The following is a 57,671-nucleotide window of genomic DNA, read 5'->3' on the forward strand; positions in this document are numbered from 1 at the left end:
TGATGTCTGCATACAAAACGTCATACTGATTTTGATCAGGAACGCTGGCAGCACGTACTTGAAGGCTTTTCTGCAGCATACGCTCAGTCTTCCTAAGCCACTCCTGGCCTACCCATTCAGGCGTTACACTGGCACTGTCGCGCACGATGGCGTTCCACACCATCGAGCATGAAGAACCAACCACTTTGACCGGATCACGGTGTGGGCAAATCAGTTTGGCATTGGGAAATACCTGTAAAAGCGCATCTAAGTCCTGCATATGTTGCGGAGACTTGAGAAGCCAAGGTTTGTCCTCGGGATCATCTCGAAACCATGAAATAATTTTTAGCAGAAGCGCCATATGCTCATAGGCGGCTGTCTGGTTATGCGTCATTAACCATTCGGCAAACGTTGGTATTTTTGCCGATACCTCGAATAACTGTGTTGAAAAACCATGCTGTATTAGGCCAATTTCTTCTTCCACTTCGAAGGTGTCCAGCGGGTGCACCGCGGCAATCTGTGGGCTCATATACAGAACCGCTTTCAAGCCTTTTTCTACTGCGGTGATACGCGGGTCAATTTTCCCATTGGCCCTTGCCGTAAAGCACTCTGGATACGGCACCGGATAAACTGACTCCCACGATTTGAGATGCAGGAAGTTTGAATCCGATGCCATCAGGCGTTGTAGTCGAGTGGTGCCAGAGCGCGCAAGGCCAACAATGGCGACCGGGTCCGGCATCGAGCGTGCAAGAATTTCGGGATGGCGTTTGACAAGGTCCTGAGCATATAAGCGGTCTGTTAGCAGGCGCAGAATACTAGATTTGCTCATAAACCTGCCTAAAGGATTGAGGTCTGCCTCATTTTCTAGTGACTGTACTAATAGCTCCATCGGCTCCAGAAAACTGTCTCCGCCAAAGTCGGTTAGACCGGTTTTCTTTTTTGCTGCTGCAATTAGCGCCGATGGATTAAGATCAAAACGAGCGATACCTAGGGCACCGGCGCCACGCAGTGCGCCGTTGAGGAGGCGCATCGGAGTACGCTGGTAATCGATGGCTTGCAATTTTTTGTTCGTAGTCATTCTGTATTCTCATTGCGGCAATATTAAATAATTGGCTCTTATGTGGTCGGCGCCGCTTTACGCTATCATCCATTTAACCGAAGATGCCAGACTAAATGTGTTCAAAAAGAGATTCTTTTTATCAATGATTGATGCAAAGCCCGATCAGGTCGTGTCCATTCTCGCCGCTGCCAGGCGCTGCTATCTTGCCAATGGTATTTCTGCCACTGGTATGAAAGACGTCGCTGCCAGTGCTGATCTGGCGCGCTCCACCCTGTACCGATATTTTCCAGGTCGTGACGACTTGTTGGTTGCGACGATTATGGAAGAAATGATTGAGCTTAACGATTGTATCCGCAAGCGGTTAGCGAGATACCCCCATCCTGCGGACCAAGTGGTTGAGGGGCTATTAGTTGCGATCAAGGAAATTCCTCGGCGGCCACTGCTGCACGCGGTGTTTGCATCGGAGGGCGACAGCCGAGCGCGCCGCGTGATTTGGAGTTCCGGCGCTATTGTTAGTTTCGGGGAGGAACTGATGGATCACGTTATTCAGCCTGCTCGCGATGCAGACTTGTTGCAGGACGCTGTGCGTCCTGAAATTTTGATAGAGTGGGTCTATCGTCTGTTATTGTCATTTCTCACGCTGCCCAGTAACTGGGTCAAAAGTGATGTGCAATTGCGCGCTACGCTGCATGCGCTGCTGGTCCCTGTGTTATTGAAGTAACTTTTGAGGCAGTTTCTGCGATTGCTTCTGATCCGGCGACCGTGGCAGCCATTATTTCATGTGCACAGTTGTAGCCAGGCAGAAATGTCACGCCCGGGCCGGGATGACAAGACGCTCCGCACAGAAACAGGTTGTCAATGGGTGTTGTGTGGCCGGTACCGTCAATAAGACAGCGATCGCCGATCATTTGGTCGGGATGTAGCAGGCCATGAGTCCAGTCACCGTTAGTAACGCCCTGCATGCTGGCAAAATGATCAGATGAAAAAATAGCCTGATCCACAATGACCTCACGAAAGTCGGGCATATACAGGCAGATATGGTCAATAAGCTTTTCGCCCATCTGGTCTCTTAATTTGCCCCGTTTATCCTTATCTGCCTCACAGGGAAAATAGAAGCCATAGGCACTTGCGATATGGAAACCGGGTGGCGCAAGTGTTGGATCGACTATTGTGGGTATCTGAAATGCCAGTGGCACATGTTCAGGCAGTTCGCCGCGCAGACAGGTTTCGTAACTGCGCTGGAGTTCGCTAGGATCGAGCACCATGGCGCCGCCAAAGTAGGCGCCAGGTATGTTATTGAGATTTTTCAGATGGGCAGAATATGTGGGTCTGCGTTTAAGTTTAAACAGCATATGTACAAACGCGCCTTGGTGAGTGAACGCGTCTACTTTCTCTTGGTCGGCCTCGTTGAGAGTATGGTTTTCCAGTAAACCGTTAAAGGTTGCCTGTTTATCTAGATTGGAAACGATGATGTCTGCGTACAGTCGTTGTCCGTTTTTTAGCTCAACGGCCACTGCACGATTGTCTTCCACAACAATGTGTGAAACACGCTGCTTCAATCTTACCTCGCCTCCCAGTTCACTGATTTGCTGGGCAAGGCAGTCTGAAAGCTTCCCGATGCCGCCCTTAACGCGTTGCATCAAACCGTCTGAGCCCTCCTGCGCCATAGTGTAGATTAAACACATGCCAGAGCCTGGCGAATAGGGTCCTTTGTAGGTTGCCTGCACCGCGGCAAAAGCCATGCTGGCGCGCAGTTCTCGGTGCTTGATCGGATCTGGAAAAAATTTGTCGATAATGTCCATGGCCGAGCCTTTGAAAGCCAGTTCCAAGTGTTCCCGCTGCTTTGCCGTTTTCGCTTCGGCAATAAGCTCTTCCAATTTGCGCGGTGCTTTGCGCGCGGTGAAGCGATCGAGCACCTGCGCTGGATACTGGCAAAACTTCATCAGCCGGACGAATCCCAGCATAGCACCGGGGCCGAAACTGCGCAGGACGTTAAACGCAAGCTTCAGCGGACTCTTAAACAAAATCAGTGGACGAGCATCGGCGCCTGCCAGATTCACTGCCATTACCGGCAGTGGGATTAACTCTACGCCATGCGATTCGAAATCGAAATATGATTTTATCTCTGTAGAGAGAGGAAACAGGCAGCTCGCGCCGACTTCATTGAGGCAGCCCTTGAGGATTTCCCGAGTCCCCCCATCCCGCCGACATAGTTGTTTTTCTCTAGCACGAGAACCTTTTGTCCATTGCGTGCCAGCACTAACCCTGTCGCAAGACCATTGTGGCCGGCACCGACAATGATACAGTCGTACTCTTCACCAGCTGTTGATGCAGAGATGTCAGCTTCGGTCTGTTTGCTCATACTATGCGCTCCAGCGTTGGGTGGGGCCTTGTATAACTGCCTTGTCGGACATATTATTTTAAATGTCCGATTACGGCAAGGTTTTGAAAAGCGTTTATTTATTTTTTTTGCATAGGGTTCAGATGGTGATAATCAACACTGTAAAGCTAGTTCTGATCGTTTTCAAAGCGTGTTGCCGGCTTGTGTGGGATGCCGTGGGAGATATCACGGGTGGTAGTTTGCCCTTCAAGGCAGACGATGTTGCCAAGCCTGACACCTTGGCTCGCCTGATCAACGAAGGGGCATTGCAGCCGCACCCGGCGCCAATCGTTATCAACTCGGTAGCGCGTCAGGACATACCCTCTGTGAGCAGCAATTGCCACAATCTTGTACTGACGATCGAACAGGCCGGTGAGGCTACTTTGCCCTCAAGTTTGTTCGTCAAAGTGCCGATGGAGTCTCTAGCGACTCGCTGGTTTTTTAGTATTATCAATTCCTGGCAGTTGGAGTCCTATTTCTTTCGCCACGTGGCGCAGACCCTGCCTTTGCGCACACCCATCACCTATGCCACCGCCTCCCGAGGCTCGCGCTTTTATCTAGTGCAGGAAAACCTCCATGAAGACCCTACGGTGGAGTTATTTATTAATCCGGACATGATGGAGGGGCCATCGCTGGAGCGGGTCTACGGCTGCCTGGACACCTTTGCTCGATTGCACGCCTGCCACTACGACCTTAGTAGCCAAGAGCGCGAGGCGATACTCCCGTTGGGTTACCATCTTTTTCTTTCTCCCACCATGGGGTTAGTCGCACGAAATCTGAACCGTATGGCGCTAACGCCTTGTATGAAAAAACGCCCTGGCGAAATACCGGCTGATGTCGCAGAGGCGTATCGGCTTACGATCAGCCACTGGGACGATTTATTGGGGTATTGGTTCTCCGGCCCGTTGTCTTTGCTGCATGGAGACAGCCACCTGGGTAACTTCTTCGTCAGTGGACAGGAGATGGGTATGCTGGATTGGCAGGCTGCACATTGGGGTAAGGGTATTCGCGACGTGCAATACTTCCTTATTGATTCGCTGCCGGCTCCGACCCTGGCGGCTCATGAGCGAGAATTAGTTGAATACTACGTTCAGCGCCGAGCTCATCACGGCACGGCTATTGATCTTGAGCAGACATGGCAGGAATACCGTAGCTTCACATTCCACACATTGATGACCATCATTGTTACCATTGGCTTTGGTGCGCTTAACGAAGAGCAGGACGTCCTGTTTACCGAAGTTTTGAGGCGCGCCGTGGCAGCCGTTCAGCGGGTAGATTACGCGGGCTGGCTGCGAGAATTTTTGAACTGACCCTCGGCCTAAACCCTTTTTTCTTTGTAGCGTGGCTTGGGTACTATGACTAGAGTCACTAGTTGACGTATAAGCAATATTGACGGGCCGATTCTGTCGGCGTCCATTAGGCCATTGACTCAGGATACTATCCGATGAAAGCAGTTCGGTGTTGCGATAAACAGGTTCATGTGGTCGATGTGCCAGCTCCTAAGGGCGAAGGCGTAATCGTGAACGTGCGTTCGGCAGGTATCTGCGGTTCCGATCTACACATGCTTAACGCGGGATTTAATCTTGCTGCGACACTGGGTCATGAGGTCGCCGGGACTTTGAGTGATGGTCGTGCCGTGGCATTGGAGCCGATTGCACCCTGTGGGCACTGTGATATGTGTGTGCAGGGCGATTACAGTCTATGTCGGTTGAGTGCAGGAATGGTCTACGGTGTGGGTCGCGACGGCGGTATGGCAGAGAAAATCATCGTGCCTGCACGTTGCATTGTACCCTTGCCCAGCAACGTCAGCGCTGCCGATGCCTGTCTTGTAGAGCCGTTAGCAGTGGCGACACACGGTATACGCATGCTGGACATTAAGCCCACCAGCCGGATAGCTATAATCGGCGCGGGTGCGGTAGGACTTGCGGCAGCTGCGATTCTAACACCGCTTGTCGCCAAGGTGGATATTGCCGCCCGACACGACGCGCAAAGAGACGCTGCCGAGCGTTTAGGCGCAGGGCTTAATCCTAGTGGAGAATATGATGCGGTAGTGGAGTGCGCCGGTAATTCTGGAGCGCTAATGCAGGCTGCTCGCCTGTGTAAACCCAGCGGTGTTATTTTGTTGCTGGCCACTTATTGGGACGGCGTAAGTCTGCCTGCATTTGAAGTTTCGATGAAGGGCCTGAAAATCTACGCCTCCTCGATGTATGATCGCCACGGGCTGGTGCGCGACGTTGATGCGGCCGCCCAGTTGATGGCCCAGCGCCCTGAGTTACCAGGAATTTTGATTACGCATCGATTGCCTCTCGACGCCGCCGCAGAGGCTTTCTCTATCGCAGCGAATCGAAAGGCGGGTGCAATTAAAGTGGTGTTGGAGCCGTAAGCGATTGTGGAGACAGGCGCGCCATAACTTTAACAATTCTTAACCAAAGTCTTCCAGTGTTTTACATGAAGTTTTGTTCCAATAAAGTCCTGACACACTATTGGAGATCAGATATGAAAGCACTTATTCTTGCACTAAGTTTGACACTCGTTTCCAGCGCCGTATTGGCACAATCGGAGGATGAGCCGCCCAGCGGTAATAAAGTCGCTAAATTAGAGCGTATGCAAAACAATTTGGGACTGACAGATGAGCAAGTTGAGCAGATGCGTGACATTCGCCAAGCGGGCGGCAGTCGCGAAGATATGAACGCAGTACTTAATCCAGAGCAGCAGGCAAAGGTAGCCAAACTTCGTAAGACGCACAAGGGCAAAGGTGGAGATCGGAAACGTCGTTTACAGCAGCTGGACCTGAGTGACGAGCAGAAGACGCAAATCCAGAATATTCGGAAGGAGGGCGGTTCGCGAGAGGAGGTCCGTGCTGTTCTGACGCCGGAGCAGCAGGCTAAATTGAATGCGGCGCACGAAAAACATAAAGAGGCAGGCGTGCACGCTGAACAATAGGCAAACGCCACGGCCGACCCGACGATCAGGTTGGCCGTTTTTTATCGGTCTGGTGTATTCTCTGCCAGCACGCGGTTTATTTGTTCAGCAAGATCGAAATCTTTCATTGTAATCCCCCCTGCGTCATGAGTGGTTAAGTCTATTTCGACCCGATTGTACACATTTGACCATTCAGGGTGGTGGCCGGCTGCTTCCGCTAGCACCGCCACTTTGCTCATGAAGTCAAATGCCGCAATAAAATCCGCGAACACTAACTGCAGATGCAGTTTTCCGTCACTTAGCCGCCAGTCCCCCAGTTTAGTTAATTGCTCCGTTACCGCTGTTGGTGACAATTTTTCACTAGACATAATGAGTGTCCCTTGATGTTAAGTAGGGTAGTAGATTAGCATTCTTGTACAGGTGTTATCCAATGGTAGGGAAAATCAAGGGCCGGGTATACTGTCGTTGGAGGCTATTCTCAAGCAAGGTGAATGGATAGCCGTGTGATAGAACGAGAGTGGCACAGTGCCAGGGGCCTAGATTGCTATGAGTTTTCAGTATGTTCTGGTTCGGCGTCATTATGGCCAGAGTGGGAACGTTGTTGATGGCCAAAGGCGTATTTGCGCCCACCGATGAATTTGACCTAAACAATACCCGTACGCCGGAGCTAGATCGCTAGTCTCAGTATAGAGTGTTGATGGGTTCATGTGCGTGAAGCGGCGACTGCAATCGTGCAGCCGGCACGCTCAATATTGAGCGCTATGAGGAAGTGATAATGAAACGATTAAGTCAGCTCAGTCGCTCCATCAGTGGTAGTGTCGCCATCGTTACCGGGGCGGCCAGTGGCATGGGGCGCGCGACAGCCCACTTGTTTGCTGATGAAGGCGCACGACTGGCAATTATGGATATTAACGGGGATGGTCTGGAAGCGGTGGCGGAAGAAATTCGCTCAGTCGGTGCAGAGGTGCTTGCGCTCACGGTAGATTTGTCGTCCCGGGACGCGGTAGAGCAGGCCGTATTGAAGGTTGCTGCGCATTTTGGTGCGATTGATATTCTGGTTAATAATGCGGGACTGGTTATTCCAACGACCGTGGATGCCGACAATTTTGCCGAGGCCTGGGATATGTCCTTGGCGGTGATGGCTGGCGCACAGGCGTGGGCTATTCGCGCGGCGTTGCCAAGCCTGCGCCAATCCCTCCATCCCCGTATTGTGAATATTGCGTCTACTGAGGCGTTGGGTGCGACCCGTTACGGTAGTGCTTATACCGTAGCCAAACACGCCAGCGTGGGTTTGACCCGTGCCATGGCGGTTGATCTCGGCAAGGAAGGCATTACGGTTAACTGCGTTTGCCCCGGACCGATTCGTACTGCAATCACCGACGGGATAACGGAGGAAGACAAAGCGACCTTTGCCAATCGTCGCACGGTGCTGCGCCGCTATGCCGATCCTGAGGAAGTCGCTCATGCGACGCTGGGGCTTGTATTGCCTGCTGCGGGGTTTACGACCGGAGCGACGATAGTGGTGGACGGTGGGGTGACGATTCGTAATGCTTGAGCAGAATGCGGCACGTTGCAAGTATCAACGGTCTTGTGTTTTGGTTTAATCCATTAGTGCCAGATCGCGGGTAGCCTTGTTGTCCCGTAATTCCTGAAAATTGCTTACGGAGTCTTTGAGATGTGCCGCCCCTACTTTTTTGAGTGCGGGTTCGATATTGGGTGGGGCGTCGTCTAATGCAAGAAACTGACATACTCTGGCCAGCGTCGACGCAGTATGAGTAGAGAGTTCTTCGTAAGTGATGTTCAGTACATTTTCATGTAATAACGTCGCACAAAGGGCGCTACGCTCTGCTTCTATTTCGGCAGACCTTTTTTCGAACGCGCCGATGTCAATATGTACTTTTATGGGCGTTTCGCTCCTGCCGCCAGCTCCCGAGTGATTGGGCCCGCCATTAAGAAAAATCTGTTCAGACACAAAACGTCTGAGCGTATTTTTTCGAGTGAGATGAATAAACCGGATGTCAGGCAGCGCCAGCAACCAGGTTCTTGCGTCATTCCACTGCGGTTTTAAAAACGCACTGTACAGTGCCTTAAATCCGCAGGCTGTGTTGTCGCTGGAAAGCGCTCTTTGCATAAAGCCTACCGGGTCTGAATCTCGTTCTAACAAAAGGCGCTGCAGTCTTTCTTCTCGTTCACTTTTGCTGGCATTGACGAGATCGAAGCCGTCTTCATAGCCGCGCACATTTTGCGAGCCTAATAGTTCTCCATGGCAGCACACGCCTGGCAGACTATTAAGCGTCTTCACCAGCAGTGTGCTGCCAGTGCGGGGCGCGCTAACGATAACAAAACTTATGGGCATGAGACGTCTGGTGGCTCGTAAGATCTATCTACACAAAATATCATGGTTATTCGCTTGATATAGGGGGATTGGTTCAGGTTATAGCACGTTCATCGATTAAGTCCAGTCAGCAAGTCTCTGGACGTCATCGCGTGGTGACTGACAGGCTGTCTATAGTTACGTATGCTGTTTGCAAGGAATTGTGATCGCTATTCCGATAGCGAATACTATTAGCGATACTTCACAGGTCAGGGATAGCGTTATGCAAGCTGATAAAATTGCCCATTATTTTGATCTCACCGACAAGGTGATTGTAGTTACCGGAGGAAGCCGGGGCTTAGGTTTTGAAATGTGCAGAGCCTTTGCCGAGTCGGGGGCGAAAGTTGTTATTAGTTCACGCAAGGCCGAAGGCTGCCGGCGCGCGGCAGAATTGATCGAGCAGGAAACCGGTCAAACATGCCTGCCGATTGCGTGTCATGTAGGTGATTGGGATGCGTGTGATGCGATGGTGGAAAAAGTCTATGAACAATATGACCGCATTGATGTTCTAGTGAATAACGCAGGCATGTCACCGCGTTACGAATCGCCTGCCACGGTCTCTCGAGAATTGTTTGATAAGGTAATCGGGGTCAATCTTGCTGGCCCCTTCCGTTTGTCGGCGATCGTGGGTGAACAAATGGCACGTGGGCGGGGCGGTTCGATTATCAACGTGAGCAGTATTGCAGCGGTAGCACCGGGCGCGTCGGAATTACCTTACGCGGCCGCCAAAGCGGGATTGAACAACCTGACCGAGGGTCTGGCCCATACTTTTGGACCGAAAGTGCGCTGCAATGGCATTATGCCTGGCGCGTTTCTGACGGATATTTCTATTGCTTGGACTGAAGATGTCAAGATTGCCTTGGGTGCGCTGGTACCACTAGGAAGGGCTGGACAGCCCGAAGAAATTGTCGGCGCGGCACTTTATCTTGCGTCAGATGCTTCTCGTTATACTAACGGTGCCATTATTAAAGTCGATGGCGGTACTGCTTTTGGCAGCTGAGAGAGACTGGGAAGACGTGTCAGGCGGTACGTAATTTCAGGAAGGGGTTCATCCATCGAAATTTCCAGTCAGTGAACTTTAGCGGCGCATCCAATACGACTAGACAGATGCAATCTTCAGACTGAAGGGCTGTGGGTGCGTGCACATCACCCTGCCGGCGAACCAAAAAATCGCCTTTGTGATAACTGCCGTGAGCGTCAGAGAAGCCACCCTGTAGTATCAGGGTCATTTCACTGCCGCGATGCGTATGCTCAGGAATGCGGCCTCCAGCGTTGAAGTGGTAGATGGCCAGCTCATGCTGTGGGTCGCCGGCCTGCAGATAGCTGATGCGTAACGTGGACCCAATGTTTTTCCAATTCAAATCGCTGAAATCACCGCACATCAGACGTTGCAATATTGCAGGCGTATTGCTGGTATCTTTGTTTGTTTTGGCGTACGACAACGGAACCTCTTCATCCAGCCTAGCGAGCACGGCATTCAACTGTGCATCACCAACAGCTACCGGCTCCTGTGCTTCGAACAAACTTGCCCCGAGGTCGGCCAGCTGTCCTGCAATTCCCTGACATCGTCTACAGTGAGAGATATGTAGCGAGACACAGGCTGACTGAGTCAGCGGCAGCGAACCTGCGGCATACTCTGTGATAAGGTCGAGATCTGGGTGAAAATTTGTCATAGTATTATTTCTCAAATCGGATTTGTAGTTTCTGGAGAGCCAATCGCACGCGCGACTTTACTGTTCCCAGCGGGATATCCAGCTCTCCGGCGACTTCAGAATGAGATTTTCCCTCCATATACACTTTTGCGAGGATTTGGGCTTGATCGTTGGGCAGTTCATCGATGAGACCTCTAATCTTGTCCCTGCCGCGCTTTTGATGCAGCACCATAAACGCTTCTTCGCTTTCCTGGGAGCCTGATACGTCGTCTGCTGATAGCGGGGTGTCAAATTTCTGCAGACGGCGAAATAGATCGGTTCGACTATTGCGCGCTATAGTATAAATCCAGGTACTGGCGGCAGCCTTTTCCGCGTTGAACGCCCCCGCTTTTTGCCAGACCTTTAACATAACCTCTTGAACTAATTCGTCTGCGTTGTTAGCGGAAAGCGTAGAACCTGACAAAGCGAAAGCCTTCATTAATGGGGCAAAGTGTCGAAATAGCCGTGTGAAGGCTGCTCGGTCCTCATGCTGTCCGATTAAAGTGAGACACTCACTCCATTCATCCGTGCGTTTTCCACTAGGCTCGATTTGCGCGTCTGTCTCATCATCAAACTTGTCTGTCACAGTCATCATTCTCTGGGGCCCCAAATGAGTTAAGGAGTATACGCGTCAACAGGCAGATGGATCACTCCAATTCATCATGATTTAGCGTGCGGTTAGGCCAAGAACGCTCCATAGGCGGCAAATCCATGTAAAATCTAGTCAAAACTGATCCATATACGGGCTGTTGCCGTATTTCGGTGAGATAAGACAATGCCCTGAGAGGTGCCGGCAGTGAGAGAATTGCAATAATGAAGGTCGCCGTGATTGGGTCAGGCATATCAGGTCTAGCCTGCGCACATTACCTTAGCGATGAGCATGAGGTCTGGGTTTATGAGGCAGCGCGCAAGATTGGCGGCCACACAGCTACCGTGGACGTGAAACTCGGCACCCGGCACTACGCCATCGACACCGGTTTCATTGTATTTAATGACTGGACTTATCCTTGCTTCATTGAATTAATGAACGAGCTGGGTGTTGCTAGCAAGCCGACAGCCATGGGTTTTAGTGTGCGGGACCCTGAGTCAGGTCTTGAATATTCTGGTACGAATCTAGATACTCTTTTTGCCCAGCGTCGTAATCTAGTATCTTTACCCTTCATCGGTATGGTTCGCGATATCCTGCGATTTAACCGCGAGGCGGTTGTTGACCTTGACGACGGTAAGATCGCAGATAACGAGACACTGGGTGCCTACCTTGTGAGAAAGGGCTACAGTGAGAAATTTAAGTGCCATTACTTGGCGGCTATGGGCTCTGCGATCTGGTCTGCCGACTGTGACACCATCCTAGATTTCCCGGTTATTTTTTTCCTGAGATTTTTTCGGAATCACGGGCTGCTGTCGGTGAAAGACAGGCCGCAGTGGCGTGTTATTGAAGGCGGCTCCAGGGAGTATCTGCGCCCCTTGTGCGCGCGCTTCTCAGAGCGTATTTCTGTCGGCAACGCGGTGACTAGTGTCGCCAGGCATACTGGGAAAGGAGTGACATTGACGATGGCAGATGGTCAGCGATTGAGCTTTGATCAGGTGGTATTTGCGACCCACTCTGATCAGGCGCTGGCGCTATTGGAAGAGCCGTCTGTCCTAGAGACAGAAATTCTCAGCGCCATCCCCTACCAGACCAATGATGTTGTATTGCATACAGACATCCGTATGCTGCCGCGCAAAACGAAAACATGGAGTAGCTGGAACTATACTCTCGGGGAAAGAGAGAATCGCGCGATTGTGACCTATAACATGAATATCCTGCAGGGGATTCAAGCGCCTGAAACATTCTGCGTCACACTGAATAATACCGCAGCGATCAATCCGCATAAGATTATAGGCCGCTTTGAATACGACCATCCGGTGTTCTCGTTAGAGGGGTGTGCCGCACAACAACGCTGGGACCAAATCAATGGTGTGGCCAGCACATGGTACTGTGGTGCCTACTGGCAAAACGGTTTCCACGAGGATGGCGTGGTCAGTGCGCTTCGCGTTGCCAATGGGCTGTGCAGCAAGCATGTGGCAGCTGCGTGAAGTCACGTATCTACCAGGGTATTTTGAGGCATCGTCGGGCAGCTCCAGAGCGTCATGAGTTCCAATATAAGGTTATCATGCCCTACCTGTGTCTGGATGAGTTACCCCATATTTTTGCCAAAACACCGTTCTGGTCTGCCACAGGCAGGGCCCTGGCCCAGTTTAGGCGCAGTGATTTTCTCGGTGATCCTGCGCTTCCCCTGCAGGATGAAGTACGACGACGAATACGCGAGGAAACCGGTGCGGAGCACGTCGGTCCGATCTACTTGTTGGCTAACTTGTGCTACTTCGGTTTTGTGATGAACCCTATCGGCTGCTATTACTGTTTTAACGAAGATGAGACGCGTTTAGAATATGTCGTTGCAGAGGTGAACAATACGCCGTGGAATGAGCGGCATAGTTATGTGCTTGAGGGTCCGGAACAGGGCCGCTGGTTGCGAACCATGTTTGATAAGCAATTGCATGTGTCACCCTTCAATCCTATGAATATGCGCTATCGGTGGCGTAGTAATACGCCTGATCGACGGTTGGTGTTGCACATGGAGAATCTCTTGGAGGACGAAAAGGTGTTCGATGCTACCCTGTCCCTGTCAGCCCAGCCGATGTCTGCTGGGAACCTGAATAAATTACTTTTCCGTTACCCGCTGATGTCGGTGAAGGTAGCGCTTGCCATCTATTGGCAGGCTCTGCGGCTCTACATCAAGGGAATGCCAGTCTATACCCACCCCGCAAATGATGCGATAGGAGCAAAGAATGAATGAAGTCAGTATCGGCACGTTGCGTTTACCACAGACGCGCAGTGCTAGGGTTGGCGAAAAAATAGCCAGGGAAGCCATCTTCAGGTTACTCAGTAAGTTGCAGGTTGGCTCATTAACGCTGCATGAGGGACCGTGCAGCCATCATTTCGGTAGTGTAGACAAACCACACGAGCCACAGGCAGAAGTGCATATACACAGTCCCGCTGTGTACTCACAAATGCTCACTGGAGGCTCGATTGGGTCCGGTGAGGCGTATATGAAGGGTTATTGGTCTTCGCCTGATGCAATGGACGTAATGCGTATATTCAGTGCCAACCTTGTATTACTGAATAAGTTTGACGCGAGCCAGTCCGTCTTTGTAAAGCTGGCATTGAAGATTGCTCACCGTTTTAACCGCAATACCTACAAAGGATCGCAGTTAAATATTGCTGCTCACTATGATCTTGGTAATGAATTCTTTCAGCTGTTTCTTGATCCTACAATGATGTATTCGTCGGCTTTATTTTCGGACAAGTCCGCTAGTCTTGAAGTGGCATCGGAGACCAAGCTCGATGAACTCTGTCAGCAACTTGAATTAAAGTCTGATGATCATCTGTTGGAGATAGGCACAGGTTGGGGTGGAATGGCGATACATGCGGCGAAGAATTTCGGTTGCCGAGTCACCACAACAACGATATCACAGGAGCAGTACGACTTCGCTTCCGCTAGAGTTAGGGAAGAAGGGCTTGAAGGCCAGATTACACTGTTATGCGAAGACTATCGCAATCTCACCGGGGAATATGACAAGCTGGTGTCCATTGAGATGATTGAAGCTGTAGGCCATGATTTTTATCAGAATTATTTTCGCATGTGTTCTGGACTTCTCAAGCCCAATGGGAAAATGGTGATTCAGGCCATTACAATGGCGGATCAGCGTTATAAAGAGGCGCGAGACTCCGTTGATTTTATCAAGCGCTATATCTTCCCTGGGGGCTGTTTACCTTCTGTCGCAGTGATGGCTCAGCATATCGCGCGTGACACGGATATGCAGATCGTGCATTTACGGGACATCACGAATGACTACGCTGAGACATTGGCACATTGGCGCCAACGATTCCTTGCTAATCTCGAGGCAGTGCGGGGCATGGGGTTCAGTGAGGAGTTTGTGCGGATGTGGGATTTCTACCTGTGCTATTGCGAGGGAGGCTTCCGTGAACGCGTTATCAGTACGGTGCAGCTGGCATTCGCTAAGCCTGACTATCGGTTTCAGGGCTCAGTTGCGCCTGTTTATGAATGAAAATCTACGGAAAAAAAGATCTGAAGTGCGCGTGTCTGCGTAATTAACCCTAAGCTAACGATACGAGGTCCGTGTTATGGAAAAAGCCTTGATGCAAACCATGATTGCCGCTCCGCAGGTGATGTCTGAAGATGCTCGGAGTGTGCGCGATGCGCTGATAATGCGTGGGCTTGAAACGCCTTTGATCGAGAATGGCCTTACTCGTGACCAAAAATTTGAGCGTATTAAAGATGCATTTGAAGAGATCGCCTCCACGCTTGGTCTAGATCTTGAAGACGATAGCTTGTGTGACACGCCAAAACGTATCGCCAAAATGTATGTTGATGAGATTTTTTCTGGCCTAGATTATGCACGTTTTCCCAAAGCCACCGCGATCGACAACAAAATGGGTGTTGAGGAGATGGTGCGCATTGATGATATTTCGATGGTGAGCACTTGCGAGCATCACTTTGTCACCATCGACGGTATGGCGAGTGTTGCTTACATTCCGGCGAGCAGGATCATCGGCTTGTCCAAGGTAAATCGTATTGTTCGATTCTTTGCCCAGAGACCTCAGGTTCAAGAGCGACTAACGCAGCAGGTGCTGGTAGCCTTACAAACTCTTCTAGAGACTGAGAACGTCGCCGTCAGCATCAACGCGGTTCATTACTGTGTAAAAGCCAGAGGAGTGATGGATTCTAATTCGCGGACTCGCACCACTGCACTGGGTGGGCAGTTCAAAAAAGACTCTCGCACAAGAGCGGAATTCCTCTCCGCGTAAAGTCTGTGCAACCGGTCATGCGTACCTGCCAGTCAGCACTCTGAGAGCGCTCTGAGAGGTACACTATCAAGGAGAGCTGGGTGAACCTGTTCACATCAGCCCGTTTGGGCAGCCCTGCATTAGCTAAGATAGCGAATGTTCTGATGTTCAATGTCAGTTGGTTCGCTATATTACTCACGCAGTCGTCTTTCATCGCGCCGGTCATTGTGTTGCTGCACATGTCGGCACATTTTTATCTTATGGGAAAAGGAAGACCCGAATTGCTGATTGTGGCCGGTGTAACAGCGTTTGGTCTTGTCGTCGACCAGATATTGTTCGCAACGGGTGTATTTAATTTAGGAGGCCAGTCGACCTATGCGCCACTCTGGTTGACCTGCTTGTGGCCAGTGTTTGCGACGACCTTGATGCATGCCTTTGACTGGCTTCAAAGCAGAACCATCTTATCCAGCATTCTTGGCGCAGTAGGGGGGACAATGTCCTATGTCGCAGGTATTGGGCTAACATCGATAGAGTTTGGATCGCTTTTTTGGGGGCCTATTATCATAGGAACGTTGTGGGCCATAGCCTTCCCATTATTTCTCAAAATATCTGCCAAAATGTCCCATCATAGCGATGGCGATGCCCTAGGGGCCAAAGGTCCTGCGCGGCAGCGATCACCGGTTTGACGCAGCCACAGTTCAATACTGCCAGCCCCGTCATCTATTGGTTTCGGCAGGACCTCCGGTTGGACGATCTTCCCGGACTCAATGCGGCATTTGCAACGGGCAGACCGGTGTTAGCGTGTTACATCCTTGATGACGACAGCCCCGGCGATTGGGCGTTAGGTGGCGCAAGCCGCTGGTGGCTGCACCACAGCTTGACCTCCCTTGCAGTTGATGTCGAGAAGAGGGGTGGTCAGCTTCATCTGTCGCGAGGGCGACCTGATACGATTCTTGCGCAACTGGCAGACTCGACCGGCGCTGACCTTGTCTGCTGTTCGCGACAATATGAACCGTGGGCTCGTTTGTTGGAAGAACAGTTGCACGATGCTCTCTTAAGCACAGGGGTTAAGCTAAAACGCTATTCTGGGTCACTTCTGTGGGAGCCAGAGTCGATCAAGAACAAAGCTGGCACGCCTTTCAAAGTGTTTACACCGTTCTGGCGAAAATGTCGGGTCTTGCCCGTCACCGAGACATCAAACCCCAGGGCCGAGTTTGTAACATGGAGCACCTATAAACCATCATCGTTGCGCATTGAAGATCTAGAGCTGTTGCCAGTGACACCAAATTGGGCGCCGAGCTGGGAGCAACTGTGGCAGCCGGGAGAGCGGGGGGCAGTGCGTAAGCTCAAGGCATTTATGCGCGGCGCTATAGCGCAATACGATAAGGGTAGGAATTACCCGGCTCGCGGTGCAACATCTGGGTTATCGCCACATTTGCACTTTGGAGAGATAGCCCCACACAGAATTTTTCGCGCTGTCAGGGAAGCTGAATTGGCCAACCCAGAACTTGATAATGAGGCTGAAAAATTTTTGAGTGAGTTGGGCTGGCGTGAGTTTTCCCACCACCTTTTGTTCCACTTCCCTACGATGCCAACGCACGCATTCAAGTCTGATTTCGCTGCCTTTCCTTGGGTCGGCGGCGTGGATGCATTAACCGCTTGGCAACAGGGCAAAACGGGATACCCTATCGTTGACGCGGGAATGAGAGAGCTCTGGCAAACGGGTTATATGCATAATCGGGTGCGGATGGTCGCTGCCTCATTCTTGTGCAAGCATTTACTAGTAGATTGGCGGTCCGGCCAGCGCTGGTTCTGGGATACGCTTGTGGATGCCGATTTAGCCAACAATGCCTGCGGATGGCAGTGGGTCGCCGGCAGCGGTGCGGACGCATCACCGTATTTTCGTATTTTCAATCCAACGACGCAGGCACAAAAATTTGATGGCGATGGCGACTACCTCAGACGCTGGCTACCCGAACTGGCGGCGCTGCCGAATAAGTTTCTGCATCAACCCTTGTCGGCTCCCATAGGAGTGCTGAACGACGCCGGCGTGATATTAGGAGAGACTTATCCCTTTCCTATTGTTGACCATCGAGATGCACGAGGTGCGGCGTTGGCCGCCTATGCAGATATGAAGTCAGGATAATCAAACGTTACTGACGCTAAATTTAAGGGTGAAATGCAATGACTGTGCTACATGAAATCGCTGATGTAAAACGCTCGCCAGAGGAAGTCTATGACTACGTCAGTGATTTCACCACGACCGTTGAATGGGACACTACCGCTATTGCAGCTCGCAAATTGACGCCCGGTGCGGTTGCTGTAGGGACAAAATTTGAAGTGGAGTGCGCGCTTCCTGTGGGCAGTATAACGCTGCTCTATACGGTGAAAACTCTGAAGATCAATACGCTCATTGTGCTTAGTGGTAGCTGTAGATTTTTTGATATTGAGGACACAATCTCGTTCTCTGAAGTGCCTGGTGGAACGCGCATTGATTATCGTGCTGAGTTTTTTTTCAAGCCACTGATGTCGACCCTTGCTGGATTGGCAAAGCAGGGATTGGAAAGTATGGGCAGAGATTCGGTAGCAGGGCTCGCACGTGCGCTGAAAGATAACTTTCCTGTCGAGACGCCGACTTCAACGGATAAAGTCGCTGATAAACTGGTACTTCCAGCATTGTCTTTATTTTCGCGGCTCGGATATAAACTTGGGCGCAAGCGCTTTCATCCCATGACGGCTTCTATAAAGAGCAAGCATATGGTCATCACCGGCGCATCATCCGGGCTAGGCTATGCTACCGCACAGGAGCTGGCCCGTCGGGGGGCTGACTTGACGCTGGTTGTGCGTGATCGTGTGAAGGCGGAAAAGACTGTCTCTGATTTACAGGCAGAAACGGGTAATTGCAACATACACTATGAACTTGCGGACCTAAGTCTTATGGCAGATGTTGATAGTTTGGTCGAGCGGATGAAAAAACGTGGGCGGCCTATTGACGTGCTAGTCAATAATGCGGGCGCACTTTTTAATCCTCGAAGTGAAACGAATGAAGGTCTGGAGCAAAGCTTTGCACTTTTGCTGCTCAGTCCTTATCGTCTGACGGAAGGACTGAAGCCTTTACTGTTGATGGCGTCATCGCCTCGGGTGATCAATGTGGTCTCGGGGGGCATGTACAGTCAGGCGCTCAATGTTGAACAGCTGTTGGCGCCTGACACCCCCGCATATTCCGGTAGTGAGGCCTATGCCCGACAAAAACGCGCACTGATGGTGTTGACGCAGCAGTGGGCTGCCGACTGGGAGGGAGAGGGTATCGTAGTAAATGCAATGCATCCTGGCTGGGCTGATACGCCGGGTGTTCGCAGCGCGCTGCCCCAGTTTCGCAAACTTACCCGACATGTGCTGCGATCATCCGAAGAAGGCGCCGATACCATCGTTTGGTTGGCAGTAGCCACTGAGGCCGGTTCCGTCAGCGGTAAATTGTTCCTCGATCGAGCTGAGCATACTACTCACTTGCTCAGTAAAACGAGGGGGTCTGGGCAAGAAACGAAGAAACTCATGAGTTTCCTTGCGTCGAATAAATACGCTATCGACGTCGCGCAGCGAGCCAGCGTTTCTGCTCAGACATGACCTTCCGCGTTGCTGCGAAAACGCTCATGGTCGGTTCTGATTTTCCATTAACCCCGAGTAAATCCAGTTGTGCGTAATACCAGTATTGAACACCGAAGCTCGCGATCGTCCGAAGCGTTTTAGAGCGGTTAAGAAAGGTTAACCAAGGCGGAAACATCGCCAGTTGTGCTTCAAAGCGCGGCAGTTCGGATGCGCCTTGCAATAATTTGGCAGGCGCATCCGTGACGACACATAATGGCCGCCCAAGTCCGATCAGGTCCGCGCCTCCAGCAGTAATGGCCTGCTCCATGGCAGCGCGCCGACGGAAGCCACCCGTTACCATAAGTGGAATGGATACCGTTTTTTTCATGGCCAGCGCGAAATCAACGAAGTAGGCTTCGCGCATCAATGTGGACTGTGCGACATTTTGCTGTTCTTCTTCTTCAAGCCCCTCCGCGCCAAGCAGTTTTGGTTGCTCGTAAGTCCCGCCGGAAATTTCTATCACGTCGACGCCTGCCGCTTCCAGCCATTGGGCCACTTGCAAGCTGTCTTCAAAAGCGAAACCGCCTTTTTGAAAATCCGCACTATTGAGTTTGACCGCTACGGGGAAGTTCTGGCCTACCGACGCGCGGACGATGCGAACGCAGTCTAGTAGTGCTCGGGCACGATTAGCCAGCTCACCACCGTATTGGTCAATGCGGAGATTAGTCCGCGGACTAAGAAACTGTGAAAGCAGATAGCCGTGGGCCGCATGAATCTGGACGCCGGTGAAGCCTGCCGCTTTCACTGCCGCAGCACATACGCCGAAGCGATGCACGATGTCTTCGATCTCAGCAACCGTCAGTGCAACGGGCTCGCCAAATTGCCCACCGGGCAGCCCCATCTTTACCGAAGACGGGGCCTTTGGGTGGGGGTTGATGACCTTTTGGGTCTGTCGCCCGGCATGGCTGATTTGTGCCCAGAAGTGATTGCCTTTGCGAGTCGCTGTTTTGGCCCAACTCGAAAGCGCTTGATGCATCGCCTCATTCGGTTGTTGATCTATGATGACGTTGCCCGGGCGTTCCAGATGATCGCCATCCACCAGTATGTTACCGGACAGAAGCAACCCCGCGCCGCCGTCACTCCACAGGCCATACAATCGGTCTAGAGCGGCCGTCGGTACTCCCGCCGGATTCGCCAACCCTTCTGTCATGGCGGCTTTCACAAGGCGATTTTCTAGTACTACTCCACAGGGCAGCCTCAGTGATTGAGCGAGGATGTCAGACATGGCAGTTCCTGTGTGTAAGTGGTGGCTGCAGAGCCAGGAGTGCGCTGAATACTGCGCTAAGTCTCATCTCGATACGAATCGATGGCTGGGCAGGCGCAAAACAGGTTGCGGTCACCGTAGACATTGTCTACCCGATTAACCGGCGCCCAGTACTTATAGTGCCGCAAAGATGCGACGGGATAGGCTGCATGCTCGCGGTCATACGGATGATCCCAGTTACTGGCAGCGACGTCGGCCAGCGTATGTGGGGCATTGCTCAATGGATTGTCCGTCGCATCGAGTGCGCCGGTTTGTACTGCGTTAATTTCCGCGCGGATTGCTATCAGGGCATCGCAGAATCGATCCACCTCCGCTAGCGATTCTGATTCTGTTGGTTCCACCATCAGTGTGCCGGCGACGGGAAACGACATGGTTGGGGCATGAAACCCAAAGTCGATCATGCGCTTAGCGATATCTTCCTCCGATACGCCGCTGTCTTCCTTGATCGGGCGAATATCCAAAATACATTCGTGCGCCACATTGCCGCTGGCACCCGTGTAGAGGATGGGATAGTGATCCTTGAGTCGGTGGGCGATGTAGTTGGCGCTGAGAATAGCCACCTTAGTTGCCAGCGTCAGACCTTCTTCACCCATCAGTGCAATATAGGCCCAAGAGATCGTCAGAATAGAAGCACTCCCAAAGGGTGCGGAGGAGACGACATCGTTGTTCGGATCTAGACCCGCAATGGGCGCCACCGGATGGCTGGGCAGGAACGGTTGTAAATGCGCACCCACACCGATGGGGCCCATGCCTGGACCACCGCCGCCGTGTGGAATGCAAAAAGTCTTATGTAAATTAAGATGCGACACATCGGCGCCGAATTTCCCCGGCGCAGCAATTCCCACGAGCGCGTTTAGGTTGGCGCCGTCCACGTACACTTGGCCACCGTGTTGATGGATAATCTCACACAATTCAATGATGGATTCTTCGAATACGCCGTGAGTGGACGGGTAGGTCACCATGATGCACGATAGATCTTGTGTGTGATGTTGGACCTTGGTGCGCAGGTCGGCCATGTCGATATTCCCAAGCCCGTCGCATTCAACAATCACTACTCGCATGCCTGCCAGCGCCGCGCTAGCAGGATTAGTGCCGTGTGCTGAGGAGGGGATGAGGCAGACGTTACGCTGCGTGTCACCGCGACTTTCGTGATAACGGCGGATGACCAATAACCCGGTGTACTCGCCCTGAGAGCCCGCATTGGGTTGCAGAGAAATGGCGTCATAGCCAGTACATTCCACTAGCATTTGATCAAGTTCCGCTAGTATCGCCTGGTAGCCGGCGGTCTGTTCGGGAGGCGCGAACGGGTGTAATCCCGCGAACTCAGGCCAGGTCACCGGTAGCATTTCGGTGGTGGCATTCAACTTCATGGTGCAACTGCCCAGAGCAATCATTGCGCGATTGAGCGCCATGTCTTTGTCTTCCAAGTAGCGCATGTAGCGCAGCATTTCCGTTTCCGAATGGTAGTTGTTGAAGAGGGGGTGTTGTAGGTAGTCAATGGGTCGCAGTAACTGATCTGGAATCCCGCCGTTTTCTGCTACTTGAGTATCCACTATTGCTACGGAGGAAGACACATTGTCGCCGCTAAAGGCACACCACAGAGCTTCGATGTCTGAGGCGGAGGTGGTTTCATCCAGAGAGATGCCCAGACGGTCACTGCCGATGATGCGCAGGTTTAAGCCGCTGGCTAGTGCACGTTCAACGATAGCCTGTTGTTGCCCACCCACTGTATAGCTGACGGTATCAAAGAAGCTGGCGTTGTCGCGCGTGAAGCCGGCGTCTTCCAGCCCCTTCACTAGAATACAGGCCAAGCGCTGAATGCGGGTGGCTATCCGTCGCAGTCCCGTCGGTCCATGGTACATAGCGTAGAAAGCGGCCATAACGGCGAGCAGTGCTTGCGCCGTACAAATGTTACTGGTGGCCTTTTCGCGACGGATATGTTGCTCGCGGGTTTGCATGGCCATGCGCAGGGCTTGGTTGCCGCGTCGGTCTATAGATACACCGATAATGCGTCCCGGGGTAGAACGTTTGTAGGCGTCTCGAGTGGCAAAAAAAGCCGCATGAGGGCCGCCAAAGCCCATGGGGACACCAAAGCGCTGGGTATTGCCCAGCACTACATCGGCGCCCATTGAGCCGGGTGATTTCACCAGCAGCAGAGCCATAATGTCCGCCGCCACCGCCACTAGCGTATTTTTTTTATGGGCTTTCTCTGTCAATGGAGAAATGTCTTGTAGATGCCCATAGGTGCCGGGGTATTGCACTAGCAGGCCGAAGGCCTCGGTAGTGTTGAGCAGCTCTGCCGGATCGCCGACTAAGACCTCAATATCCAGTGCCTTGGCTCGAGTTTTTACCACAGCGATAGTCTGGGGGTGGCAATCGTCTGCTATCAGGAAGGTGCTGCTGCGGTTTTTTTTGTTCACCCGTTGTAACAGCGTCATAGCCTCTGCGGCAGCAGTGCCTTCGTCCAGCATGGAAGCATTTGCCAGGTCCATTCCGGTCAGGTCGAGCACCATCTGCTGGAAAGTCAGTAGTGCTTCCAGACGGCCCTGGGATATTTCCGGCTGATAAGGCGTATAGGCGGTATACCAGCCGGGATTTTCCAGTACATTGCGCTGGATAACCGGGGGCGTGACGGTATCGTGGTAACCCATACCGATAAAGGAGCGATTGACGATATTCAGACTTGCCAGCTCTCGCAGTCGCGCAATGACTTGCTGCTCAGTCTGGGCTCCGGGCAGTTGCATAGGTTGCTGCCGACGAATGGCCGCAGGTACGGTGTCATCGATCAGCGCATCTAGATTGTCGTAGCCAATGGCGCGGGCCATGGCTGTTTGCTGCTCGACAGTAGGTCCAATATGACGTTGGATGAATTCGGCATGGTTTTCCAAATCAAGTAGAGACGGACGGCTCATGGATACTCCGAGAGTTACTAAAATGATGCAGGCGTGTTTTGCAGGCGTGTTTTACAGTCCTATAATAGCAAGAGAGCACCTTGACGGGCAATAAATTGCAGCGTTTAAGGCCACTTAACGGGAAAGATAAAATAGCTGCCTGACTTGCGTTTTCGCTTTAGCGCAGGTATCACTAGGCACCTTTATCGAGCCCGAGGAGAGTGAGTGTGTTGGAGATTGTGACCCCCGAATCCGTTGGTATGGACAGCGCGCAGTTGGCCCGCGTGAGCGAGCATCTCACGAAGCGCTATATCCAGCCTGGAAAAATTCCCGGCAGCATTACACTCGTCTCGCGCGGCGGAAAGGCTTGTTATCTGGATGTACAAGGTCAATGCGATCTAGAGCGTGGCACTGCCATGGCCGAGGACAGCATTGTGCGCATCTACTCCATGTCCAAACCGATCACTTCCCTGGCTATGATGACGCTGCTTGAGAGGGGGCTGTTTTCGCTAGATGATCCGGTGCATCGATTTATTCCGTCCTGGCGTGACTTGGGGGTCTGGTCGGCCGGTTCTTACCCGCTGTTTGCCACCGAGCCCTGCAAACGGGCCATGACTATTCGCGATTTATTCATGCACACCTCTGGCCTGACGTATGATTTCCTGCGTTCGTCTAACATTGATTATGCCTATCGAAAACAACAGATTGGCAACCCGCGGCCTGGCTATACACTGCAGGATATGGTCGATCAACTGGCATCGATGCCACTGGAGTTTTCCCCAGGGGAGCGCTGGAACTATTCACTATCGACCGATGTGCTGGGTCACCTAGTGGAGGTGATTAGTGGGCAGAGTCTTCCCGACTATCTGCGCACCGTTATTTTTGAGCCACTGGGCATGGTAGATACGAGTTTTGAGATCGCTCCGACGCAAGCTGCACGCTTTGCGTCCTGTTACGAGCGCAATCTTAATCGGGAGATGGTGTTGAATGATGACGGGCAGGATAGCCGGTTTGCCAGCCCCAGTTTCTACTCCGGTGGCGGTGGCCTGCTGTCCACAGTCGGGGACTATTATCGCTTCTGCCAGATGTTACTGGGTGGCGGCACACTGGAGGGTACGCGAATTATTGGATCACGGACTTTGGAATTTATGACCTGCAACCACCTTCCCGGTGATGAGGACCTTTCTGTCATGGCCACCGGTGGTTTTAGTGAATCAGCCTATGAAGGAGTGGGTTTTGGGTTGGGCTTTGCGGTCAAACTGGATCCAGTGGGGAATGGTTACCCCGGGTCTACGGGCAGTTTTTTTTGGGGCGGTTTGGCCAGCACCTTGTTCTGGGTAGACCCGGTGGAGGAACTGGTGGTGATTTTTATGACGCAGTTGATGCCTTCCAGTACGTTTAACTTCAGGGGGCAACTGGAGAATATTATTTACGGCGCGCTGCGCTAGCAACATTTTGGTTTAATGGTATTGCCCTCCAAACAAGGAGTATTCTCGTTTCTCATTGCAAATGAGAATAGTTCTCAATATTTTCTCCTTCAGTTGCGGTTAAAGACGCATTGAAGGAGAGAGATCAGATGAAAAGCTTATGACGGGCCTTATGTTGGGCTTGTGACCCTCTAGCGCATTACCGGCGGCGCAAACAGAAACCCTAGTGCAGGGGCGATGATTGTTCTTAAGGTTCCGCGTAACGGATATCCGTAATACAGTAAACTTGCTCACCCCCGGGACTTTGGACCCGAACTTCATCGTCTAGGCGCTTGCCCAGCAGCGCACGTGCCATAGGCGAGTCCATGCTGAGTTTACCGTTGGCCAGATCAAACTCATCCGGACCAACCACGCGCCAACTGTTCTCTTCGCCAGCTTCGTTCTCTAGTGTCACCCACGCGCCGAAGAAAACCTTATTAGTCTCACTGGGAATGCGCTGCACCACTTCAACTTCATCGAGGCGCTTGTTGAGAAAACGTACTCTGGAGTCTATTTCTCGCAGTCGCCGCTTGCCGTAGATGTAGTCGCCATTTTCAGAGCGGTCACCGTTCTTGGCGGCTTCATGGACAGCATCGGTGACAACCGGGCGTTCAACTTTCCACAATTGATGCAGTTCGTCCCGCAGTGCCTGCTCGCCTTCGGGGGTAATGTATCTGGAGCCGCGCTGGCGCGGTGGTCGGTAGCGTCCCATAGCATTTATTGTAGCGGTTGTCACTGAGTAACAAAATCCCGCTGGACTCCTTCTGTCTGCACTGTTAGAAAGGCAAGCATAACGGATATTGGGATGGGGAAGTGAATGGCACATCAGCAACGCGTGAAGTTAGCGACAGTATTAAGCCTTTTTGTCGCCGCAGCGACTTATCTGCCGGGTTACGTGTTGGCAAGTTGCGTAGAGATTGAAGGCAGTCTGACCCAGGGTGGGTTGATATGGGGCAAAGTGCCACCAGGAAGTCGCGTCACGCTGGACGGGGAGACGCTGGATGTCCTGCAAGCAGGTACAACCATTGCGGGTTTTGGTCGCAATGCGGCCGCGACTGCTGAGTTAGTGGTCGAAGATGGCGCGGATGTGTGTCGTCAGACGCTGCAGATTACACCTCGCCAGTACGCTGTTCAGCGGGTGCAAGGTGTGCCGCAGAAAACGGTGACCCCACCGCCTGAGCAGCTAGAGAGGATTCGACGGGAGCAGGCACTTGTTAATGCAGCCAAGGCCCAGCGTTTGCTGCGCCCTGACTTGTTGCAGGCTGCTTTGGCGGGGTTTCAATGGCCCACTGTAGGTCCAATATCGGGAGTGTACGGTAGTCAGCGTTATTACAATGGCGCGGCAGGAAACCCCCACTATGGTGTGGATGTGGCGGTTCCGACGGGCACTGTGGTACTCGCTCCCGCTGCAGGTGTTGTCACTTTGGCGGAACCAGACCTGTTTTATTCCGGCGGCACGGTCATTTTGGACCATGGGTTTCGCTTTTCTTCGGCGTTTCTGCATATGAGCAAGGTGCTGGTGGAAGTGGGGGAGGAGGTTAACTCTGGTGATGTGATTGGCGAGGTCGGTGCTACCGGCCGCGCCACGGGGCCACACCTAGACTGGCGCATGAGCTGGCGTAACCATCGGATAGACCCACAATTGCTGGCACCAACCATGCCAAACCTCTAAAAAGCCCGTATAATGCGACCCCTGATTGGCATTGTGAGACGGTAATGATCGATAAACGACTGCTTAGTATTCTGGTATGTCCTGTCAGCAAGGCACCAGTGGAGTACGACACGCAAAAGGACGAGCTGGTCTGCAAGGCATCCGGCCTAGCCTATCCAGTGCGCGATGGCATTCCAGTGATGTTGGAAAGCGAAGCTCGACAGCTTACGGCTGACGAAAAACTTGGGTAACAAACGGGTATAGCCTGGCATGTCAGACACGATATTTGGCAAAATTATCAGCGGTGAAATTCCCAGTGAATTCCTCTATGAGGATGAGCATTGTATTGCCATAAATGATATTAATCCTCAGGCCCCGGTTCATGTTCTGGTGATTCCAAAGCAGAGCATTCCCCGATTGGTGGATGCCCAGTTAAACGATCAAGCGCTGCTGGGTCATTTGATGCTGGTCGCAGGCAAACTCGCCCAGCAACTGGGCGTGGGTGATGCGTTTCGCTTGGTGGTCAATAATGGCGCCGAGGCTGGTCAAACCGTTTTTCACCTGCATCTGCATATCATAGGAGGCAGGGCGTTCGCCGAAGGCCATATGGCTGGCTGAACACCCCTGGCTCCCTCAACATAACCGAGATTGAGTATGAAGACCGTAGAGATACGTGAGGCCTTTCTGGCCTATTTTGAACAGCATGAGCACACACGCGTTGAGAGTTGCTCATTGGTTCCGGCCAACGATCCTACCCTGTTGTTTACCAACGCCGGTATGAATCAGTTCAAGGACACGTTCCTCGGCACGGAGCCTCGCGCTTATGTCCGCGCGACTAGCAGTCAGCGCTGTGTGCGCGCGGGGGGCAAGCATAACGATCTAGAGAATGTCGGGTATACCGCGCGTCATCACACCTTCTTTGAGATGCTGGGTAACTTCAGTTTTGGGGATTACTTTAAGCGCGATGCCATCCGCTACGCGTGGGATTTTCTCACCGTAACGCTTGGTCTTCCCCCGGAAAAACTGTGGGTCACCGTGCACCTGTCTGACGATGAAGCGGAGCAGATATGGATTGATGAAATAGGTTTCCCCAAGTCGCGAATTTCACGTCTTGACGAGGATAATTTTTGGCAGATGGGCGATACCGGCCCCTGTGGCCCCTGTAGCGAAATATTCTACGACCATGGCGAAGATATTCCGGGAGGCCCGCCCGGCAGTGAGGGCGAGGACTTGGATCGCTTCATTGAAATCTGGAATCTGGTGTTCATGCAGTACAACCGCGACCAGAGCGGGGAATTGCATCCGCTTCCGCACCCTTCTGTCGACACCGGAATGGGTCTGGAGCGCATTGCTGCGGTAATGCAGAAGGTACACAACAACTACGACATCGACCTGTTCCAAGTCATCATCAAATCTGCGGCGCAGTTGTTGCAGGTGAAAGATCTGCAGCATAACTCGCTGAAGGTCATCGCCGACCATATTCGGTCCTGTGCTTTTCTTATTGTCGACGGCGTACTGCCGGGCAATGAGGGCCGCGCGTACGTGTTGCGACGTATCATTCGTCGGGCTGTTCGCCACGGCAATACGCTGGGTGCGGACCAACCGTTTTTTTATAAATTGGTGGCCACGTTGGCAGCGCAAATGGGCGGTGCCTATCCCGAATTAATCAAACAGCAGGCTCTAGTAGAAAAGACGCTTTTGGCCGAAGAGGAACAGTTCGCGCGGACGCTGGACAATGGCATACAAATTCTTGAGGAAGCACTAGCAGACTTGCACGGTAGTGAAATTCCCGGAGAAATGGTGTTTAAACTGTATGACACTTACGGGTTTCCCACAGACCTGACTAACGATATTGCACGAGAAAGAAACCTGACGCTGGATATGGCCGGCTATGACCTTGCGATGGCGGAGCAACGCTCTCGCTCTCAGGATAAGGGAAGTTTCAAGGTCGACTATAGCAATCTGCTGAAGCTTGAAGGCAAGACCGAATTCACCGGCTACGACAGGCTGGAGGGGGAGGGCATGGTAACAGCGCTACTGCGAGACGGCGAAGACGTTACTGTTCTCAACGCCGATGAGTCTGGCACGGTGGTTCTGGATGGCACACCATTTTATGGCGAGTCTGGCGGTCAGGCAGGAGATACGGGTTATCTCAGTGCTTCTGGTGTTCGGCTGGAGGTGTCAACGACAACGAAAACTTCTGATCATCACCTGCATCAGGTAAAAGTGTTGCAGGGCAGCGTAAAGTGCGGTGACACGCTTTCGACCCACGTCGATGCGAATGTGCGACAGCGCACTCGTCTCAGTCACAGTGCAACGCATTTACTCCATGCGGCGCTGCGCACGGTGTTGGGTGATCATGTGCAGCAGAAGGGTTCGTTGGTGGACTCAGAGCGGCTGCGTTTCGATTTCTCGCATCCCGAAGCAGTGACGCCGAAGCAATTGAAGACTATTGAAAATATGATCAATGATCAAATACGCTTGAACACTGCGGTCCAAACGCGCTTGATGACGATGGATGAGGCCGTAGCGTCTGGTGCGATGGCGTTGTTTGGTGAAAAGTACGGTGAAGAAGTGCGCGTGTTATCCATGGGCGAGCAAGATTTTTCTGTGGAGCTGTGCGGTGGTACTCATGTCGATCGCACCGGTGATATTGGTTTGCTGCGCATCGTGTCTGAATCTGGGGTCGCTTCTGGGATACGTCGTATCGAAGGCGTGACGGGCAGTGGTGCATTGGCGCTGCTGGATGCGAATGAACAGCAGTTGGCCGAGGTGTGTGAGGTGGTCAAGGGTAGTACTGATAATGTCGCGTTGAAGGTAGGGGCCTTGCGTACTGAGAATCGAGAGTTAGAAAAAGAAATTGCTCGGCTTAAGCAAAAGCTGGCCACGTCCGCGGGCAGTGATCTCACTGCTGAGGTTGTGGAAGTGCGAGGCATTAAAGTACTTGCGGCTAACGTAGACGGTGCAGATGCTAAATCACTGCGCGACACGTTAGATCAGTGTAAAAATAAGTTGGGAAGTGGCGTTATCCTCCTGTCGGCTGTGATCGGGGACAAGATTGCCCTGACTGCCGGTGTGACCAATGATCTAACCGGTCAGGTGAAAGCAGGCGACCTAATGCGTGAATTTGCGGGGCGCCTCGGTGGGAAGGGTGGCGGGAAACCCGATATGGCTCAGGGCGGCGGCACCGATGTCCACGCTTTGCCGACAGTACTGAAATCTGTGCCTGATTGGGTGTCATCGCAACTCGATTGATGTGAATTTTGCTGCGGATTAAGTTTCCCGGACTGTGTAAAATTAGCGCACATTGTGGGTTAGTGGGGCGCCTTTTCTGGCGCGCCTGATTAAGGTCGCAGCGAGCTGCGCGAGAAACTATGAGTCTCATCGTTCAAAAATTTGGTGGCACCTCGGTCGGTGATATTGAGCGCATCGAGCTCGTGGCAAAAAAGGTTGCCGCATTTTGCGCTAAGGGCGACGACGTGGTGGTGGTTGTCTCGGCCATGAGCGGTGAGACTAACCGGCTGATGGCACTGGCGCACGAGATACAGGAACGACCATTGCCCCGTGAACTGGACGTGCTGCTTTCCACTGGAGAGCAGGTCACCACTGCACTGCTGAGCATGGCACTGAACAAGCAGGGCGTGAAAGCGAAGTCTTACACCGGAGCCCAGGTGCGTATTCTTACTGATAATGCGCATACCAAGGCGCGGATCCGTGAGATTGACAGCGATCGTCTGATTGGAGACTTGAAAGAGGGCTACGTGCTTGTGGTGGCCGGTTTTCAGGGGGTCGATGAAGGCGGTAATATTACGACGCTGGGCCGAGGTGGTTCCGATACTACGGCCGTGGCGTTAGCGGCTGCACTAAAAGCAGACGAGTGTCAGATATACACGGATGTGGACGGTGTTTACACTACAGATCCTAGGATGGTGGATGGCGCTCGCCGCCTGTCCAAAATTACCTTTGAAGAAATGCTGGAAATGGCCAGTATGGGTTCCAAGGTGTTGCAAATTCGCGCCGTTGAATTTGCGGGGAAGTACAACGTGCCGTTGCGAGTCCTGCACAGTTTTAAAGACGGTCCGGGCACACTGATCTCAATGGAGAACGATAGCGCTATGGAAACCCCGACAATTGCTGGCATCGCATTCAATCGCGATGAAGCGAAGCTAACCATCGAGGGCGCACCGGATGTGCCGGGTGTGGCGTATCAGATTTTGGGTCCAATTGGTGAAGCCAATATCGAAGTGGACGTGATCGTGCAGAACGTTAGCCACGACAGTACAGTCGATTTCACCTTTACTGTCGGACGCGATGATTTGGCCCGTGCGGAAGAGGTGCTCAATCAGATAGCAAATGAAATTGGCGCAGGGAAGGTCACCAGCGATAGCAAAATTGCAAAGGTATCGGTAGTGGGGGTGGGCATGCGCTCCCATGCGGGAGTGGCTAGTCAGATGTTCGCTGCCCTAGGTGAGGTCGGCATTAATATTCTGATGATCACCACCTCCGAGATAAAGATTTCAGTCATTGTTGAGGAGAAGTTTTTAGAGTTGGCAGTGCGTGCTCTGCATTCATCGTTTGGCTTGGAAAAGGACCCTAAGGACGAAAATACGGACTAAAAAATAGGCTTTGTGCTGTGGCTGCAAAAAGCAATATATGACAACATTACTTTTACGCGAATTTGTGTTAAAACTAATAGGTATAATAATGGTACAACGCCCGGATAAGGGCATAAGAAAGCCAATCCATGCCGTTGTAATAGCATAAGGGTATGGCTTTAGAGGGTATCAAATATGTTAATTTTGACCCGTAAAGTCGGTGAGACGTTGATGATAGGTGACCAGGTTACCGTGACAGTGTTAGGCGTCAAGGGCAATCAGGTCCGTATTGGCGTCAATGCGCCGAAAGATATTGCGGTGCACAGAGAGGAAATCTTTGCCCGCATCCACGATGGCGAGACTCCGGACACAGAACACAAAGAATAAGCCCGGCTACTGACTTCTATGGCTTTGATTTTGTAGGATTTGTGGTATTATCTCGCGCCTGTGGATACCCCTGCTTAGCAAGCCACAAAAACCTACGGAGAGCTGGCCGAGTGGCTGAAGGCGCGCCCCTGCTAAGGGCGTATAGGCTTATACCCTATCGAGGGTTCGAATCCCTCGCTCTCCGCCATTTAAGTTCTTAAGTCGCTGATTGTATTAATTTATTTCTTTTTACCCCCTCGGCAACTATCAAATTATGACTCGGTTGGCGGGTTGTCTATATCCTGTCAGTGCCGACTTTATATCTATCGTGAACCAGATTCAGCTCACGACCTACTAATATCCCAATCGCCGTGCTTACAACAGGACCACACACTTAGAAGGCCGAGCCAAGATGATGCAGGACTGGGCTGACTACCTGGATATGCTCAGACTGGAGAACGACTCAAACCGACCGCTATCTGCCGCCGCCTGACCTACACTAAGCCTATTAGGCACATATCGTTCTCCGCGTATCATAAAGTCTTTTTGTTTTCACATATTTAATTTCACGTAAATCGAAAATATCTCAGAAAAGTTTTTGCCAAAAAAATATTCTGCTTACAGTCCCACGAAGACGGTTGGGTATTACTTATATTTTTGAGGAACTTGTAATGAGAAGTAATGTAAACGAAACACTACAAAAAATACCAACAACGCGGCTGATAAGGATCAGAGAGGTGATGAATTTGGTAGGACTCTCGAAAAGTCACATCTACCACCTCGCGGCTCAAGGACGGTTCCCCAAGAGCATACCGTTGGTTCCTGGCGGCACATCTGTGGCGTGGATTGAGACCGAAATCGAAGATTTCATAAACCAACAAATCAAGGCCAGGGGCTAGGGGATCAACATGAGTATTCAGAATGTGAGTACACGAAAGCTGTCAGATCCTACTTTAAACATTACTGCGATCAACGAGAGACATGCCGTCGTTAAACTAGGAGGCAGGACACTCGTGGCCGATGAACAGGGAGGCAATCTTGAGTTTCTCAGCTTCCCGGATTTTGAGCGCCTCTACAATAATATTCAGGTTGCGCTCCCGCGACCTACGGCTTTGGGCAGGTACTGGATAAATCACCCTGACAGGCGGCAATACCTTGACGGAATTGTCTTTGACCCATCTCGAAATATAAGCCAAGCGCAGTACAACCTTTGGAAAGGGTTTGCCATCGAGCCTGACTCCCTTAATGGTTGTAACCTCTTTCATGAACACCTCAAAATCGTCATATGCAGTGGGGAGCAGGCGCAATATGAGTACATACTAAACTGGCTTGCCCTTCTTGTTCAGAAGCCAGGGCTGCTCCCACAAGTCGCTCTGGTGCTGCTGTCAGATCAAGGTACAGGCAAGGGACTCTTGATGGAGTACTTGGGCAAAATCTTCGGGCGTCACTACAAACACATCATGGAGAAGTCCCATTTAGTTGGAAACTTTTCAGGTCACCTTCAAGATGCAGTTTTGGTCTTTGCTGACGAGCTATCCTGGGATGGAAATAAGGCTGACGCAGGGATTTTGAAAGGCTTGATAACAGAGCCCACGCGGATGATGGAAAAGAAGTTCGCCGATGCAGTACCTGTCAAAAACTGTATGCACCTCGTCATCGCTTCTAACGAGAGCTGGGCAATTCCCGCCGAGGCCTCAGACCGCAGATATTGCGTACTTGAAGTTTCTAGCTGCAAAGTAGGCGACTTGCCATATTTTGATGCACTGGCATCCGAGATGAATGGAGGCGGGCCAAGTGGACTACTGGCCTTTCTGTTACAGAGAGACATTTCGTCCTTCAGGGCAAGTGATTTCCCCAAAACCGCTGCCCGTGTAAACCAGCAACTTCAGTCACTTGAACCCGTAGAAACCTGGCTACTAGAGCAACTTCAATTGGGTTTTCTCTCTACTGTGAAGTCTAATAGTGAGTGGCCTAAGAAGGTTAAAAAAGATGATGTTTATAAACACTTCACTGCCTGGTACCGAAACCAAAAGCTGAAGAAATCGTTACCGACTCTGGCTATATTCACCAAAAAATTGTCCGGCTTCGGCATCACCACATACCGTATGCCACCGCAGAAGAATGGTAACCGTCCCTACGGATACAAATTTGGCACACTCAACATAGTTCGACAGAGCTTTGAAGCAACACTAGGCGGGAAAATTGATTGGGGGGACTCTGATGATTATTAGCCCGAAAGGCCCCACAGTCCAACTAGCAGCTCTGAATAGGTAGGTGGCTATCGATGACACTCTGCCTAACCTACCTAACCTGTCTAACTTTTTTTGAAATCCTTATTCTGGTTATCCCACTATTTCTTACTAACCCTTTTATAGTTAGACAGCTTAGTCAGGTTAGGCAGCCCACTGCTTGTGGGGCCTGTGAGTGTCTAACATCAGGACGTTTAGTTAGACAGGTTAGACATCTAATTCGGATGACGCTATGAGCTGGTAGCTCTATGCATAAACTTAAATCAACTCTTACCCTACATCAGTAATGTTAACAGCCCCACTAACCAAACTCTCATCAATACCGATGCAGACCCTGCATGCTAAAGTTCTTAACTTTTAGTATCTCGATATACTAGTGCACGTCAAAACCGTAACGAAGACTATATAACACCGAGGGTTAAACGCTTAGCGCAGTCCTCTCTCGACCAGCCTAGCCCTGTGAGAGAGATGCCAATGAGCAACTATGACCTCTTTTTACTATATTCGCGATCACCCCTGCTCCAGCTGCGCTTGCGCCAGGTGATCGCTACGTGATTACTTTAAAAACGGTCCTGAACGAATCACCCTGTCATCATAATATGCATTGCACGATCACCTCAGCGAACAACTTTTTAGGGCAATCGGTGGTTAATTCGCGAATTTCTCCCGTTCAGTTAGGGGCATCAGTCAGGAAATTTAATCTCAATAGGCCGTTTATTTGTCCTATACTTATACTGTGCTGGATTCTGTTTTCCAGATTTGACATTCTCATAGACTGCTAGTCCATCAACTTAACACACGGTTTCGGATAACTACCCTATTGAAATATTTCGGGAACGATTACAATTAGATTTCGGAAAAGCATTCCCCGGTTTGTCGTTATCGCAATACAGGGCGACGGCGAGGATCGCAGCGACGAACGCGTCTAGCCTCGTGTTAAAGCACTGACATCCGCCGCTTAAACACACCGGGATCAGAGGCTGGATGACCGCTATTAGAATAAGAGGTTTAGAATGACCCGCACATTTGTCGCGGAACGAGCGGGACCAACCGACCCAGGTGCTCGCCTGCAGGCAATTGATGCCGCACGGGGGGCCGCTCTTTTTGGAGTGTTGCTTGTCAATATGTACAACTTCGGGGCTGATGCCCCCGAGTGGACAGGCCTTGTGGATCGCACATTTAGCACTTTGATGCATTCACTTTTCGAAACGAAATCCTTGCGCCTGTTCTCTTTGTTGTTTGGCCTCGGCTTCGCCCTGCAGTTGGCCGGGGCAATGTCCCGAGAGAGCGGATCGCTTTGGTTTTACTTCAGACGATTGATCGTCCTGTTCGTTTTTGGCATGGCCCACGCGCTGTTTTTTGATGGTGACATTCTAATGGAATACGCACTGCTGGGGCTGATTCTTGTCGCGTTCCGCAATGTCCACCGCCGAATACTGCTCATTCTGGGGTTTGCACTTTTGGCGGCATTCCCACTAAGCAACCTGATATATCCGGAAAGTGACGATGATTTGGCTGCGCACTGGGAAGATTCTCTGCCGCTTGCCGAACTGAGAGTAGACCACCCCTACCTCGGTTCCCCGATGGACGTTTTTAGCGAGAATGCTTTTGCTATTCCGCCACCTATCGGATCAAATCTGCAAAGTCCCGAGTCGAGTCTCGCTATTTTCTCGATGCTTCTACTGGGTCTTTATGTGGGCCGCACCAGAATTCTCTATGACGTTGCAGCTCATCTGCCGCTGATTCACAGAGTGTTCGCCTGGGGCATTGGCATCGGGGCAGCAAGTACAATCGCTGAATGGTGGCTGAGCCAAAATTATGGTTACGCGGTTTTCACTGTGACCACAGCCTCAAGCGGAGTGCGATTTATGGGTGACATGCTGTTTGCTTATGGCTCAACGGCGCTGGCGTTGGGCTACGGCGCGGGTATCGTATTGCTCGCGCAACGAGGTCTCTGGCAATCCGCGCTAAGACCTTTACAGAACTTAGGGAAAATGGCCCTGACAGTTTATTTGTGCAGTACGGTGATGTTTACCACGCTTTTCTACGGATGGGGTTTTGGCCAGCTTTTTCTGCTGGGGCCGGCAGAAACCACTTTTTATGCGGTTATGTTCTTTACGATGCTCGCAGCATTCTGCACCTGGTGGTTAGCCAGGTACAGATTTGGTCCTGCTGAATGGGTGTGGCGCAGTCTGACTTACTTAAAGTTTCAGCCTTTGCGCCGGCAGTGTCCGTTAGCCTCGGTGCAGCCTAGAGGGTAGAAATGCCTTCCCACACGCTGCTATTGCCGCAATCTGCAATGTCATTGAGTTGCAGGTCTACCTCCTCAACCTTTGAACCTTCGTAAGCATCACGGAACTCGCCCATCTCTGCAAACGTAGGGAAGACTGTAACAAACCTGAAATCGCCCTTGGCATCAGATCCTGTAGCAATTGGGAATCTGATAGCCACATCGATGTTTTTGCCACCGTCCGTATTTCTTGCAGCTTTAATCCACTTTTTTGTAACTTCAAACAGGTCAGCCGCCGTCGCGTCGTCGTTAAAATGGCAGATGTAAATTTGTACGGCCGACATTTTTGTCGCGGAAAAAGCGGGTGCAGCGATAATCAGAAGGAGAGAAACCAATAGTGATCGAGACAATATCTTCATTTGTAATACTCCGTAGATTTGAAGTTATGGAACTTAGCTAAAGTCTACCTATTTGTGGACGCATTTTAAAGTAGGCAAAACCCTACCTCTGATAACGCAGTGACCGCTAAGTGACACTTGGGTGCTTTAGGGTAAGTTTGTGGCCCTCCAGGATTTAGAGGTTGTTTGCGCGGCCCTTTACAAGGCCCCCAGAGGCCACCAAGCAGCCCCTGGCGCCTCCGTATCAGTGTTAGTCCTGCGACACGCGAGAGGCCTTTTCTCCCGCCCACAGCGGCCCTAGAAGCTCCGCACGCACTAGCAACTGCTCTCAGGCACAGTATGGAAGAAAACAGGGATAGATGCTTCCTCGAAAAATCCGAAAAAATTGTTAGATCAGACGGTTACGGATGACCCTAGTCACCGAGTTCTCAATCTCCTCAATCAGGCGAGCACTAAAACGCTCGACTCCATCGCAGTCGGCCGGCACATGGATGACACGCAGACTGGGGTCCAACTTAAATTCTAAGTCTCTGATACGATCGCTGTTGCTAGGTGCTATTACCCGTCGGCGGCCGGCTCTGCGGGGCTGCCCTCGTAGGTGGCAGCAGCAGGCAGATGCATTTCCTTCAGAACCAGACTTAGGGGTAAAATTGTGGCGGCGGGCTCGATCACCGCACCACCCATAATTGTGGAGCCTAGATTAATGGTGCAGCCATCGTGTACTTCGGCTCGCTTGACCTTCAGCATCATGCTCTCGAAAGTGTGCAACTGAAGAATGCCGTTGATAATGCAGTCATCCCCGAGGCTGACTGCATTCCAGTCAGAGGCCTGCATCGGAGAGGTGATTATCGTCCGTCGGCCTATCTGACACCCCATTGCTCGCAGCACCGAATTAGACAGCAGTGTCCCAGCGGTCATCTTCAGGGGCCTCTTGCACCAGGCAAAAAAGCAGTCCTGCGCAAAAAAATAGCTGAAGTGCCGCCAGGACCAGAACGGCGTTGAGTGCTCAATCCCCCACTCACTGCCCACAAGAAGCTTCTTGATCGCACAACAGAGCAAGACAATAATCGCTTCTGCGAATATCAAAGCAAAAAAAGCGCTAACGATCAGATATCCGTCTAGGCGCAGAAAGCTGGTGTAGAGAATAATATAGACAAGCATGCCTGCCATAGGCAAAAAGCCTATGCTGAAAAGATCATTGAGAAAGACGCGAGCCAAAAAAAGAGGGAAGCTCGGAAGTACCTGAGATTTATTCTCTTTATCGAACTTTGCGCTGGCAAACTGTACTGGCGGATTTCCAGCGACAGTGATGGGTTCACCTTCCCGCGACCGCATTTGGCGCCGGAACTGAATATCATTGCCCAGTGTGGATACGCCCAGCAGGAAATTGGACGGAAACTGCCCGGATTCCGCGACGCAATTGGTACCACTGAAGAAATTCCGGGGCATGTCCAACTGGCAAAGCTTCATGTACTCCGCCCCGTGGTCGAGCATGTTTGTGAAACAGCCATTAGACCAGAAGACCTTTGAATCTGCGCTGGCCAGTTCAGGCACAAGATTGTGCATGAGGTCGCACTCCGAGGCTCCCGTTCGTGGAAAGCGCATGCCAGCCAGCGCGCGCAGATACTGGCCGGTAATGGTCCAGGTCCACTGCTTCTGGATCTGGTTCATTTTCTTCATTCGATACAACAGAAGAGCGCCGCGCAGTCCGCGAGAGGAGTAGATACCCGGTGCGGCGGGCGTGCAGCGCAGAAAGAGACAGACCAGTATAGAGATCAGTAGAACCGCAACCCAAGTGGTGATGAAGGTGTAGAGGCTCATATCCCAGATAATGTCTGTCAAGGGCGTTACCTTGAAATACTCGCTGGCGACCACGGTGTCTCCCTCGGATATAAATGAGGCCGCAAACCACGTTACCGAAGCCGTGGGAACGATGAAAAGCCAGAAATCGAGAAAAATCTGCATGAGGATATTGAGCACTTCCATGAACCAGCTGGGCAGGTTGGCCTGACAGGCTTTTGCAGGTCGCGCCAGATTCACACAATGGCCGCTGCAGCGCGCGGGGGCGCCCTCCCACATCTCTTTTGGACCGACGTCAGTGTGGATGGGGGTAAAGGGGTTAATCCAGGCGCCACGGCCCACGGTGACACCACTGGCAATCCCTGCTCGCATCCCGATTTTGCACCCACTTTCAAGGCTGACGGGACCGATGTGCAGCTTCTGGCCCAGCCACTTTGAGGTGTGAATATAGGCGCCGGTTTGTATAGCGACATTGTCTCCGACAGAGAGTAAATCCAGGGGACCGGAAAATTCAACATCGTGTGCGCACTGCAGGTTGGCTCCAACCTTCGCGCCCAGTCGCCGCAGCACATATGCCATCAGCGGTGCGCTGCGAAACATCATACCCAACGGTGCAAGTACCGAGCTTTCCAGTCGTCCAATGCACCAGACTCGAAGATGCATTCTGCTCCACTTGGGATAGATGCCGGGCGCCGCTCTGTTCTCGTACAAATGGCCGCCCATGAGAAGCTTGATTACCATCACCCACAGTAGATTAGCAAAGGGCAACACGAGGGCAACCAGGTACATTATGAAACCCAGAACCAGAAACCCTAGGATATGCGCAGTCATAAAGAATTCGCCAATTTCCGTGAATGCGATAATTGCCAGAAAACCGATCAGCGAGGGTAAGTACAGCAGCCATAGAAACAGCAATTGCAAACCGGTAAACACTCCCACGGGGAGCACCTGCGTTGAAGACGCACTGTGCGCGGCATTGCTTGCTCCGGCTTGGGCAATCGACTCCTCGGCGTTTGGCGCGCGCGGGTGCTGCCGCACGTGAGCGGCCACTTTCCGTGCCGTGTCACAGTCGCTGAGCAGTGCGCGCACGGTCACATCCCATCCGGAGGCGTGGAGCTGCTGTGCCAGTTGCGCGATGACAATAGAGTGCCCGCCATGGTCAGCGAACACACTATCCCACCCCATGGGGGTCTCGAATACGGCTCTGCAAATTGACAGAATTCCCTCATAGCCGAGTTCCAATTCCGAATCCGGTTCAGCGGGAAATGCTTCCCTTGCTGCTCCGGGCTGATGGGCATGGGCCAGCAGATCAGACAAGACAGGTAACTGCTCTCTATCGATCTTCCCGGATAAGGGCTTCATGACAAAGCTTTCTACAAGAAATATACGCGAAGGGATAGACGGCGCAGGAAGTTGTTGGGCCAGACTATTCGTTACATGCGCTGCCCACGCCTTAGACGCAGGAGCCGCCACCGTAATGTCAGTCCCTGCAATGGACGGAGCGCTGACGAAAGCGATCAACTCCTCGTTCTGATAATCCAGCACAGCGGCTTCGATTTCTCCAAACTGCGTCTGCAGTAAATCTTCAACAGCTTGGGTCTCGACACGGTGACCACGCACCTTGAGTTGAGCATCAATCCTGCCTAAAAAATGTACGCGCTGCGTGAGGATGTCTATTTTACATCTATCTCCGGTGCGGTAGAGGCGACCGAAACGCGGATGTGTGATGAACTTTTGGGCCGTTTCCTCGGGCAGGTTTCTATAACCCCGTGCCACATGGGGTCCGCCAATGCAAAGTTCCCCAATGCCCCCATGAGGCAGTGGCTCAAGTTCGTCTATCTCGAGAATCACGTAAGTGACGTTAGCCATAGGCGAGCCAATCGTGACAGCCTCCCCCGGCCGCAAACTCTGTCGACTTGTGTCAGTACTAGCCTCGGTAGGGCCGTAGGTGTTGATAATCTGCCTTCTTCCCCGCGTCCAGGGTTGCACAAGTGCATTGGGAAAAGCTTCGCCGGCCGGCACAATATAACGGCAAATCGGATAGGGCAGGTCCACATGGGGATTTGGCGTAAGGGTGGTGAGAAGCACCGGCGGACAGAAAAGCACAGTGACTTCCGCTTCGCACAGCACAGGGATGAGGTCCGGCCCGGATCGGATCTGCTCCTTGGTCAGCATAACGACGGCGCAACCGGATACCCAGGCGCTGTACATCTCTGAAATACTGCCGTCATACCCCAGCGAAGAGGTCAGTGAGGTCGCATCCATGCCGGGAATAAGATCGAAGTAATCCGCGTAGCTCAGCGCCAGATTCACGTAACCTGCGTGGGGGCACTCCACACCCTTTGGCAGGCCGGTGGTCCCGCTGGTATAGAAGATAGCCGCCAGCCGTTGAGCTGGATCGTCCAGCCAGCTGGGCGGCTCGCCGGGCTGTATGTTTTCCGGTAGTGCCAGCACATCCAATGTGGGCAACTGGCGAAAACTGGCCTCTCCCCGGGTGAGAACGAGCGCCGGTTGGGCATCATTCAGCATGTGGGAAAGCAGCATTTCCGGCAATGTCGTGTCGAGAAATAGCACTGTGCCGCCGGCCTTGAGTATCCCCAGATGTGCTGCCACGATCTGCCAGTTGTCCTGCGTCATGGCCACGGCGACCACCTGATCAGGGCCGCAGAGGTATGAAGAGACCGCCGCCGCTATTTTTTCGGCTTGCACGTCCAGTTCCGCGTAGGTCAGAGACTCACCGGTATGAGGAATCTGTAAAGCCGTTAGATCGGGGAATTTTCTGGCACTACGGGCAAATATTTCTGTGAGCCACTGAACACCTTGCTGGTGTGGGATGTTGACCAAGTGTCGGTCGCTAAAGACATCCGTCAGGCTATAGGGGCATTCATCCGCCTGCCCCTGCGGAACTTTCTCTGCCGCCCACAGGTAACGCCTCCAGGCTAAGTAAGCCAGTGCGCAAAAAGCGGCTGCAAAAATAATGACTAGCATAGCGTGGCGGTCAGTCGAAGTATCGCTGGAGTGATCCGCGTCGACGAATATCCAAGGTGATGCAATGGAAGCCGCCTCCGAGCATTTTGGAGTGCCTCAGCTTGAGCCTGATGACATCAATACCCTGCTTTTCCAACAGCTTGATCAAGGCCGTCTGGTCCTGATCAACCACGACCAGATTAGGGCTGATGCTGAACAGGTTCATGTCGATCCATTTGCTACCAATGCTCTTAGATAAATAGTCGGCGCCAAACCCGTTGCTACTTTCCATCGGTGGGCTATAAATAATCTTCCACTGTTTGAGAACCTCAGGCAGAGTATCCTCATTGATTCGGGCTGGATTGCACAGCATCAAACCGGGGCGCAAAGCGACAAAGGTTGAGTCGATATGGCTGCCATAGTAGACATCTTTGAGAAAGTGAACCCGGTATTCATCACCCAAAATGGTCTGCAACCACTGCCCTCCCATTTCGTTGCCGGTTGCGCTGACGAGGTAGATCAGATCCTTGCCGAGGCGCAGAACATTGGCTGCATCAAAAGCCGGTTCATCGTTACGGGGCGTAGGCTTGCTCATGTCAACGTCGAACAGTGAATCCAGTAGCATGGGCTTGGGCGCGCTGTACCATTTCGCGCCCGACCTCATATAGTCAATCATCATTTGGCGATAGCTGAATGATTCTTGGGCTCGGCTACGAATGACATTGGGTGTTTCGATAATCTGATCGCCGATGACAAGCATGATATCCCGCGGGCAATAGTTGTAGTAGCCCTCAGACTCCCAGTGGATGGTGGAGAATTTTTCGTCATGAGGCCACGTCTCCGGGCGCTTCACCGTGACGCCCAACCCTTCTAGCACAGAGACAAATTTGTTCAGGTCTTCTTCGGTTTCGTCAATAATCCACTGTGGAAAAGGGCCCTGCGGAATATTCCCCAGTGAACGGTCGGGAAATTCGGCCAGCTGGGTGCTCAAGTCGGCCGTGGGGAATTTTGCTCGCAGCGGATTACCGACGATCACCTCTTCCAGTTGATCCCACTCATTGCAACTCCAAACTAGAGACATACTAATACAACCTTTTTTTGAATTTACGTACGAAACAGTCAGGGCAGAAAAGACTCGACACGTGTTCCACCACCGTCTTTGGCTATTTCTTTTTGCACGAGATCCGCAACGGCGAGGTCAAGCACGCCCAAACCGAAAGGAGAGAAAATCATCCTGCGTTCATCGCGCAAGGGTAAAGGGACATTCCCCAGCAGAATATCTCCCAAGGCGCCGTGAACGAAATCTGTATTTCCTGCTCTGTCAGATGCAAGCTGAATCGACGTGGCCGCCCGGTTCACATGGTCGAGGTCGTCAACTATGTTGTGACTTGAAAGAATAGCGCCTGCACTCAGATCTCGCAGCGATACATGCAGCAGAGTCGCACCCGCCTGACAGGCATCGAGATTGTCCACGTAAGGTTCTATAGCCGTAGTGGCAAACGCCACCATGGGACATTCGCCAAGCAAGTCTTCTATATTGGCTGCCACGGTGAAAGTCGCGCCGGGTCTGTACGCGAGCAATGCCTCGCCGAAAACGTCGGCGCGGGCGCGGGACAGGTCAAACGCCATAAAGCGTCTGACGTTGGGCCACGTGACTGCCAGAAACTGTGCAATCGCTGCGTTAATCGGGCCGCACCCTACGAAGCCGATAGTCTCGGGGTCACCCGGAGCAAGCACCAGCGATGCCAGGGCTGCCGATGCGGCGGTACGTTGTTTGCTGATTATGGAGCCTTCCATGACCGCCTTTGGTTGGCCGGTGATCCGGTCATTCAGAATGATGACCGCGGAGGCCCTTTCCATACCACGGGCAACATTGCCGGGCATCGATGCAATCCACTTGACTCCGGCGAGCTGGTATTCGTCACCCAGATACGCTGGAAGACAAATGATCCGATCTTTATCGCTGTCGGGGAAACGCAGAAAACTGGAATGCGGCAGGGAGCTGGCGCCCCGCGCATGTGTCTCATAGGCTTGCTTTACTGCGTCAATAACCTGCGTCTCATGACCCTGAAGAGCAGCTTCAATGTCAGGAGCGCCAATCACTGTTAAATCGCTGCCTGACATCAGTACTCCTTTACTGTTTTTGTCCAATGATGAGCGATGTCACCGAGCTCACTCTGCACCCACTCGTCAGAATAGATCGTATCTAAATAACGTTCACCCCGATCGGGCAGCAGGGCAACAACCGTGGAGCCCTCTGGGATTTCGCTACTTAGCTGCTTCACTGCGGTGACGACACCGCCGGAGGAACCTCCCGCCAGAATGGCCTCTGACAGTGCCAGCTGCCGGCAACCGATAACGCAATCGGTGGCAGTGAGGTGCAGAATCTTATGTACACCCTCCGTTGGCGTGAGTTTCGGGCAGATAGCAGATCCCAGTCCGGGTATCAGGCGATTGTGCTTGTCACTCGAAAAAATCTGACTGCCTAACGCATCGACAGCGATGACCTTGGTGGCATGACCATGATCCGCGAGGTAGTCGAGACATCCTGCAAGAGTGCCGCAAGTGCCGGTCGCGATAAAAAGGTAATCGAGCGCACGGCCATTCAGATCTCGCAGGATTTCCTTGATCGTTGATCGGTAGTGCGCGCCTGAATTCTCACGACTGGCGTATTGGTTAACCCAAAAGCTGTTTCCTTCGTGTTGCAGTATCACCTCGATACGTTTCAGCTTGGCGGGTAATAGTTCTGAGGTCGCCTGATCTGGGTGGCCGATCATCTCTATTTCGGCGCCATAAGCGAGCAGGATATCAACATTCTGAGATGTCACCTTGGGGTCGATGAGGCAGCGAAAGCGCAGGCCATGGTAGGCGCACACCATCGCCAGTCCAACGCCGGTATTGCCAGAGCTGGCTTCTATGATCAAGGTGTTGGCATCGATCTCCCCAGTCTGCAGTGCCCGCTCAATGATGGCGACACTGGGCCGGTCCTTGGAGCTACCGCCTGGATTGAGGCCCTCCAGCTTCGCGAAACAGTGGAAATGTGAGGATGCGAAGTGTTTTTCAAGGAGGACAAGAGGTGTTCCACCAATGGCACCCAGTATCCCGCCTGAGATATTGAAATTTTTGAGCTCGGCGTCTGGAGCTGCTCGAGTCGGATGAAATTCGCTGGCGCCTGCTTGGTCAGACTCGCGAGCTGGATCTATAAGGGGCATCAGCTTTCCATGTTAAGTCATCAATTAGCATACTGGAGTATCATAGATGAGTGTATCACTGGCCAAGACGGACAAGACAATCTGGCACGCACCCCGTTCGTACTACCTATGCTTTCGGCTGCATAGAAGCTCTCTTGGTTTCTATAGACAGCTTAGCCACTCTAACATATCGGAGATAGGCGTATTTTGCGGTAGGCATATCCCTACTTCATAACGACCATATTGCGGATATAGTGGCCGCAGCTAACACCGTTTGGCAATCAGTATGCAGACTATTAACTCCTCTTCTGGGCGGTGACGCTTTAGGACACGCAAACACGTGCTCAATGAAGACGCCCTACCGGGATGGCACCACGCAAGTGGCATTCGAGCCGGTGGATTTCATCGCACGTTTGGCTGCCCTGGAGCCTAAGCCCCGCGTCAACCTCACCCGCTACCACGGCATCCTTGCCCCAAATCACCGCTGGCGCGGGGAAGTCACTCCGGCCAGACGTGGCAAGGCACTTAAGACGGGCGCAAATGCGGAAGTAAGGACACCGGCCGAGTGCCATGCTGCTATGACTTGGGCCCAGCGACTCAAGCGAGTATTCAATATCGACATCGAGGTCTGTGGACGCTGTGGAGGCTCTGTCAGGGTCATCGGTTGTATTGAGGACCAGGACGTTATCGACAGGATTCTGGCTCACCTCGAGAGCAAGGAACAGAACACCCCCACTTTGCCACACCTGGCACCACCAACCAGAGCGTCGCCTGAGACATTACCTCTTTTCGCCGGGACGGAGTTTCATCAGCAGGGACGCCACTGAAAACCCCATGGCACGGACTGCTGCGGGCTCTCGTTCAGGAATGGACGAATAGGAATTGCACGGCCACCTCAGCGAAAAACTTTCTAGGGCAATCGGGAATTATTTCGCGAATTTCTCTAGTTCAGTTAGCAGGATCAGTCAGGAAATTTAATCTCAATAGGCCGTTTATTTGTCCTATACTTCGACAAGACAGTCTGAATTCCAGCCAGGGGGTTAACGCATGAACCACTTCATTCCGAATGATATAGATGAGATCACACCCGAATGGCTCACTCAGGTATTGACCGGCCAGGGTATTATAAATTCAAAAGTACTTGAGGCCAGGCACTCGAAAATTGGCGATGACGTGGGCCTGTTAAGCAAGGTTGTGCGCACCCAGCTAACCTATGAAAACCCGACTGGAAAAGAGCCTGATGCCCTGGTCGTCAAAATTGAGCCCAGTGCAGGCGCTTTTTTAGACAGCGCTAACAAGGCTCATGTTTTCGCCCGAGAAATTCGTTTTTACGAGGAAATTGCCAGCCAGGTCCCCATTCGTGTTCCCAAATATTACTACGGGGATGTCGATGAGCGGGGTGGGGTGCTGATTCTCGAGGACCTGACGCGGCTCAAGCAGCATAGCCAAATAGTGGGGCTTCCCAATGCCAATGTGCTGGCCGCCGTTCGGCAATGCGCGAAGTTGCATGCGCATTTTTGGGGACGGGATTCCTCTGAGGGAGTTGATTGGATACCCCGGGATGATGGCCGGTTGTTTATCAATGTAGAAGCGCAGTGGGAGCAGTTCGAGGCGTTGTATGGCTTGCGAATTGGTGAACAGGCTGTTGAACTTGGCAGGTGGTTGAGTCAAAACATACTTAACCTACAGCGGATTATGGCAGAGCGTATCCATACGGTTTGCCATGCAGACTTTCGCGCCGACAACTTACTGTTTGGTGAGCCGGGAACGGCTGACGAGGTCGTTATCTACGACTGGCAATTGGCGACGCGCGCTATGGGTGCGCTTGATGTGAGCAGGCTGGTGGGTGGCAGTGAGCCTGAACAGGAAAGACGAGTGCATCCACTGGAAGCGCTGAGCTGTTGGCATGAGGAGCTTACGTCAAACGGTGTGCAAAACTATTCGATTGAAAATGCGATGGAGGATTTTCGAATTGCGGCTATTGCCAATCTGGCGGTTCCTGTGCGGCTGTGCCTTCTCGCTGAGCAATCGGACGATCGCCTCGGCCGTCTGGTGGATGTTATGGCGGAGCGCTTGTTTGCTTCTGCTCTGGAGGTAGAAGCCTGGAAGGTGCTGCCATAGTCTATTGCGGGCTTGTTGAAATACTTGTGCTCCGCTAACCACAAAATACATAGGGCCATTTTTTGACCTATGCTCTTACTGTTATCTTATTGGCGCTGATTGCCACTAATTTCGGACTCAGTGCAACTATTTGCGGTGAGCCGGGTCACATATCCCAATCGGAAGAGGCCGCTTACTGACTATGAACGCTCTAAAACCCTTGAAGGTGATCAATCCATCGACCGCGGCACCGCTGGAAGAATTATCTGTAGATGATCTCGAAAGCGCCGTTTCGAAGCTGAATCGCGCGCACAGTCTGTTTGGTGACAAAGGGAGACACCTGCCGCTTCACGAGCGGATAAAGATACTGGAAAAACTGGCGGTATCCATAGAGCAAGATCATGAATCGTACGCCATGCTCATTGCTCAGGAAGGCGGTAAACCGCTGAGAGACGCCCGAATCGAAGTTACGCGCGCAATAGCCGCCCTACCGGGATGGCACCACGCAAGTGGCATTCGAGCCGGTGGATTTCATCGCACGTTTGGCTGCCCTGGTGCCTAAGCCCCGCGTCAACCTCACCCGCTACCACGGCATCCTTGCCCCAAATCACCGCTGGCGCGGGGAAGTCACTCCGGCCAGACGTGGCAAGGCACTTAAGACGGGCGCAAATGCGGAAGTAAGGACACCGGCCGAGTGCCATGCTGCTATGACTTGGGCCCAGCGACTCAAGCGAGTATTCAATATCGACATCGAGGTCTGTGGACGCTGTGGAGGCTCTGTCAGGGTCATCGGTTGTATTGAGGACCAGGACGTTATCGACAGGATTCTGGCTCACCTCGAGAGCAAGGAACAGAACACCCCCACTTTGCCACACCTGGCACCACCAACCAGAGCGTCGCCTGAGACATTACCTCTTTTCGCCGGGACGGAGTTTCATCAGCAGGGACGCCACTGAAAACCCCATGGCACGGACTGCTGCGGGCTCTCGTTCAGGAATGGACGAATATGAATTGCGCGGTCACCTCAGCCAACAACTTTTCAGGGCAGTAGGCGGGTATGTCGCGAATTTCTCTAGTTCAGTCGGCAGCATCAGTAAGGAAAGCTACTCTCAACGGGCCGTTTATTTCTCCTATACTTCAGAGAATCTCATCATCATTAATTAGAGAGTCGCAATTGCCACAGCGGCATCATTTTGATACCTTTTTCTGCGCAATATCTTAACCAGCGGCTTGTGTAGCCGTCGGCAAACGGTAAAGGAGAGGACAGCAGAATGAAATTTTTGCAAAAATTTACACTAGCAGTGGGCGCCTATGCTTTGGCTGCGTGCGGTTCTGGCGATACGAGCTCACCAGCGGCTATTGAGATCAAAGAGGCCGCTCCGCAGAAAGAAGCCGTTCAGGCAACCGTGGTCACCGACGAAAACTATAGTCAGGCAGAGTCGGAAATTATTATAGCTAACTACATAAAGAGGATTGCAGGGGCTACCGGTACGAATGGTTTGGGTCAGTGGCAGCACTCTAGGGAAGGCGCTGACCCAAAGGATCGCACAGTGATGCGTATCAATTTCGACACCGTTTACTCATTCCTGATTCTCGACCTTACGGAGCCCGCAACCCTGACGATGCCGGAAACGGATGGGCGCTATCAAAGTGCCTGGGTAATCACGGATGAGCACTACAACCCAATGGCTTTTGTGGAGCCCGGCACCTATACCTTGACGCAAGAAAACGTCGGGCGTCGCTATGCGGTCGTTGTAGTGCGTACTCAGGTCAATGTGATGGACCCGGGTGATCTTGAGGTAGTGCACGCGCTTCAGGCACAGCTGAAAGTTGAGCAGAAAGACACAGGATCTTTTGCCTCATCGAACAGTTGGGATATGCAAGAGGTACTGGCAATGCGAGCGAGGTATCAGCAGATCGCCCAAGACGAAGGGATAACCTCAGAAGTAATGTTCGGCAAGAAGGGCGAAGTGGCCTTGAAGGAACATAATGCGGGTACCGCAATGGGTTGGGGCGGGCTTACACCTGAGCGAGCTGTGTATCCAGCTATATTTCCCAATAGCACTGCGCCTCAAACGCTTACCCTGAAAGATGTGCCCGCGGGCGCATTCTGGTCGGTTACCGTTTACGATGCTGAAGGGTATCCACAGGGCGAATCTTATAATATTAATAGCGCATTCGCTGTAGCCAATGCGGACGGCTCCTACACAATACACTTTGGTGGCGACACCAATGCGGTCAACTATATGGATATCTTCGAAGGCTGGAATATAGCCCTGAGGATCTATGAGCCCACTGAAGCTTACTTCAGCGGCGAGTGGGAGATGCCAGAACTCGAACTGGCTGATTGAAAAATGCATTTCTTGATTCAGGCCCAGACAAGTGACGGTGACAGCCTGGCTCCAGCCTTTTGTCGACTTTACGATCGCAGATCATTGCTATGTTCGCAGCAAGCGGCGATGCTTTAGGCACTGTTGACACGATTTACGCCGATGTCGGTGGCTGCAAGGAGACCTAACTGACTTTTAACAGGGGTTTGAAGTCCAAGTTTTTCAGTTGAAAGACGCCCGCGCGCCGTATCCACTTCGGTGAAGTTAGCTAGGGTAGCCAGTAAAAGATGCCATATTATTATAGAGCATTCAAACAGCTCGACAGTTTATGAGAACTCGTATGCAATACTATTATTTTTTTAAACGAGTACATGGCAAAAAGCTAAAGCTAGCCATTTATTTGAGCATCTTAACCTTACTAAGCCAATACTCGTATGCTGATCTTGGTGACGGACCTCGTGCTTACTTGCCACCACCAATCGATACAAACGTCTTCATCCTTAATGCTATTCAGGTGTCCGGTAACTCGATGTTGGACTCAGGCGTTGTCCTACCTGATCTAGACTTAGATATAGATTTATTGGTTGCTCAATATACGCGTACGATGGAGATTGCTGATCGATACGTAGCATTTACTGTAGTGCAACCACAGGGGCGATTAAGCTCTAAGATAGCATTCTCTAATGCCCCCAATTTTAAACGCGAGACAAAGTCTAAAGGCCTGGGCGATACGCAGTTATTGATTAGCGCTGGCCTCTACGGCTTACCGCCACTAACACTAGCCACTTATCGTGATTACGACCCCAAACTGGCAGTGGGTGGGTTAGCCAGAATAACTCTACCGACTGGTGAATACGATGAGGATAAGTCGGCAAATCTTGGTACGAATCGATATTCTCTGCAACTTGGCAGCCCCATAACCTTTGGCTTTGGGGAGAACCTGCTCGACCCCCGCTTAACCACGCTAGACTTACTGCCCAGCATCACTATATACAGTGATAATGATGACCCTTTTCGTGCGAATAAAAAAAGTCAAAAGCCATTATTTAAATTTGAAAGTCACGTTACCCATAATTTTAATCCAGCGTTTTGGGCTTCGATTGACAGCGTCTATTCATACGGCGGCGCAACCAAGACCGATGGACAGTCGGACGACAACCGACAGCGTTCGTTCAATATGGGCGCTACATTAGGTTTTCAATTCTCTGCAGAGTTTGGCCTGAAACTCACCTATGGTAAAACGATAGACCACAACGACGATGGGTGGGACGGCGACTTCGCGCGACTAGTGCTAACCTACAATCAGCTATAGATTACACTGGAAACTGCGCGTTTTTTGCCGTAACCACTTCATAGCTGTCGAGTATCCAAGGCCGCAGTCCCCACGCTGGCCCTTGAAGCTATCGAGCGTCGTACGATACTCTCGCTGCACAACGATATGAGACGCGGCGTAACCAAGTGTTAGTCTCGCATCAGCCACCAGCACCCCGTACTCGAGCCGTGTGTTCGAAATGGAATACGGTTTCAAGCCAATGATATGTGAAACACAAAGAGCTAGCGGTGAGAGCACCGTGATTGATGTTGATGAGATGAGTTCGGAGTAGTAGAACGAGGAAAGGATACCTCCTAAGTTCACAGGTATCCCTGCTGTAGCTGGTTCAATAGGCAGCCGAAGTATGCATTTCCCCCTAGAACCGACGTGCTGGAACGCATACCATAAGGTGTCCCTAAAATCGGAGAAAAGCATATGAGAACTGCTTACCTATTACTGCTGCTAACCGTTGTATTAACAAGTGCTTTGACGCAGGCGGAGACTGCTGTCCCGCATACCGTTGAAGATGACACGCCGGCTGAATTCGTTACGGACTGCGAGTCAGCGATGGGATCTTCCCCCGATTTAAAAGAAATCCAGGCAGGCTCACTCAAGGGGTATATGGAGGGCTATCTCAAGCCTGACGCCCTACCCGATTCTCTAAAACTGTTAGCTGCTCCACCGAAAAAAAATTCTGCAGCCTTCGCCCTTGATGTTGCGATCGCCGAAGACAATTTGGCCCTTCAAGGGAGTTCACGTTGGGACTTAGCTACACGCGATGCAGATCTTGATTTCCCCACAGCCTCGGGCATCTATTCATGTGCCTTGGGGGTTCAGATCAACCAGGAAAACACTCCTAAGCTCTACACCCTCCTCAGACGTTCATTAACTGATGCGGGTCTAGCCACCTATCGCGCTAAAAATCACTACCAACGACCCCGGCCTTTCACTCAAAACGGAAAACCGGTTTGCACTCCCGAAATTGAGACCGCTCTGAGAGAAGACGGCTCATACCCTTCTGGGCATACCTCGGTTGGCTGGGCTTGGGCTCTCATTCTCAGCGAGATTGCGCCTGAGAGGCAGAACCAGATATTGGCTCGCGGCATTGCTTACGGCGAAAGCAGAAATGTTTGCAACGTTCACTGGAAAAGTGATGTTCAGGCAGGATTTGTGATGGGTTCAGCCACGGTGGCACGGCTCCACAGCGACCCCATTTTCAGGGCTGATCTTCGTGCTGCTGCGACGGAAGTAACAGCACTACGAACAGGCGACAGTTCACTTAATATGAACTGTGTTCAGGAGCATGAAGCCTTGAGACACTGATTATGTTTTTTGTTTAGGCGACTAACTTAAAAGAGCTGAAGACCACTCCTCCTTGCACCGAATAGAATGCAAGTATAAGACGGATAAAAGGTCTATGGTGGAATGAATCGCCCCCAATTCTCTAGACACTCGCCAGCCGTTCTTGATACTGCGCTTCATACTCTACCGGTGACAGCTGGTTATTGAAACCATGCCGCCTCCGAGTGTTGTAAAACATCTCAATATAATTGAAGACATCACTGCGTGCTGCTTCTCTCGTTGAGTAAATGTGTCGGCGAATTCGTTCGCGTTTAAGTAACTGGAAAAAGCTCTCCGCTACGGCATTGTCATGACAGTTGCCACGTCGAGTCATACTTCCTTCCAAGCCATGTTCCTTTAGGAAAGCCTGCCATTCATGGCTTGTGTACTGGCTACCTTGATCCGAGTGCACCGTGACGACGTTCTGAGGGTTGCGACGCCATACCGCCATTAACAATGCATCCAGTGCCAGTTCTTTCGTTATCCGTGAGTGCATCGACCAACCAATGACGCGACGAGAGAACAAATCAAGCACCACTGCCAGGTAAAGCCAGCCTTTATGGGTACGGATATACGTGATATCGGTGACCCAAGCTTCATCGGGTGTGGCCGTACTGAACTGTCGCTGCAACCGATTTGGAACGACGACATGGGGCGACCCACTTCGGTGACGTGGTCGCCGGTAACCCACCTGTGCTCGCAGCCCGGCGATATGCATTAGGCGGTAGACCCGGTTCTCCCCGCAGTATTCTCCATACTCGCGTAGGTCACTGAATATCTTCCGATACCCATACACACCACCGCTTTTCAGCCAGAATGGCTTGATTAGCCCCGTGAGCCGTTCATTGGCAACCGAGCGCTTAGAACGAGGTTTGTTCAGCCATGCGTAATAACCGCTGGGATGGACATCAAACAGGTCACATAGCGCCCGTACCGGCCATGTCTTACTCTCGGCACGTATAAAGGCATACCTCACTCGCGCTGGTTGGCGAAGTACACCGCGGCTTTTTTTAGCAGGTCGCGCTCCTCTGTTGTCTTCTTGAGCTCCTTCTTCAGCCGGCGTATCTCAGCCTGGTCATCCGTCTTAGCGTTATGCTCGACTGAGTCAGGTCCATACTTCTTGATCCAGGCATAAAGGCTGTGCGTCGTCATTCCTAGCCTGCCAGCGACATCAGCCACGTTGAGCCTCCTGCTGGAAATTCGGTGGAGCTGCAAGGCCAACTGATTCTGAAGGTTCCTGCTAGGCAAGCTGCAAGGCTACCAGCCCTGCCGACACAGCCAAAGTCAATCAACGCCTTCCTCTCACCTGACACAGATAGCTCCCGCTAGTTCCAGACCCCGGGGCCCCTTATATATAAGCGTCGGCGAAGAAATGGGATAGGCCAACGCATATTTGTTGGCGATTTTCAGTGAGGGGAGATGGAGTCTTCTAGGCAACTATAAGGTCCAGCAGGTCCCAGTGGCGCAAATAGTCAGTAGATTGGCGGGAATGGTCACATACGGCATAAGGGTATTCGAGGATACTGTTTCGTATTGCAGTACATACAGCCCTTGTGTTGCAGTAAGTTTTTTAGGGCTAAGGAAATATGATATGAAATTTGTAGTTGCGTTGGCACTGGCAATTCCCACCTACGGAATATCTCTAGGGGTGCTTTTGGTCTACCTGTCGGTGAAAACGGGTAATTTTAAAAAGAATTTCGAAAAGGCAGTGATCTTTTTGTCTGAGGAAGAGGTCGCTCAGAGTACTGTTTTTGAGGGAGTTGGCTATGCTCAGGTCCTGGGGTATGCCTCGGAGCGAGGTGAGATAATTGAGCAGCATGGTCACTATAGGCGTTTTTTCTTGGACCTCGATGGTGGAACCTATGTGGTTTCGCTTAGCCGAGAACTTGGGGGTAGCGGGGCGATTCTTAATTCTCGCCACAGCTAGGGATTGTGCTCACCAAATCCGCCAGCAACCGTTGGAAGATTAACATGCGCCCTTTCAATCGAAGTAAGTGGGGTCAAGAGCTGAGTAAACTGAGTCATGAGCAACTGCGGCGGCTAACGACAACAGCACCATCAAGGAATTTACAAAGGTATAATAACAATGACAAATACAAAGCAATTAACCAGAGAAATACTGCACCAATTTCTCCTGTACAGTTAGCAGGATCAGTCAGGAAATTTAATCTCAATATACTAGGTTAATAACTCGTTTTAGCGTCAATGGCGGATAATTTTTTCTACTAAGTGTATCGTGCAAGATGTGAGTATTTTTTTTACCAAGAGTATCAGTAAGCAATTCTTTTAATTACAACAGGAGCACAGCAAGATGTCTACATCAACTTACCCACTGGGTGGTCCTCAAGGCAATACTGGCGATATTAATAATTGGCCCATGCTAAAAGTAATATACCGTACCGACCCAGAAAAAATCGCAGCCCTATTACCACCGGGTATAGAGCCTACCGATGAGCCAAATGTGACCGTCATAGTATATAACTTCCCCGTGCCTGACGTGCCTGAGTACGGCGTATTGATGACGGTCGATGCCAGCCATAATGGTATCAATGGCGAGTACACCTTGGGTTATGGCATTGATCAAGAGTCAGCCATTTTTATGAGCCAAGAAATGAATGGCCAGCCTAAATTCCCCTGTGACACAACGTTTTATCGGGTGGGCAACAAAGTGGTAGCCCGCTGCAGTCATCAGGGCTACACGTTTTTAGAGTTTTCTGGCGAAGCGATCGAAATTGCTGAACATGAACCTGATTTTGATATGCACGAGTGGTGGATAAAAGTGTCCCGTGCCGCGGGTTCTGATATTACTGCAGGCTTTGATTTTCCGCCTCAAGTTGTTCATGTTCGTAGCGGTTATGGCACCCAACACCGCGAACACGTTAGTGGCCAATTAAAGCTACTAGAGAGTCCATGGGACCCAATCGCTAAAATGCTACCAATGCGTGAACAGTTATCGGCACATCTTTGGTGGCCAACCTTTAAAGATCGTGAAATAAAACTGGCAGGTAAGCTCGACCCCGACAGTTTTATGGCTTATACCGACGTAATTTCTGGGTCGCGCTGGCCTGGCTTTATGGGTGCCCCAAAATCGGAATAGCGGGCAGATTTTCTATCAATACACAAATTTTAATACAGCAGCATAAGTGAGGTATATTAGATGGACGTGACCACTGAATCGAGACACGCACTGCATGAACTGATCGGCTTGTTACAAGAAGTTGACACGCGCTGGGCGAGTGAGGAATGGAATATTACTAGCGAAGAAGATGTCTATGGCGCACACCGCGCGCTAATGCATTTGCTCGAGGGTGGCTTGCATTCGCATTTTGAAGGAGACGCTGCCTACCCTCACTTTCGTCGCATCGTATCACCTACCCGAAAATTTACTGGTGATAATGGAGATGCGATTTACTTTGATGCTTATCTCAGCAATGATTATGAATACATTGTTCGAGGTGAAATGGCCGGCGCGGTTTACATGTCAATTACCGCCGAAGAGGGAACCGCTGACGGCAGTCTCGGCAGTAATACAGCCGGCGTATTAAACAATACACAGTTTGATGTCGATAAGGACGGACGATTTGAACTGTTTATTGGTGGCAAGCCGCGCATGCGTAACTGGCTTGCACTGTCGGATAAAGCATCAGCGGTGACAACGCGACACTATTTTGAAGAAAAAATCTGTGTGGCCGCGGACCGTAATCGGGAACCGGTGATCACGATTGAAGCAATCGGTCTTAAGGAAGCCTCTGATACTTTCACTGACGCATCCGTTGCCAAGGGCATTCGTCGCGCGGCAGAGTTCGTGCGTTCACGGACCATCGGTCAGCCACCAATGTCTCAAGCTAAGCAACCCGATTTTGTCGGTCTGGTACCCAACAATTTCCCAATACCCGCATTACCCGCTGATCTGGGCCTTGCAGCTGCAGATGCGCACTATTCAATGGCACCTTACTATTTAGCCGATGATGAGGCGCTTATTATGACCGGACGTTGGCCAACCTGCTGCTTTGCTAATGTCTGTTTGTGGAATCGATTTCAGCAGACTTTTGACTACCGCAATCGGCAAGTCTCTTTAAACCGAACGCAGACAGAGCTCGAATCAGACGGCAGCTTTCGTATCGTTCTAGCGCACCAAGATCCCGGTTGTAAAAACTGGATTGAAACCGAAGGGCGTAATCTTGGCCTAGTGTTCTGGCGCTTTATGCTCGCCGAAGGCAAGATTGCCGCGCCACAAGGAGAAGTCGTTAAGTTCGCTGACCTTTAAGACCCAACGCCTCTAAATACGCACCCAATGCTGTATTGACACGATTGGTTGGTGAAGAGCAACGTGAAGCCGAAGTGTTTATCAATAATGTCACAATCTATGCTGATGACGCACGGGAATCTCTGGTATATGACCTAACACTTCAAGCCGGGCAAATGCCTGATGCACAGATGTCGTCCGTATCGCTCTTTGTGGATTCAGGTGGTAGCGGTGATAAGTGTTGGCCTGCGGACATTTCTGGCGTGGGGTCGTATCAAATGCCGTGTGAAGCAACGGGCGTTTTAGTATGCGCGCCGACGTATGGTTGGTGTAGTCCGGCTAATGATATTGATGATTTTAACCGCATCGCTGACTTGATCGATGACGGTAAATATTATATCACTGTACCAAAAGATTTGATGTTTGATGTGCTTGGAATCGGGTGGACGCCCTGCGATTTAAATGCATCGGACCCCGCATGCACTATGCTCTTACTACCACGTTTCGCGCCAAACCCCGCGTAATCAGGCACACCGTAGCCTCAAGCTAGCACTTGAAAAAAGAGTCACGTCCGCTCTTATAGTGGGCGGGCTTTATCCGTTATGTTGAGTGTGTTTATGACGTATAGCCAAAACCGTTGAAAGCGGTTGCGTTCATCAATCAGACCTCGCAATCCGCTACGGTGCCAGTGAACCCACCTTTAACAGCGGCTCCTTCGGGGCCGTTTTTTTACCCATAATATTAAGACGCTCAACCTGGTGAGTATCACGTGGTGAGGCAAGGCCGGGCGCAGCCAAAGGCCGTAGCCGATGCCTGCTAAGCCAATAAGAATAATATTATTTAACCTTGGTCGTGCCGTCGGCTGCTTTGGCTGGCGCCCGCAGCCTTGTCACTCCCAAGAATGTAGAGCGCGTTAATCGAAAACACTCACAGATTTATATACAATATTTTTTAGGAAAACTTTAGCAGATTTCTATCATCTGGATACGGGTGCAGTAACTTACCTTCGCTTGCCAACTGGCAAGCATACCCCCCGGGTAGCTTGCCTTTCGATTTAACTGAAGTAGCAAAGCCCTCTAGCTACACATCACAAATCCAAGGCAATTAGCTCGCAACAATGAGGTCGCAGACTGAACATAAAATGGGATTATGCGCAGTACAAGTACTGTGCGCTGCCGCCGCATAATCTATTTTATGTATAAATCTGCTGGGCTATTTATGAATGCCTAAGTATCCATCGCTAAACCCAAACGAAGTAGCCTTTTCATCATGAAGTGCCAGCCTGCCAAACGAAAGGGCAGGGTGCGTCACACGGACCGTGAGCGTATGGGTTAGGGTCGGCTTTATAGGATTAGATCCAGCCAAGAAGCACCAGTAGCGACTAATCGTTACCTGTTAGGCCACACCACGAATTGATTTTACCACCGCAGCAGTTGGCACCGTGCCACAATACACAGACCAATCAGCCATTAACGCAGTACGCTTGGTGAACTGCGAACCGCGCTGATAGGCACGTTCGACGGCATCTGGTAATTGATGCGCCAGGGCATGCTCTGCAACGTCTCGTGGATAATTTGTTGCTTCCGCTGCCCACATGCGAAAACTGCTGCGGAACCCATGAACTGTGACGCCCTTACCTTCGGCGTCCACCCAGGCTGGTGCGTCGTTGTCATTCATGCGTCGGATTACGGCAGTCAGTGACATGTCAGACAAAGGTTGGCCTTTCGTCCCCGCAAATACAATATCAGTATCGCTAGGCATTGAATCCAGTATCGCTAACGCGGCATCGCTCAAGGGGACTTCATGCTCACGCTTAGCTTTCATGCGCTCGGCGGGTATCGTCCAAACCTTTCTCTTTAAATCAAACTCAGCCCATTTAGCGCCGCGTACTTCTCCTGAGCGGCACGCGGTTAGGATTGCGAACTCAACTGCTCTGGCAGATACTCCCTTACGTAAACGAAGTGCAGATATAAAAGTACCGACGTGCTGCCAGGGCAGTGAAGGATGATGCTTTTCTCGACTGTTCTTGCTAATTGTTGCCAGCAGGTTTTCCAGATGCCCTTTCCATCGTGCAGGATTCTCGCCGGTACGATACCCACTCGTAGCGGCCCAACCTAGTACCGATTCAATGCGGCCACGCACGCGAGTGGCCGTTTCAGTCTTGCTCTCCCATATTGGCGTAAGACATTTCACAACTAAGCCCGTATCAATCTCTGCCACCGGTAGTTTCCCGATCACCGGGCTGGCGTAGGTATTGAGCGTGTTGGTCCATTGGGCGCGATGCTTGGCGTTTGCCCAACTTGCCTGATGCGCCTTGATGTATGCCTCGGCGCACTGGTCGAACGTCATCATTTTGGCGTCCGCTAGCGTGGCT

Annotated in this window: 49 protein-coding genes, 1 tRNA gene and 2 pseudogenes (2 of these 52 running past the window's edge); 35 read left to right on the plus strand and 17 right to left on the minus strand. The window is 51.7% G+C overall.

All coding sequences use genetic code 11. From position 1 onward, the window contains the following. Nucleotides 1-1,057, minus strand: partial view of a sulfotransferase family protein gene (locus ABXT62_RS04335; RefSeq protein ID WP_415357353.1) — the 5' portion only. The gene continues 251 nt to the left of window position 1, outside the view; only the first 1,057 of its 1,308 coding nucleotides appear in the window; its start codon is at nucleotides 1,055-1,057; its stop codon lies beyond the left edge, outside the window. Between the two features lie 124 nt (nucleotides 1,058-1,181). Between ABXT62_RS04335 and ABXT62_RS04340 the strand changes: the two genes are divergently transcribed. Continuing rightward, the gene (locus ABXT62_RS04340; RefSeq protein WP_415357355.1) at nucleotides 1,182-1,760 is read left to right on the plus strand and encodes a TetR/AcrR family transcriptional regulator; all 579 of its coding nucleotides are present in this window, start codon (nucleotides 1,182-1,184) and stop codon (nucleotides 1,758-1,760) included. Here the strand turns inward: ABXT62_RS04340 and ABXT62_RS04345 are convergent. Then, entirely contained in the window at nucleotides 1,720-3,099 is a 1,380-nt protein-coding gene (locus tag ABXT62_RS04345) for a phytoene desaturase family protein (RefSeq protein ID WP_415357357.1), read from the minus strand. The genes ABXT62_RS04340 and ABXT62_RS04345 overlap by 41 nt on opposite strands. Before the next feature lie 59 nt (nucleotides 3,100-3,158). After that, a complete protein-coding gene (locus ABXT62_RS04350; RefSeq protein ID WP_415357359.1) occupies nucleotides 3,159-3,401 on the minus strand; it encodes an FAD-dependent oxidoreductase in 243 nt (80 codons plus the stop codon). A 122-nt stretch (nucleotides 3,402-3,523) separates the two neighbouring features. On the opposite strand from ABXT62_RS04350, the gene ABXT62_RS04355 reads away from it, so the two are divergent. From ABXT62_RS04355 to ABXT62_RS04365, 3 genes are all read left to right on the plus strand, one after another. After that, on the plus strand, nucleotides 3,524-4,729 hold the full coding sequence (locus ABXT62_RS04355) for a phosphotransferase (RefSeq protein ID WP_415357361.1): 1,206 nt from the start codon (nucleotides 3,524-3,526) through the stop codon (nucleotides 4,727-4,729). Nucleotides 4,730-4,863: 134 nt separating this feature from the next. Continuing rightward, on the plus strand, nucleotides 4,864-5,802 hold the full coding sequence (locus ABXT62_RS04360; protein ID WP_415357363.1) for a zinc-dependent alcohol dehydrogenase: 939 nt from the start codon (nucleotides 4,864-4,866) through the stop codon (nucleotides 5,800-5,802). Between the two features lie 113 nt (nucleotides 5,803-5,915). Next, on the plus strand, nucleotides 5,916-6,362 hold the full coding sequence (locus ABXT62_RS04365) for a Spy/CpxP family protein refolding chaperone (RefSeq protein WP_415357365.1): 447 nt from the start codon (nucleotides 5,916-5,918) through the stop codon (nucleotides 6,360-6,362). Between the two features lie 41 nt (nucleotides 6,363-6,403). Here ABXT62_RS04365 and ABXT62_RS04370 read toward each other — a convergent pair whose 3' ends face one another. Further along, a complete protein-coding gene (locus tag ABXT62_RS04370) occupies nucleotides 6,404-6,709 on the minus strand; it encodes a 4a-hydroxytetrahydrobiopterin dehydratase (protein WP_415357367.1) in 306 nt (101 codons plus the stop codon). Nucleotides 6,710-7,116: 407 nt separating this feature from the next. Here ABXT62_RS04370 and ABXT62_RS04375 point away from each other — a divergent pair, with 407 nt between their 5' ends. Further along, nucleotides 7,117-7,896: an SDR family NAD(P)-dependent oxidoreductase gene (locus ABXT62_RS04375; RefSeq protein ID WP_415357369.1), complete on the plus strand. Its 780-nt coding sequence runs from the start codon at nucleotides 7,117-7,119 to the stop codon at nucleotides 7,894-7,896. A gap of 45 nt (nucleotides 7,897-7,941) precedes the next feature. Here ABXT62_RS04375 and ABXT62_RS04380 read toward each other — a convergent pair whose 3' ends face one another. Beyond that, the gene (locus ABXT62_RS04380; protein ID WP_415357371.1) at nucleotides 7,942-8,697 is read right to left on the minus strand and encodes a Stf0 family sulfotransferase; all 756 of its coding nucleotides are present in this window, start codon (nucleotides 8,695-8,697) and stop codon (nucleotides 7,942-7,944) included. Between the two features lie 241 nt (nucleotides 8,698-8,938). Between ABXT62_RS04380 and ABXT62_RS04385 the strand changes: the two genes are divergently transcribed. Then, on the plus strand, nucleotides 8,939-9,715 hold the full coding sequence (locus ABXT62_RS04385) for an SDR family NAD(P)-dependent oxidoreductase (RefSeq protein ID WP_415357373.1): 777 nt from the start codon (nucleotides 8,939-8,941) through the stop codon (nucleotides 9,713-9,715). Between the two features lie 19 nt (nucleotides 9,716-9,734). Here the strand turns inward: ABXT62_RS04385 and ABXT62_RS04390 are convergent, their stop codons facing one another. Both ABXT62_RS04390 and ABXT62_RS04395 read right to left on the minus strand, forming a co-directional pair. Next, on the minus strand, nucleotides 9,735-10,388 hold the full coding sequence (locus ABXT62_RS04390) for a ChrR family anti-sigma-E factor (protein ID WP_415357375.1): 654 nt from the start codon (nucleotides 10,386-10,388) through the stop codon (nucleotides 9,735-9,737). A gap of 4 nt (nucleotides 10,389-10,392) precedes the next feature. Continuing rightward, on the minus strand, nucleotides 10,393-11,001 hold the full coding sequence (locus tag ABXT62_RS04395) for a sigma-70 family RNA polymerase sigma factor (protein ID WP_415357377.1): 609 nt from the start codon (nucleotides 10,999-11,001) through the stop codon (nucleotides 10,393-10,395). A gap of 218 nt (nucleotides 11,002-11,219) precedes the next feature. Between ABXT62_RS04395 and ABXT62_RS04400 the strand changes: the two genes are divergently transcribed. From ABXT62_RS04400 to ABXT62_RS04430, 7 genes are all read left to right on the plus strand, one after another. After that, nucleotides 11,220-12,482, plus strand: coding sequence for an NAD(P)/FAD-dependent oxidoreductase (locus tag ABXT62_RS04400; protein WP_415357379.1), 1,263 nt, complete (start codon nucleotides 11,220-11,222; stop codon nucleotides 12,480-12,482). Next, nucleotides 12,479-13,243 carry a DUF1365 domain-containing protein gene (locus ABXT62_RS04405; RefSeq protein WP_415357381.1) on the plus strand — a complete coding sequence of 255 codons (765 nt, stop codon included), beginning with the start codon at nucleotides 12,479-12,481 and terminating at the stop codon, nucleotides 13,241-13,243. The genes ABXT62_RS04400 and ABXT62_RS04405 overlap by 4 nt, the downstream gene beginning before the upstream one ends. Further along, on the plus strand, nucleotides 13,236-14,516 hold the full coding sequence (locus tag ABXT62_RS04410; RefSeq protein WP_415357383.1) for a class I SAM-dependent methyltransferase: 1,281 nt from the start codon (nucleotides 13,236-13,238) through the stop codon (nucleotides 14,514-14,516). Before ABXT62_RS04405 ends, ABXT62_RS04410 begins: the two co-directional genes overlap by 8 nt. Nucleotides 14,517-14,592: 76 nt before the next feature. Further along, a complete protein-coding gene (gene folE, locus ABXT62_RS04415; protein WP_415357385.1) occupies nucleotides 14,593-15,276 on the plus strand; it encodes a GTP cyclohydrolase I FolE in 684 nt (227 codons plus the stop codon). Between the two features lie 80 nt (nucleotides 15,277-15,356). Continuing rightward, nucleotides 15,357-15,941, plus strand: a complete 585-nt coding sequence (locus ABXT62_RS04420; protein WP_415357387.1) for a DUF2878 domain-containing protein — start codon at nucleotides 15,357-15,359, stop codon at nucleotides 15,939-15,941. Further along, nucleotides 15,938-17,401: a cryptochrome/photolyase family protein gene (locus ABXT62_RS04425; protein WP_415357389.1), complete on the plus strand. Its 1,464-nt coding sequence runs from the start codon at nucleotides 15,938-15,940 to the stop codon at nucleotides 17,399-17,401. Before ABXT62_RS04420 ends, ABXT62_RS04425 begins: the two co-directional genes overlap by 4 nt. A gap of 38 nt (nucleotides 17,402-17,439) precedes the next feature. Beyond that, nucleotides 17,440-18,879, plus strand: a complete 1,440-nt coding sequence (locus tag ABXT62_RS04430; RefSeq protein ID WP_415357391.1) for an SDR family NAD(P)-dependent oxidoreductase — start codon at nucleotides 17,440-17,442, stop codon at nucleotides 18,877-18,879. On the opposite strand, the gene ABXT62_RS04435 is transcribed toward ABXT62_RS04430, so the two are convergent. Both ABXT62_RS04435 and gcvP read right to left on the minus strand, forming a co-directional pair. Beyond that, nucleotides 18,836-20,125, minus strand: coding sequence for an NADH:flavin oxidoreductase/NADH oxidase family protein (locus ABXT62_RS04435; protein WP_415357393.1), 1,290 nt, complete (start codon nucleotides 20,123-20,125; stop codon nucleotides 18,836-18,838). The genes ABXT62_RS04430 and ABXT62_RS04435 overlap by 44 nt on opposite strands. Nucleotides 20,126-20,181: 56 nt before the next feature. Beyond that, nucleotides 20,182-23,076 carry an aminomethyl-transferring glycine dehydrogenase gene (gene gcvP / locus ABXT62_RS04440; RefSeq protein WP_415357395.1) on the minus strand — a complete coding sequence of 965 codons (2,895 nt, stop codon included), beginning with the start codon at nucleotides 23,074-23,076 and terminating at the stop codon, nucleotides 20,182-20,184. Nucleotides 23,077-23,282: 206 nt separating this feature from the next. On the opposite strand from gcvP, the gene ABXT62_RS04445 reads away from it, so the two are divergent. After that, nucleotides 23,283-24,503, plus strand: coding sequence for a serine hydrolase domain-containing protein (locus ABXT62_RS04445; protein WP_415357397.1), 1,221 nt, complete (start codon nucleotides 23,283-23,285; stop codon nucleotides 24,501-24,503). 226 nt (nucleotides 24,504-24,729) lie between these two features. On the opposite strand, the gene greB is transcribed toward ABXT62_RS04445, so the two are convergent. Next, on the minus strand, nucleotides 24,730-25,233 hold the full coding sequence (gene greB, locus ABXT62_RS04450; RefSeq protein ID WP_415358163.1) for a transcription elongation factor GreB: 504 nt from the start codon (nucleotides 25,231-25,233) through the stop codon (nucleotides 24,730-24,732). Nucleotides 25,234-25,338: 105 nt separating this feature from the next. Here greB and ABXT62_RS04455 point away from each other — a divergent pair, with 105 nt between their 5' ends. The 10 genes from ABXT62_RS04455 (at nucleotide 25,339) to ABXT62_RS04500 (ending at nucleotide 35,643) form a co-directional block, all read left to right on the plus strand. Beyond that, the gene (locus tag ABXT62_RS04455) at nucleotides 25,339-26,193 is read left to right on the plus strand and encodes a M23 family metallopeptidase (protein ID WP_415357399.1); all 855 of its coding nucleotides are present in this window, start codon (nucleotides 25,339-25,341) and stop codon (nucleotides 26,191-26,193) included. Nucleotides 26,194-26,237: 44 nt separating this feature from the next. Next, nucleotides 26,238-26,423: a Trm112 family protein gene (locus ABXT62_RS04460; protein ID WP_415357401.1), complete on the plus strand. Its 186-nt coding sequence runs from the start codon at nucleotides 26,238-26,240 to the stop codon at nucleotides 26,421-26,423. Between the two features lie 19 nt (nucleotides 26,424-26,442). Then, on the plus strand, nucleotides 26,443-26,790 hold the full coding sequence (locus ABXT62_RS04465; protein ID WP_415357403.1) for a histidine triad nucleotide-binding protein: 348 nt from the start codon (nucleotides 26,443-26,445) through the stop codon (nucleotides 26,788-26,790). A 36-nt stretch (nucleotides 26,791-26,826) separates the two neighbouring features. Continuing rightward, a complete protein-coding gene (alaS, locus tag ABXT62_RS04470) occupies nucleotides 26,827-29,427 on the plus strand; it encodes an alanine--tRNA ligase (protein ID WP_415357404.1) in 2,601 nt (866 codons plus the stop codon). Between the two features lie 119 nt (nucleotides 29,428-29,546). After that, entirely contained in the window at nucleotides 29,547-30,788 is a 1,242-nt protein-coding gene (locus ABXT62_RS04475; protein WP_415357405.1) for an aspartate kinase, read from the plus strand. A gap of 174 nt (nucleotides 30,789-30,962) precedes the next feature. Beyond that, nucleotides 30,963-31,154 (plus strand): carbon storage regulator CsrA, encoded by a 192-nt coding sequence (gene csrA, locus ABXT62_RS04480; RefSeq protein WP_415357406.1) that lies wholly within the window; start codon nucleotides 30,963-30,965, stop codon nucleotides 31,152-31,154. A 96-nt stretch (nucleotides 31,155-31,250) separates the two neighbouring features. Beyond that, a tRNA-Ser gene (locus ABXT62_RS04485) sits at nucleotides 31,251-31,341 on the plus strand. Nucleotides 31,342-31,804: 463 nt separating this feature from the next. Next, on the plus strand, nucleotides 31,805-32,032 hold the full coding sequence (locus ABXT62_RS04490; protein ID WP_415357407.1) for a helix-turn-helix transcriptional regulator: 228 nt from the start codon (nucleotides 31,805-31,807) through the stop codon (nucleotides 32,030-32,032). Between the two features lie 114 nt (nucleotides 32,033-32,146). Beyond that, the gene (locus ABXT62_RS04495; RefSeq protein WP_415357408.1) at nucleotides 32,147-33,364 is read left to right on the plus strand and encodes a primase-helicase family protein; all 1,218 of its coding nucleotides are present in this window, start codon (nucleotides 32,147-32,149) and stop codon (nucleotides 33,362-33,364) included. A 1,031-nt stretch (nucleotides 33,365-34,395) separates the two neighbouring features. After that, nucleotides 34,396-35,643: a DUF418 domain-containing protein gene (locus ABXT62_RS04500; protein ID WP_415357409.1), complete on the plus strand. Its 1,248-nt coding sequence runs from the start codon at nucleotides 34,396-34,398 to the stop codon at nucleotides 35,641-35,643. Here the strand turns inward: ABXT62_RS04500 and ABXT62_RS04505 are convergent. The 5 genes from ABXT62_RS04505 to sbnA form a co-directional block, all read right to left on the minus strand. Beyond that, entirely contained in the window at nucleotides 35,633-36,031 is a 399-nt protein-coding gene (locus tag ABXT62_RS04505) for a hypothetical protein (protein ID WP_415357410.1), read from the minus strand. The genes ABXT62_RS04500 and ABXT62_RS04505 overlap by 11 nt on opposite strands. A 537-nt stretch (nucleotides 36,032-36,568) precedes the next feature. Continuing rightward, nucleotides 36,569-40,798, minus strand: coding sequence for an AMP-binding protein (locus ABXT62_RS04510; protein WP_415357411.1), 4,230 nt, complete (start codon nucleotides 40,796-40,798; stop codon nucleotides 36,569-36,571). 10 nt (nucleotides 40,799-40,808) lie between these two features. Continuing rightward, nucleotides 40,809-41,858, minus strand: coding sequence for an inosamine-phosphate amidinotransferase 1 (locus ABXT62_RS04515; RefSeq protein WP_415357412.1), 1,050 nt, complete (start codon nucleotides 41,856-41,858; stop codon nucleotides 40,809-40,811). Nucleotides 41,859-41,896: 38 nt separating this feature from the next. After that, a complete protein-coding gene (gene sbnB, locus ABXT62_RS04520) occupies nucleotides 41,897-42,901 on the minus strand; it encodes a 2,3-diaminopropionate biosynthesis protein SbnB (RefSeq protein WP_415357413.1) in 1,005 nt (334 codons plus the stop codon). Continuing rightward, nucleotides 42,901-43,989, minus strand: coding sequence for a 2,3-diaminopropionate biosynthesis protein SbnA (gene sbnA / locus ABXT62_RS04525; RefSeq protein ID WP_415357414.1), 1,089 nt, complete (start codon nucleotides 43,987-43,989; stop codon nucleotides 42,901-42,903). The genes sbnB and sbnA overlap by 1 nt, the downstream gene beginning before the upstream one ends. 326 nt (nucleotides 43,990-44,315) lie before the next feature. Between sbnA and ABXT62_RS04530 the strand changes: the two are divergent. The 7 genes and pseudogenes from ABXT62_RS04530 to ABXT62_RS04560 all read left to right on the plus strand — a co-directional run. Next, nucleotides 44,316-44,795, plus strand: a pseudogene (locus tag ABXT62_RS04530) (transposase); the annotation flags it as partial. A gap of 220 nt (nucleotides 44,796-45,015) precedes the next feature. Further along, the gene (locus tag ABXT62_RS04535) at nucleotides 45,016-46,089 is read left to right on the plus strand and encodes a phosphotransferase (RefSeq protein ID WP_415357415.1); all 1,074 of its coding nucleotides are present in this window, start codon (nucleotides 45,016-45,018) and stop codon (nucleotides 46,087-46,089) included. 181 nt (nucleotides 46,090-46,270) lie between these two features. After that, nucleotides 46,271-46,630, plus strand: coding sequence for an aldehyde dehydrogenase family protein (locus ABXT62_RS04540; RefSeq protein ID WP_415357416.1), 360 nt, complete (start codon nucleotides 46,271-46,273; stop codon nucleotides 46,628-46,630). Then, a pseudogene (locus ABXT62_RS04545) lies at nucleotides 46,554-47,024 on the plus strand (transposase); the annotation flags it as partial. The gene ABXT62_RS04540 and the pseudogene ABXT62_RS04545, both read left to right, overlap by 77 nt. Nucleotides 47,025-47,339: 315 nt before the next feature. Then, the gene (locus ABXT62_RS04550) at nucleotides 47,340-48,419 is read left to right on the plus strand and encodes a DUF1254 domain-containing protein (protein ID WP_415357417.1); all 1,080 of its coding nucleotides are present in this window, start codon (nucleotides 47,340-47,342) and stop codon (nucleotides 48,417-48,419) included. A gap of 319 nt (nucleotides 48,420-48,738) precedes the next feature. Next, on the plus strand, nucleotides 48,739-49,710 hold the full coding sequence (locus ABXT62_RS04555; protein WP_415357418.1) for a transporter: 972 nt from the start codon (nucleotides 48,739-48,741) through the stop codon (nucleotides 49,708-49,710). Between the two features lie 435 nt (nucleotides 49,711-50,145). Further along, entirely contained in the window at nucleotides 50,146-51,033 is an 888-nt protein-coding gene (locus ABXT62_RS04560; protein ID WP_415357419.1) for an acid phosphatase, read from the plus strand. Nucleotides 51,034-51,154: 121 nt separating this feature from the next. Here the strand turns inward: ABXT62_RS04560 and ABXT62_RS04565 are convergent. Beyond that, nucleotides 51,155-52,272 (minus strand): IS3 family transposase gene (locus ABXT62_RS04565; RefSeq protein WP_415358164.1). Its coding sequence is split into 2 segments (ribosomal slippage): nucleotides 51,155-52,056 and nucleotides 52,056-52,272, totalling 1,119 coding nucleotides; the frame shifts between segments, so codons are not numbered across the junction. Between the two features lie 370 nt (nucleotides 52,273-52,642). Here ABXT62_RS04565 and ABXT62_RS04570 point away from each other — a divergent pair. The 4 genes from ABXT62_RS04570 to ABXT62_RS04585 all read left to right on the plus strand — a co-directional run bounded on the left by ABXT62_RS04570 (nucleotide 52,643) and on the right by ABXT62_RS04585 (nucleotide 55,821). Then, nucleotides 52,643-52,978, plus strand: coding sequence for a hypothetical protein (locus ABXT62_RS04570; protein ID WP_415357420.1), 336 nt, complete (start codon nucleotides 52,643-52,645; stop codon nucleotides 52,976-52,978). Nucleotides 52,979-53,362: 384 nt separating this feature from the next. After that, complete coding sequence (locus ABXT62_RS04575) at nucleotides 53,363-54,148, plus strand: acetoacetate decarboxylase family protein (RefSeq protein ID WP_415357421.1); 786 nt, start codon at nucleotides 53,363-53,365, stop codon at nucleotides 54,146-54,148. 60 nt (nucleotides 54,149-54,208) lie between these two features. Further along, entirely contained in the window at nucleotides 54,209-55,318 is a 1,110-nt protein-coding gene (locus ABXT62_RS04580; RefSeq protein ID WP_415357422.1) for a DUF1214 domain-containing protein, read from the plus strand. A 35-nt stretch (nucleotides 55,319-55,353) separates the two neighbouring features. Further along, complete coding sequence (locus tag ABXT62_RS04585; RefSeq protein WP_415357423.1) at nucleotides 55,354-55,821, plus strand: hypothetical protein; 468 nt, start codon at nucleotides 55,354-55,356, stop codon at nucleotides 55,819-55,821. Nucleotides 55,822-56,692: 871 nt separating this feature from the next. Here the strand turns inward: ABXT62_RS04585 and ABXT62_RS04590 are convergent. Next, a protein-coding gene (locus ABXT62_RS04590; protein WP_415357424.1) for a tyrosine-type recombinase/integrase crosses the window boundary here: on the minus strand, nucleotides 56,693-57,671 show its 3' portion. It continues 278 nt past the right edge of the window; 979 of the gene's 1,257 nt are visible here — the last part of the coding sequence; its start codon lies off the right edge, out of view — the gene reads right to left on this strand; the stop codon is at nucleotides 56,693-56,695.

This window comes from Halioglobus sp. Uisw_031 (assembly GCF_047729875.1).
In the GTDB taxonomy this organism is placed as follows: Bacteria; Pseudomonadota; Gammaproteobacteria; order Pseudomonadales; family Halieaceae; genus Marimicrobium.

What these genes read in the sequence shown, in the direction of transcription:
- ABXT62_RS04410 (WP_415357383.1), top strand. Translation starts at nt 13,236, where the DNA reads ATGAATGAAGTCAGTATCGGCACGTTGCGTTTACCACAGACGCGCAGT.
- ABXT62_RS04350 (WP_415357359.1), bottom strand. Translation starts at nt 3,401, where the DNA reads ATGAGCAAACAGACCGAAGCTGACATCTCTGCATCAACAGCTGGTGAA.
- ABXT62_RS04370 (WP_415357367.1), bottom strand. Translation starts at nt 6,709, where the DNA reads ATGTCTAGTGAAAAATTGTCACCAACAGCGGTAACGGAGCAATTAACT.
- folE (WP_415357385.1), top strand. Translation starts at nt 14,593, where the DNA reads ATGGAAAAAGCCTTGATGCAAACCATGATTGCCGCTCCGCAGGTGATG.
- ABXT62_RS04570 (WP_415357420.1), top strand. Translation starts at nt 52,643, where the DNA reads ATGAAATTTGTAGTTGCGTTGGCACTGGCAATTCCCACCTACGGAATA.
- ABXT62_RS04580 (WP_415357422.1), top strand. Translation starts at nt 54,209, where the DNA reads ATGGACGTGACCACTGAATCGAGACACGCACTGCATGAACTGATCGGC.
- ABXT62_RS04340 (WP_415357355.1), top strand. Translation starts at nt 1,182, where the DNA reads ATGATTGATGCAAAGCCCGATCAGGTCGTGTCCATTCTCGCCGCTGCC.
- ABXT62_RS04390 (WP_415357375.1), bottom strand. Translation starts at nt 10,388, where the DNA reads ATGACAAATTTTCACCCAGATCTCGACCTTATCACAGAGTATGCCGCA.
- ABXT62_RS04510 (WP_415357411.1), bottom strand. Translation starts at nt 40,798, where the DNA reads ATGCTAGTCATTATTTTTGCAGCCGCTTTTTGCGCACTGGCTTACTTA.
- ABXT62_RS04550 (WP_415357417.1), top strand. Translation starts at nt 47,340, where the DNA reads ATGAAATTTTTGCAAAAATTTACACTAGCAGTGGGCGCCTATGCTTTG.
- sbnB (WP_415357413.1), bottom strand. Translation starts at nt 42,901, where the DNA reads ATGTCAGGCAGCGATTTAACAGTGATTGGCGCTCCTGACATTGAAGCT.
- ABXT62_RS04400 (WP_415357379.1), top strand. Translation starts at nt 11,220, where the DNA reads ATGAAGGTCGCCGTGATTGGGTCAGGCATATCAGGTCTAGCCTGCGCA.
- ABXT62_RS04365 (WP_415357365.1), top strand. Translation starts at nt 5,916, where the DNA reads ATGAAAGCACTTATTCTTGCACTAAGTTTGACACTCGTTTCCAGCGCC.
- ABXT62_RS04535 (WP_415357415.1), top strand. Translation starts at nt 45,016, where the DNA reads ATGAACCACTTCATTCCGAATGATATAGATGAGATCACACCCGAATGG.
- ABXT62_RS04360 (WP_415357363.1), top strand. Translation starts at nt 4,864, where the DNA reads ATGAAAGCAGTTCGGTGTTGCGATAAACAGGTTCATGTGGTCGATGTG.
- ABXT62_RS04380 (WP_415357371.1), bottom strand. Translation starts at nt 8,697, where the DNA reads ATGCCCATAAGTTTTGTTATCGTTAGCGCGCCCCGCACTGGCAGCACA.
- ABXT62_RS04385 (WP_415357373.1), top strand. Translation starts at nt 8,939, where the DNA reads ATGCAAGCTGATAAAATTGCCCATTATTTTGATCTCACCGACAAGGTG.
- greB (WP_415358163.1), bottom strand. Translation starts at nt 25,233, where the DNA reads ATGGGACGCTACCGACCACCGCGCCAGCGCGGCTCCAGATACATTACC.
- ABXT62_RS04540 (WP_415357416.1), top strand. Translation starts at nt 46,271, where the DNA reads ATGAACGCTCTAAAACCCTTGAAGGTGATCAATCCATCGACCGCGGCA.
- ABXT62_RS04460 (WP_415357401.1), top strand. Translation starts at nt 26,238, where the DNA reads ATGATCGATAAACGACTGCTTAGTATTCTGGTATGTCCTGTCAGCAAG.
- ABXT62_RS04515 (WP_415357412.1), bottom strand. Translation starts at nt 41,858, where the DNA reads ATGTCTCTAGTTTGGAGTTGCAATGAGTGGGATCAACTGGAAGAGGTG.
- ABXT62_RS04395 (WP_415357377.1), bottom strand. Translation starts at nt 11,001, where the DNA reads ATGATGACTGTGACAGACAAGTTTGATGATGAGACAGACGCGCAAATC.
- gcvP (WP_415357395.1), bottom strand. Translation starts at nt 23,076, where the DNA reads ATGAGCCGTCCGTCTCTACTTGATTTGGAAAACCATGCCGAATTCATC.
- ABXT62_RS04435 (WP_415357393.1), bottom strand. Translation starts at nt 20,125, where the DNA reads ATGTCTGACATCCTCGCTCAATCACTGAGGCTGCCCTGTGGAGTAGTA.
- ABXT62_RS04560 (WP_415357419.1), top strand. Translation starts at nt 50,146, where the DNA reads ATGAGAACTGCTTACCTATTACTGCTGCTAACCGTTGTATTAACAAGT.
- csrA (WP_415357406.1), top strand. Translation starts at nt 30,963, where the DNA reads ATGTTAATTTTGACCCGTAAAGTCGGTGAGACGTTGATGATAGGTGAC.
- sbnA (WP_415357414.1), bottom strand. Translation starts at nt 43,989, where the DNA reads ATGCCCCTTATAGATCCAGCTCGCGAGTCTGACCAAGCAGGCGCCAGC.
- ABXT62_RS04375 (WP_415357369.1), top strand. Translation starts at nt 7,117, where the DNA reads ATGAAACGATTAAGTCAGCTCAGTCGCTCCATCAGTGGTAGTGTCGCC.
- ABXT62_RS04505 (WP_415357410.1), bottom strand. Translation starts at nt 36,031, where the DNA reads ATGAAGATATTGTCTCGATCACTATTGGTTTCTCTCCTTCTGATTATC.
- ABXT62_RS04475 (WP_415357405.1), top strand. Translation starts at nt 29,547, where the DNA reads ATGAGTCTCATCGTTCAAAAATTTGGTGGCACCTCGGTCGGTGATATT.
- ABXT62_RS04490 (WP_415357407.1), top strand. Translation starts at nt 31,805, where the DNA reads ATGAGAAGTAATGTAAACGAAACACTACAAAAAATACCAACAACGCGG.
- ABXT62_RS04465 (WP_415357403.1), top strand. Translation starts at nt 26,443, where the DNA reads ATGTCAGACACGATATTTGGCAAAATTATCAGCGGTGAAATTCCCAGT.
- ABXT62_RS04500 (WP_415357409.1), top strand. Translation starts at nt 34,396, where the DNA reads ATGACCCGCACATTTGTCGCGGAACGAGCGGGACCAACCGACCCAGGT.
- alaS (WP_415357404.1), top strand. Translation starts at nt 26,827, where the DNA reads ATGAAGACCGTAGAGATACGTGAGGCCTTTCTGGCCTATTTTGAACAG.
- ABXT62_RS04455 (WP_415357399.1), top strand. Translation starts at nt 25,339, where the DNA reads ATGGCACATCAGCAACGCGTGAAGTTAGCGACAGTATTAAGCCTTTTT.
- ABXT62_RS04355 (WP_415357361.1), top strand. Translation starts at nt 3,524, where the DNA reads ATGGTGATAATCAACACTGTAAAGCTAGTTCTGATCGTTTTCAAAGCG.
- ABXT62_RS04430 (WP_415357391.1), top strand. Translation starts at nt 17,440, where the DNA reads ATGACTGTGCTACATGAAATCGCTGATGTAAAACGCTCGCCAGAGGAA.
- ABXT62_RS04575 (WP_415357421.1), top strand. Translation starts at nt 53,363, where the DNA reads ATGTCTACATCAACTTACCCACTGGGTGGTCCTCAAGGCAATACTGGC.
- ABXT62_RS04555 (WP_415357418.1), top strand. Translation starts at nt 48,739, where the DNA reads ATGCAATACTATTATTTTTTTAAACGAGTACATGGCAAAAAGCTAAAG.